This is a genomic window from Verrucosispora sp. WMMC514, from assembly GCF_027497295.1.
In the GTDB taxonomy this organism is placed as follows: Bacteria; Actinomycetota; Actinomycetes; order Mycobacteriales; family Micromonosporaceae; genus Micromonospora; species Micromonospora palythoicola.
Genome location: NZ_CP114906.1, coordinates 2,003,967 through 2,059,767, shown reverse-complemented (window position 1 = coordinate 2,059,767; position 55,801 = coordinate 2,003,967). Strand labels below are relative to the sequence as shown.

Genomic DNA, 55,801 nt, shown 5'->3' with positions numbered 1-55,801 from the left:
GGCAACAAGACCCGGGCCGGCGGGGTCTGGGTCATCCCGGGCAGCCGCACCGGCCTGGTGGTCGACTCGGTGCAGCACGTCAACCAGAGTTCCGCTGGGGTCCCGGGTGGCGCCGAGGAGCTCGACTCGTTCGGGTCGGCGCTCGCGGCCGGCGACATCAACGGTGACGGCCGCGACGACCTGGCGGTCGGCGCGTTCCGGGAGGCGATCGGCAGCGTCGAGGACGCGGGCGCGGTCACCGTCCTCTACGGCAGCGTTGGTGGCGTGACCACCGTCGGTGCCCAGCAGCTGCACCAGGACCAGGCGGCGGTGCCGGGTTCCGCCGAACGCGAAGACCACTTCGGCCGGACCCTCGCCATCGGGAGGGTCAACAACGACAGGTACGCCGACCTGGTCATCGGTGCGCCACATGAGAACGACCGCCAGTCCTGGGAAGGCACCGGCATGGTGACCCTGATGTGGGGGTCGGCCAGCGGAGTGAAGCTCAGCGGGGCCACCTCGGTCACCGGGGCGGCGGTCTACCCGAAGACCGGCGACGAGAACACCGTCGCCTGGTATCTCGGCGAGACGCTGGCGGTCGGCGACGTCGACGGCGACGGACTCGGCGAGGTGATCGCAGGTGCGCCGGGCGCCCAGACGCCGGCCATCAATGCGGGCCTCATCGCCGTCTTCACCGGCCGCAGCGGTGGCCTGTCCCGCGACGCCGCGAAGATCATCAGCCAGCGTACGGCGGGAGTGCCGGGATCACCGGAGCAGGAGGACAACTTCGGCGGGACGCTCGCGGTCGGTGACGTGACCGGCGACGGCCGGGCGGACGTGCTGGTGGGTGCGCCGGGCGAGGCGATCGGCACGAAGGCCGGGGCGGGCACCTTCGCACTGCTGAAGGGCTCCGCGTCCGGGCTGACCGGCACCGGGGCGCAGGGCTTCGACCAGGACCATTCGATCGTCCCCGGTGGTGCGGAGCGCGGCGACCTGTTCGGTAGCTCGGTGGCGATCCTCAACCTCAACGGCACCGGCCCGCTGGACGCGGTCGTCGCGTCGAGTGGGGAGGAGGTTGCGGGCGACGTGGCCGGATACCCGTCGGGCACCATCTCCAGGTTCCACGGCTCCTCGACCGGGTTGGTCGCCCAGGCCGGTTCCTGGAGCGGGCTGTCGCTGCGTACCGATCGGCTCTGGCCGCGACGGTACGGAATGCGGATCGCCGGCCCGCAGAGCGGCGGCTATCTCTACTGAGCGCACCCGCCCCCAGATCACAGACGAGCAGCACGTACAGGAGAACGGGGTCTTTCCATGCGGCGGAGAATTGCCGGAGTGTCGGTGCTGGCGGTGGCGGCCGGCCTGGCGGTGGGTGCTCCAGCGCAGGCGGTGGACGAGACTCGCACCATCACCCGGGAGGACGTCGTACTGCAGTATCACCGGGTGGCGAAGGTGAACGCGCCGATGCAGGGGACCGGTCCCACCCGGTCGGATTTCGACGGTGACGGCGTCGACGACGTGGCCGCCACCAGCAACCCAGGTCAATCCGGCCTGCCGCTCCACCCGACCGGGTTGGTGGTGGTGCGCTACTCGTCCGCGCCGCAGGTCGACTACTTCGCGGGGGTACTTCCGCCCGACGGCGGCTGCGGCAGTTGCTTCGGCATCGCGCTGGTGGCCGGTGACTTCAACGGCGACGGGTTCGACGACCTGGCGATCGGCGACATGGACGAGGTGGACCCCGGCAACAAGACCCGTGCTGGTGGCGTCTGGGTCATCCCTGGCAGCCGTACCGGCTTGGTGGTCGATTCGGCGCAGCACTTCAACCAGAGTTCTCCCGGAGTGCCCGGCGGGGCGGAAGACTACGACTGGTTCGGGGCGACGCTCGCGGCCGGTGACATCAACGGCGATGGGCGTGACGACCTGGCGATTGGCGCGTACCGGGAGTCGATCGGAAGCGTCCAGGACGCTGGCGCGGTCACCGTCCTGTACGGCGGCATTGGTGGCCTCACCACCAAGGGTGCGCAGCAGTTGCACCAGGACCAGGCGGCGGTGCCCGGCTCGGCCGAACGCGGTGACTACTTCGGTTGGACTCTGGCGATTGGGAAGGTCGACAACGACACCTACGCCGACCTGGTCATCGGCGCGCCACGGGAGAACGACGGCCAGACGTGGTTTGGCAGCGGCATGGTCACCCTGATGCGGGGGTCAGCCAGCGGGGTGAAGCTCAGCGGCGCCACCTCGGTCACCGGGGCGGCGGTCCATCCGAAGACGGGAAACGAGCGAACGATCGCGTGGTACCTCGGTGAGACGCTCGCCATCGGCGATGTCAACGGCGACGGGCTCGGCGAGGTGATCGCCGGCGCGCCCGGCGCACAGACGCCGGCCACCTACGGAGGTCTCATCGCCGTCTTCACCGGCCGCAGCGGCGGCCTGTCCCGTGACGCGGCAAAGATCATTAACCAGGCTACGGCTGGGGTGCCGGGATCGCCGGAGCAGGACGACCGGTTCGGCGGTGCGCTCGCGGTCGGTGACGTGACCGGCGACGGCCGAGCGGACGTGCTGGTCGGTGCGCCCGGTGAGGCGATCGGCACCAAGAAGAGGGCGGGCACCTTCGCCCTGCTGAAGGGCTCCGCCTCCGGGCTGACCGGCACCGGGGCGCAGGGCTTCGACCAGGACCATTCGGTCGTTCCCGGTGGTGCGGAACCGGACGACCTGTTCGGCAACTCGGTCGCGATCCTCAATCTCAACGGCACCGGCCCGCTGGACGCGGTCGTGGCGTCAGTAGGGGAGGAGGTCGCGGGCGACCAGGCCGCGTACCCCTCCGGCACGATCTCAAGGTTCCACGGCTCCGCCGCCGGGCTGGTCCCGCAGGCCGGCTCGTGGAGCGGCCTGTCGATGCGTACGGACCGGGTCAGCCCCCTGCGCTACGGCATTCGGATCGCGGGACCACAGAGCGGCGGCCCCCACTATTAGTGCGCCGAGCTCAATCACACACCACAGAAGAACGGGGTTTTCCATGCGGCGCAGAGTTGCCGGAGTGTCGGTAGTGGCGGTGGCGGCCAGCCTGGCGGTGGGTGTGCCGGCCGGGGCGGCGGCGGCCGAGGTCTTGTCGGTGACCCGGGAGGAGGTCACCCTTCAGGTGCACCGGGTGGCGAAGGCGTATACCCCGGTCACGGGCAGCGGGCAGACCCGGTCCGACTTCGACGGTGACGGTGTCGACGACATCGCGGCCTCCGCCGACCCGTTCGAGTACACCCGGCCTGAGTCGCCGGCCGGCCTGGTCGTGGTGCGTTACTCGTCGGCACCGCACGTCGACTACTACACGAGCTTGATCTCGGCGGGCGGCGGCGAGGTGCGCTTCGGTGAGGTTCTCGCCGCCGGGGACTTCAACGGGGACGGCTACGACGACCTGGCAATGGGTGACCTGGCCGAGTACGACCCCACCGCGAAGGTGCACGCCGGCGGAGTGTGGGTGGTCCCGGGCAGCAGCACCGGCCTGGCGATCGGGTCGGCGAAGCATTTCAGCCAGAGTTCGCCCGGTGTGCCGGGTGACTCGGAGCAGGAGGACTGGTTCGGTTCGGCGCTGGCCGCCGGGGATCTCAACGGCGACGGCCGGGACGACCTGGCGATCGGGGCGTACGGCGAGGCGATCGGCAGCATCAAGGAGGCCGGTGCGGTGACCGTGCTGTACGGCGGTGTCGGTGGCCTCAGCGGGACCGGTGCGCAGCAGTTGCACCAGGACCAGGCGGCGGTGCCCGGCTCGGCCGAACGCGGTGACCACTTCGGGTGGACCCTGGCGATCGGAAAGGTCAACAGCAACAGCTACGCCGACCTGGTCATCGGCGCGCCGCAGGAGAACCAGAGCAGCTCGCCGACGGGCAGCGGCATGCTCACGCTGATGTGGGGTTCGGCGAGCGGGGTAAAGCTCAGCGGGGCCACGTCGGTCACCGGAGCGGCGCTGCGCGCGGCGACCGGCCGCAGTGACAGCTACGTGTGGGATCTGGGCATGGCCCTCGCGGTCGGCGACGTCAACGGCGACGGGTCGGGCGAGGTGATCGCCGGTGCGCCGTTCGCGCAGAGCCCGACCGGCAACGAGGGCATGGTCGCCGTCTTCCCCGGTAACTCGACCGGGCTCTCCAGCGGCTCGGTGAAGCTCTTCTCGCAGCGTACGGCCGGGGTGCCGGGCTCGGCGGAGGCCGGTGACCTGTTCGGCGCGGCGCTCGCGGTGGGCGACGTGACCGGCGACGGCCGGGCGGACGTGCTGGTGGGTGCGCCAGGTGAGGCGATCGGTACGAAGGCCGAGGCAGGCACCGTCGCGCTGTTGAAGGGTTCGGCCTCGGGGCTGACCGGCACCGGTGCGCAGGGCTTCGACCAGGACCACGCGGTCGTGCCGGGCGGTGCGGAGCGGGCTGACCGGTTCGGCGGCGCGGTGGCGATCCTCAATCTCAACGGCACCGGCCCGCTGGACGCGGTGGTGACGTCGCCCGGCGAAGAGGTCTCCGGCGACCCTGCCGGGTTCGGGTCCGGGTCGGTCGCGCTGTTCCACGGCGGCTCCGGCGGCCTCGTCCCGCAGTCCACCACCTGGAGCGGCCTGAGCATGCGTACCGACTTCGTGTGGCCCAAGTGGTACGGCCGCCGCCTCGCCACCCCCCAGTCCGGCGGCCTCTACTACTGAGCACCCGCGACGAGATCTTGGTACGGACGCGCCCCTCGGAGGGCAGGTTCGTACCAAGATCTCGTCAGCAGGGGGCGTGGCCCTCGACGAAGAGGCGATGGGCCCAGGTGGCGTAGCCGACAATGATCTTCCGCACCGTCTGGCCGTCGTGCAGGAACAGGTAGGCGCGGTCGCCGTCGCGGGCGAGCAGGCCGTCGAAGCGGTACGTCCCCTGTGGAGCGCGCAGTTCGCGTACGGTCGGGTAGCTCGCCCGGACCTCGGCGACGGGTGAGCCGGCCGTGATGCCCTCCGGGGTGCGGACCGGGTCGCCGGCCCAGAGCAGCACCAGCCGATCCTCGATGAAGATCGGGCTGATCTCGTCGTACCCGGCCAGCGTCGGGCCGCAGGCGTCGACGTCGGTACGCAGGATGCCGCGCCGGGTCAGCTCGCTCTCCGAGTCACCGAAGTCCACATCGGCCACTCCGTCGAGATCGACGACGCTCACCGACGCGACGGGCTCGCGGACGGCGATGCTGTCCGGTGGCATGGCTCCGCTACCCGATGCCGAGGCAGCCAGAAGTAGTGCGGCGATGAAGCCGAATTGTCGCAATTTCATCAGAATCCCCCAGTCCCCAACGTGACGGGGGCGCTGAGGTTATTGCCGAGCCTCCCATTCGTCGGCCAATTCGTCCCAGTAGTCGGCGCTGAGCCCTCGCCGTCCGTGCGCGAGCCACCCCTCGGTGCTCCGCTCGACGTGTAACCCCAGCTCAGCGAAGGGGTCGATCCACCGGCCCGGCTCCACGCCCAGCTCGATCAGCGCCGCGTTGATCGGCCACTCCGGGCGTGGGCCGTCGAGCGCCGCGTCGAAGCGCGGCCCCCAGGCGAGGCCGCCGCCCAGCCAGACCGCCGCGGCCTGGTGCCCGGCCCCACCGGCGAACTCCGCCTCGACGTACGCCAGCGGTCCGCGCACCGACCAGCGGGCCAGGACCTCGGTCAGCGCGGGGGAGAGGACCAGCTCGAACGGTTGCTCCGGGCCGGGCTCGACGGTGCGGTAGTCCGGCGGCGTGCCGGTCAGCTCCAGCACGAGCTGCGGCGTGACCGGCAGCAACGCGAAGTCCTGCCGCAGCTCGCCGAGCACGGCATGATCCAGCTCGCGGGTCTCCTCGCGCAGCAGCTCGGCGTCCGAGACGACCGCGCTGAGCTGGTAACTCACCCGGCGTCCACAACCTGTGGATAGAACATGTGTACGACGGTGGTCAGGTCTTGTCGACGGTGGCGACGAAGGCCCGCCACGCGGCCGGGCTGAACAGCAGCGCCGGGCCGGTCGGGTCCTTCGAGTCGCGGACGCCGACCACGTCGGGCAGGTTCTGGGCGACCTCGACGCAGTTGCCGCCGTTGCCGCTGCTGCGGCTGCTCTTCTGCCACCGGGCGCCGGACAGCTCCGGGGTGTCGTTCACTGCCATGACTGCGCCACCTCCCTGATCAGGTCGACCGACTGCCAGTGCGAGAGTGTCTCACCGCGCACGTTCTCCCACGCGGCAAGTATCGCCGCGATCTCGGCCTGCTCGCTGACCACCTGCCCCTGCAACTGGTTGTCCAGGTAGCCGGCGATGCGATGATCGGGCGCGGTCGCCAGCACGAACGGGCCGTTCACCCCAGCGTATTCGCCCACTGTGGACGGCACCACATGTAACCGGATGTGCGGCCGGGTGGACGCCTCGGCGAGCGCCAGCAGTTGCTCGCGCATCACGGCCGGGCCGCCGACCGGCCGGCGCAGCACCGCCTCGTCAAGCACGGCGGTGAGCAGCGGCGGCTCCTCGCGGTGCAGGATCAACTGGCGGGACATCCGGTGGTCGACCAACCGTGCCACCTCACTGCGCGGGATGAGCCCGCCGCCGGCGAGCACCGCGCGGGCGTACGCCTCGGTCTGGAGCAGGCCTGGCACGACCATGGACTCGAAGGATCGCAGCGTGGTCGCCTCGCGCTCGATCTCCTGCCAGGGTCGGAACCAGACCAGCGCCCGACGTCGCGAAATGTCCGGCCAAATGTCCGAGACATTCTTCTGCAGCGCGTCTGCCGCCGTGAGTCGGTGCCGGGCATGCGGGATCCGATCTTCGAGCAGCCACCGGCTTACCGTCTTCGGGTCGACGCCGACGCGTTCCGCGAGCGACTCGATCGTGTGCCCGGTGTCCCGCAGCGCCACCCGCAGCGCGTCGTTCATGGCCGCCTCCCATCGGACGTCTCGAATATCCGCCGACCATACCCACACGCCATGTAGTTGTCCCGTTACCTGCGGCAAGTTGGGGGTGTCGATGGCGCGGCCGGTGGAGGTTCATCCCCCTTGACCCGGCGGTCGTGACATCGGGGGGCCGCCGCCGGGCGAGCAACCACGGCGGCCCCCATCCACCACTGCTCGGCGATGGTGCCGGGTGAGCGGGGTGCGGACCTCGCGGCATGGGCCGGTGCGGGCCTTGCGGCGTCACCGTGCCGGCGCGGGGGGCGGTACCTGCATCTGCGCCGCCTGTCGAGCTGAGAGCGCAGACGACTCAGCCCGCCCCGAGACGCGCGCCGGGTGACCTGTGCAGGCAGTTCGACCGCTGGACGGAGCGAGGTGACCAGTGCGGACAGTTCGAACAGCCGGACGCCGGCCGCGAAGAGTTCCCGGGCCGCCGCCACCCCCAAGAGCGAGGTGACCTGTGCAGGCAGCTCGACCAGCCGGACCGAGCGAGGTGGCCCGTGCAGCATCGGTGCCGCCGTCCGCGCCGGGTGAGTGCGTCGGGTCGATCACGCCGGGGGAGCTTCTCGTGCTGACCCGCGCGGCGTCACCGCAGTTCGTCCGCCCGATCACGGTCCGGGTCATCCGGCATCGCACCGACCGGAGCACCTATGACGGCTGGACCTGGATCGAGTGCTACCAGCTCGACGCCCGGGGCGACGCGGTCGAGCGCCGCGAGCTGTTCCTGATGCCGGCCGGCCTGATCCGGTGCGGGGACCGTTCTCCGCACCGGCGCGCCGGGCCGGGCCAATCGTCCGAGGTGGGTCAGCCGTCCGAGGTAAGCCGACCGTCCGACGTGGGCCAACCGTCCGGGGCGGTGCGCCGATGAGTCGTCGTCGTCCGGAACACGCACCGTCCCGCCCGACCTGGCGTTGCCGGGACTGCGGTGCCGGGTGGCCGTGCGGCGCGGCGAAGCTCCGGCTGCTCGGTCAGTACCGGGACGATCGGGTCGCGTTGCTGGTGCACCTCGCGACGCTGTACGCCCAGGCGAGCGCGCAGCTCGGTAACACCTCGTCGGCGGTCGGGCTGTTCGACCGCTTCGTGTCCTGGGCACGTGGGCGGGGATGAGGAGGCTGTCCGCGTACCGTCGCGGGAGCCGGACCGGGACGGGCCCGGCGCGATCAGGGGCCGCTCCCGGTCGGAGCGGCCCCTGCCCCCGTTTGTCGCGCTCAGCCTGGGACGACGGTGGGCTGTGGCGGTTGCTCAGCCGGGCGGGCGGCGAGGGTCGCGGCGACGGCGACCACGAGCCCGGCGACGGTGAGCCCGAGCACCAGCCACTGCGGGCCGAAGGGGTAGTACTCACCGGGCGTGAACGCACTGTGCACGGTCAGCGGCGGGCCATCTTTGGCGTTCCCATCCCGGAACACCCGCATCACGTTGCCGTAGAGCGCGACAGCCGGCAGCGCCAGCGCCACCAGGGCCGCGCCACAGAGCGCCGCGGCGGCGTGGCGGCGTCCGGGCGGTGCTGCCGTCATCCGGTACGCGCCGGCTGCCGCAAGCAACCAGCCGGCGAGCAGCCCGACGGCGGTGCCGACGACGACAAGCGGCAGGAGCACCGTGGTCTGCTTCGGCATCGCGTAGAACGAGACGTGACTGGGAAGGTCGACGGCGCTGTTCTCCGCCGGGTTCCAGCCCGTCACGTTGACGATCAGGCCGCTGGACTCGGCGGTGAAACGCTTGCCGTGCAGCGGAACCTCCACGGGCGAGCCACTGCCGTCGACGGTGCCCGACATGCCGGTGATCGGGGTGAAGCCGGATACCGACCAGCCATCGGCGGCAAACCGCTCCCGGACCTGGTCGGCATCCCAGGTGCCGTCGGCCTGACTGGACGAATGGGCCGTGTCAGCGGTCCACGATGACGACGAGTACAGGAAGTAGATGGGGTCGTCTCCGCCGGCTTGCTGGGTGAGTCTGGCCATGCCGGCCTCGTCGGGCAGGTCGGCGAAGGTCCGGGCGCCCAGCCACGAGCCGGCGGCCGCGCCGAAGCCACCCACGGTCAGCGCGGTGAGCAGCGCCGCGACCGCCATGAGGGGACGACCGGCGGGCAGCCGGAACCGCAGTCGCAGGCCGCTGACGATCAGATGCAGGGCTTCACCGAGCCGGGGACGGCGTTGACCTGGGGCCGCCATCTCCAGCAGCGTGGTCACCACCTCGGTGCCGTGCCGCCGCCGGTGCCGACGTGGGTAGGCGAGCAGCAGCCTGCGGTACCCACGCTCCAGGCGGTTGTCGGCGGTTGGCCAGTCGGGGGTGTCGGAGTCGGTGACGTTGAGATCGTCGACCGGACCGGCCGCGATCTCGTCGGCCGACCATGCGGCGGTGTTGGGGTCGGGTGCCGGCCAGGCGGCGGTCATCCGGTCACCTCGCCTGCGATCGGGGCACGTGCCAAGCCGAAGCTCAGCGCGCCGCCCAGGCGCTTGCCCAACTGGACCTCGGCCGCAGTGGCGTGCCGGCGCAGCCGCTCGACCTGTGCCTGCAACGCGGCGGCTCCGGCGTCGCTGAGCCGGTAGTAGCGGCGCAGGCGGCCCTCGACGGCCTCTTCCCGGTCGACGGTGACCAGGCCCTGCTCGGCCAGCCGGTCCAGCGCACCGTAGAGGGTGCCCGGCCGTAGCTTGACCTCGCCCGCCGACAGCTCGTCGACCGCCCGGATCACCCCGTAGCCGTGCAACGGCTGCGCCGCCAGCGCGGTGAGGATCAGAAAGGTGGGTTCCTGCATTGGGCCGATAGTACGGCTGCCGGTATATAACGTCAACCGTTCATAGTGGCCCGTGTTCTTCCGGCCGTGGGGCAACGCATCACCGCCTGTCGCTCTATCGTTCTCGCCATGTCGGAGGCGGAAAGCATCGCGCCGCAGCGCCACGGCCGGTTGGACCGCCACCGTGATCTGACTAGTTACGTCCTGACGCCGCTGTTCACGCTCGCGGGGGCCCCTCTGGTGGCCTGCTGCACGGCGTTGCTGGCCGACGACGGCCAGGCGTACCCGTCGGTGTGCGACCCGGTGCGGGCCGTCAACGGATGCGAGGAACGCGTCCTCGGCATCGTGGCCGGGCACGTCCTGTCCTTCGCCGCGCTCTGGCTGTTGCTGTGGGTGCTGCCGTGGTGGCGAGGCCTGCGGATGGCGCGGATCCTGCTGGCCGTCATCGCCTCCGCAGTGGTCGTCGCCCTGGTGCTGCGGATCGACTGATGTCCGCCTGCCGGCCTCGTCGTTGCTCCGACCGAGCGGTTCACCTGCGACAGGTGACATCCACCGTTACGTCTGAGCTGTCCTCGACTGGCGTACGGGCGCTTAGCGGGCCGGACATGAACGCGGGCTCGGCGGGAAGGCAGCGCTGTCAAGGGACCGGACCGAGAGGACGCACGCCATGGCGGACCCATCGCGTTCCGCAGCGGTGGACGGCGGATTCGCCGTCGTGGAGATGTTCACCTCCCAGGGCTGCGACAGCTGCCCACCGGCCGAGGAGGTGCTTTCCGAGATCGAACGCACCGCCCGGGAGCGGGGACAGCGCGTGTTCACCCTCGGCTTCCACGTCGACTACTGGGACCACCTGGGCTGGGCCGACCCGTACGGTGATCCGGCGCACACCCGCCGCCAGGAGGACTACGCGCGTGCCTTCGGTTCCGGGGGGTTGTACACGCCGCAGATGGTGGTCAACGGCAGCGTCGAGTTCGTCGGCTCCAACCAGCAGGCCGCGTCGTCGGCGATCACCTCCGCCCTGGCGGCGGCGCCCGTCACGTCGGTGACGCTGTCAGTGGCGAACAGCGATGGTGGACGTCGGGTGGCGGTGGACTACCAGGTGGATCGGCCACCCGCGTTGGGCATGGTGAATGTGGCGGTCGTGGAGGACGGCCTGGAGAACGACGTGCCCCGGGGGGAGAACGCCGGGCGGCGACTCCGACAGGACGGCGTCGTCCGTGCCTTCGCGGCGGCGAATCTGAACCTGACCGACGGACGGGTGGAACTCGACGTGCCTGCGGAACTCGACCCCCGCCGAGCCGTGGTGGTCGGCTACGTCCAGAACGACGGCGACCGGGCCATCGTCGGCGCTACGGCGGTGGAGATGCCCGCATGACCATCGGCGTGACCGAGCGGCTCCCTCCGATCACCGTCGATCGGTGGGTGAACTCGCCGCCGCTGACCCCCGACGATCTCCGCGGTCGGGTGGTCCTGATCGACATCTGGGCCGTCGCGATGGACAACGCGTACGCGTTCTGGCGTGCCCTGCGTAACGACGCGTGGCCGGCGAAGTACCTCTTCGACGTGGACGGGCGACTCGTCGACAGGTGGGTTGGCGAGGGTGCCTACGAACGGGTGGAATCGGAGATCCGCCGGCTTCTCGGGGCACGGACACCGGGTATCCGGCTGCCGCCGGGCAGCGGTGAGGCGACGGAGTTCGCCGCCACTGGCGAGCCCTCCTACCTCGGCATCACGCCCGAGACCTACCTCGGCACCGACCGGGGCGTGCCGGGCAGCTACACGCTGGCCGGCGACTGGCGCAGCGAGGGCGACTACGTCGTCCTCACCTTCGGTCCCTAGGTCTCTTCAACGCAGGAGGAAAGCGATGACGACGCAGAAGGCGATCCTGGCCGGCGGTTGCTTCTGGGGGATGCAGGATCTCATCCGCAAGCGGCCCGGCGTGCTCGACACCCGCGTCGGCTACACCGGCGGAGACGTGCCGAACGCGACGTACCTCAACCACGGCACGCACGCGGAGGCGATCGAGATCACCTACGACCCGGCCCAACTGTCCTACCGCGACCTGCTCGAGTTCTTCTTCCAGATCCACGATCCGACGACGAAGAACCGGCAGGGCAACGACGTCGGAGTGAGCTACCGGTCGGCCATCTTCTACTGCGACGACGAGCAGCGGAGGGAAGCCGAGGACACCATCGCCGACGTCGACGCTTCCGGTCTGTGGCCCGGAAAGGTGGTCACCGAAGTGAGCCCGGCCGGCCCCTTCTGGGAGGCCGAGCCGGAGCACCAGGACTACCTGGAGAAGCACCCCGGCGGCTACACCTGTCACTTCCCACGCCCGGACTGGAAGCTGCCTCGGCGAGCGGAGAACCGCACCTGACGCCAGAGGGGGAATCACGACACACATCATCGCCCTGGCCGGCGAAGACGCCGGCCCGGGAAACCGGCGGCGGACCGCCGCCAGATCGGCCGGATCAGGGCAACTGAGACGAGAGCGACCGTGGACACGACTCAGGGCCGGTCCCTGCGGGGACCGGCCCTGTCGTTCTTCCTGCTCAGGTGAGCGGAGGATACGAGATTCGAACTCGTGAGGGTGTTAACCCAACACGCTTTCCAAGCGTGCGCCCTAGGCCTCTAGGCGAATCCTCCGCGAGCCAGGATACAGGTCCGCGCCGCGCTTCCCACCCCACCACCCCCTGAAGATCCACGGTCGGTCGGGTAGGCTGGGCCTACCTCCCGTGCGGCGGTATCTCGTGAACCTCCCCAGGGCCGGAAGGCAGCAAGGATAAGCGAGCTCTGCCGGGTGCACGGGAGGCCTTTCTGTCTCTGGCACTCCCCGGCGTTCCCCGATTGCGGCATCTGGGGGCTTCCCGGCCGCCGGAGGCCGCGAGATGCCGCAACCGGAGTGGATCACCCACCCGTGCGACCCATCGCAGCGAGAGTGGATCATCCAGCGGTGCGGCCTGCCGGACCGGCCGGGGCGACCCGGCGGGGTGGGTGGTCAGGCGGGCGGGGGCGGCGCAGAATGGCTCGGTCGAGAGGAGGCGGGACGCCGTGGCACTGGCGCTCTACCGCAAGTACCGGCCGCGTACCTTCGCCGAGGTCATCGGGCAGGAGCACGTCACCGAGCCGTTGTCGCAGGCGCTGCGCAGCGGGCGGCTCAACCACGCGTACCTCTTCTCCGGCCCGCGCGGCTGCGGCAAGACCTCCAGCGCCCGCATCCTGGCCCGCTCGCTCAACTGCGAGCACGGGCCCACCCCGGAGCCCTGCGGCACCTGTGACTCCTGTCGCTCGCTGGCCGGTGACGGGGCCGGTTCGATCGACGTCATCGAGATCGACGCGGCCAGCCACGGTGGCGTGGACGACGCCCGTGAGCTGCGGGAGAAGGCGTTCTTCGCGCCGGCCAACAGCCGCTTCAAGATCTATGTCATCGACGAGGCGCACATGGTCTCGTCGGCCGGCTTCAACGCCCTGCTCAAGCTGGTCGAGGAGCCGCCGGAGTACGTCAAGTTCATCTTCGCCACCACCGAGCCGGAGAAGGTCCTCGGCACCATCAAGTCGCGGACCCACCACTACCCGTTCCGGCTGATCCCGCCGAAGGTGCTCCGGCCCTATCTTGAGCAGCTCTGTGAGGCCGAGGGGGTGCAGGTCGAGCCGGCGGTGTTCCCGCTCGTGGTGCGCGCCGGTGGCGGCAGCGCCCGGGACAGTCTCTCCGTACTCGACCAGCTCATCGCCGGTGCCGGTCCCGACGGGGTGAGCTACGCCCGGGCCGCCGCGCTGCTCGGGGTGACCGACGCGGCGCTGATCGACGAGATGTGCGACGCCCTCGCCGCCGGGGACGGTGCCGCCGCGTACGCCACCGTCGACCGGGTCGCCGAGGCCGGGCACGACCCGCGCCGGTTCGCCGCCGACCTGCTGGAACGGCTCCGCGACCTGATCGTGCTCCAGCAGGTGCCCGACGCGGTGGCCAAGGGTCTCATCGACGGGCCGGACGACCAGATCGAGCGGATGGCCGCTCAGGCCCAGCAGCTCGGGCCGGGCACCCTGTCCCGCTGCGCCGACATCGTGCACGACGGCTTGGTGGAGATGCGCGGCACCACCGCCCCCCGGCTGCTGCTCGAACTGATCTGCGCCCGGATGCTGCTGCCCGGCGTCGACGACTCCACCCGTGGCCTGCTCCAACGCCTCGAGCGGATGGAGCGCCGGCTCACCCTCGCCGGCACCGACGCGCCGCCGCCCGCCACCAACACCCCGGCGGTACGCACCCAGCCTCCCGCCGCGCCCGCGGCTGCCGCCGCGAACCGGGCCGGGACCGGCGCTGCCGCGCCGGCTACCGCCACCTCGCCAGCCGGCCACGACAGCGCCACCTCAGCGATCGGCGGCGACAGCGCGTCCTCGTCGGCCGGGCGCGGCAGCGGCCGTCCGTACTCCGCTGGTGGCGACGGGTCGTCGGCCGGTCCGGACGGCACGACTCGGCACGCCGGTCATGGTGGCGCGATCCCGGCTGGTTCTGACGGCGGTGCCGAGAACGCCGGTCGTGCCGCAGCGACCTCGGCCGCCGGCCCGGGGGCGGGCGGTACCGCAGCGGAAGGTCGGGCCGACGCGGGTCACCGGGCAGGCACCAACGGGACCGGCGCCGCTCCGGCCGGCGGACCCGGTGACGGCCGTCCGGCGGGGCCGGGTGGCACTCAGGACGGTGTGCCGAACGGCGCGGCCACGCCCCGGCGACCCGTGCCGGCGTCGGCCGTCATGCCCGATCCGGCGACCCCGGAGCCGCCCCGTCCCGGCGCGGTGAGCCCCGGCGTCCTGGACGCGGTCGCGGTGCGCCGGGTCTGGCCGGAGGTGGTCGGCAAGGTCAACCGGAGCAACAAGCGGATCGCCGCGTTGATGCGCGACGCGGTCGTCCGTGACCTCGACGGGAACACTCTCGTGCTGACCGTGAAGTCGGCGGTGCTGGCCCGGATGATGTCCGACCACGCGCAGGTGCTCACCGACGCGCTCTACGAGGAGTTGGGCGGGCGCTGGCAGATCCGCTGCGAGGTGGCGGGCGAGCGGGGCGGGGTGTCGCCCGGTCCGCACCGCGGCCCATCCGCCCCCGGCCCGGCCCCGGCGCCGGTCGACGCCAGTCCGCAGGTGCCGGCGGGCCGGGCCGACCAAGGCCGCTCCGGCGGCGCGCAGCGGTCGGATGATCCGGCTGCCACCACGGCTGAGGACGGCGACGACTGGCCCGAGCCGGCCCGCCCAGGTGGCAGCGCCCCGTCAGCCGCCGACGACGACTGGCCGGAGGCGGCCCGTCCCGGCGGTGGGTCGGTAGACGCGGCGGCGGACCCGTCGGGCGACCCTCGGGCGGCTGCCTCGGCGGACCCGGGTGCCCCGTCGAGCCGTGACGCGGGTGACGGCTCAGCGGTCGCTGGTTCGGAGGGCACGGGGACGCAGGTCGCGTCCGGCCGGGCAGCCGCCGATGTCGGGCCGGCTGCAAGCGGGTCGGGTGGAGGGCGGACGGCCGTAGTCCCGGGCGGCACTGGGCCGGACGGGGCGCGGACATCCGTCGGCTCGGGCCGGACCGGCGCGAGCGGGGTGCCGGGTGCCGCGCGGGCGACCGCCGGGTCGGCTGCAGCGGCGACAACCGCCGGTTCGGGTGGGGCTCGGGCGAACGGTGGGCCCGGTGCCGCGCCGCGCCAGGCGGGAGCGCCCCACGGCGGTGGCAGCTCCGGTGGCGCCCCGGTGAGCAGCGCGATCGCGGCGGCTCGGGCGGCAGCGGCCGGGCGGGGGACGCGTACCGCCAAGGGGGGCCGGCAGACCGCGGACGCGGAGTTCGCCGGCGAGCCGCCGTACGACCCGGATTTCGACGGCCCGTTGCGTGGTGGCGCGGGTCGTCCCAGCGCTGCTCAACCGCCCGCCACCCCCGCCTACGAGGGCTTCGACCCGGGCGACGAGCCACTCGACGAGATCGTCGACGAGAAGACCGCCCGCGAGTCGAGCGAGGAACAGGCCGTACGCCTGCTCCGGGAGACCTTCGGCGGCGTCGAGAAAATCAACGACTGAGTGCGCGGCCGGCGCCCATGATCCAACCGGCACCAGGGGACAGGGGTGCGGCGCGCGGGGTGGGTCGGTGGGTGGCGTTAGGGTGGGCGGCGGCAGAAAAGGCGAGTCGAGGGAGTCATCGTGCGGCCTGGTGGACAGCCGAACATGCAGCAGATGCTGAAGCAGGCGCAGAAGATGCAGCAGCAGATCGCCAAGGCGCAGGCTGAGCTGGCCGAGGCCGAGGTGACCGGTACCGCCGGCGGTGGCCTGGTGACCGCGGTCGTCGCCGGCTCCGGCGAGGTCAAGAGCATCAAGATCGACCCGAAGGCCGTCGACCCGGACGACGTGGAGACCCTTGAGGATCTCGTCGTCGCCGCGCTGCACAACGCCAGCGAGGCGGCCCGCGAGCTGACCGAGCAGAAGATGGGCCCGGTCGCGGGCGGGATGGGCGGCCTCGGCCTGCCCGGGTTCTGAGCCCACAGATGTACGAGGGCGCGATCCAGGATCTGATCGACGAGCTGGGCCGGCTGCCGGGCGTTGGGCCCAAGAGCGCCCAGCGGATCGCCTTCCACGTGCTGTCCGCCGACCCGGCGGACGTCAACCGGCTGGCCGGCGCGCTGCGCAAGGTCAAGGAGCTGGTGCGGTTCTGCACCGGCTGCTACAACGTGGCCGAGTCCGACACGTGCCGGATCTGCCGCGACCCGCGCCGCACCGGCGAGGTGATCTGCGTGGTCGAGGAGCCGAAGGACGTGGTGGCGATCGAGCGGACGGGTGAGTTCCGCGGCCGGTACCACGTGCTCGGCGGTGCGATCAATCCGCTGGAGGGCATCGGGCCGGACAATCTGCGCATCCGCGAGCTGATGACCCGTCTCGGCGGCGGTGAGGTGCGGGAGTTGATCCTGGCCACCGACCCGAACACCGAGGGCGAGGCGACCGCCACCTACCTCGCGCTGATGGTGAAGCCGATGGGGATCGCGGTGACCCGGCTGGCCAGCGGGCTACCGGTCGGCGGCGACCTGGAGTACGCCGACGAGATCACCCTGGGTCGGGCGTTCGAGGGCCGTCGCGCCGTCTGAGGACGTTTCGCATCCACTGTGGTTTCTAACATGTGGGCCGGCCGGTCGACAGTCGATGTAACAAATCCGCATCACTCAAACCGGACAAAAAGTCTCTTTGCTGGTCGTCTGTGCTGGCCTTTCGTGGCCGTCTCAGCGATTAAGACACGATCCGGTACCAACCGCTTCGGCAGCCATTTCCCGCCGGTCCGAACGGGAGCTAAGGTCACGGCCATCGGTGACCCTGTCACCACGTTGTCCGTACCCCCAAGGACGAGGTGAAGCACCATGCGTGCATCCAGGCCGAAGGTCGCTATCGCGGCCGTGGCGGCCGCGGCCCTCGCGGTAGCAGGCTGTGCCGAGAGCGACCGCGAAGGTTCCAGCGGTAGTAGCAAGGACACCCTGGTTTTCGGCGTCGCCGGAGACCCGAAGGTGCTCGACCCCAGCTTCGCCAGTGACGGTGAGTCGCTGCGCGTGGCCCGCCAGGTGTTCGAGACGCTGGTCCGCCCGGAGGAGGGTGGCACCAAGGTCAGCCCCGGCCTCGCCGAGTCGTGGGAGCCGGACGCCGCCGGTACGACCTGGACGTTCAAGTTGCGTTCCGGCGTGAAGTTCCACGACGGCACCGACTTCAACGCCGAGGCCGTGTGCGTCAACTTCGACCGCTGGTACAACGCCAAGGGCCTGATGCAGAGCCCGGACGTGACCGCGTACTGGCAGGACGTCATGGGTGGCTTCGCCGCCAACGAGGACGACACTCTCGGTGAGAGCCTCTTCAAGTCCTGCTCCGCCACCGACCCCACCACGGTCGCGCTGACCTTCAGCCGGGTCTCCAGCAAGATCCCGGCCGCCCTGATGCTGCCGTCCTTCTCCATGCACAGCCCGAAGGCGCTCCAGGAGTACGACGCCAGCAACGTCTCGGGCAGCGCGGACGACATCAAGTACCCGGCCTACGCGACCGCGCATCCGACCGGTACCGGTCCGTTCAAGTTCAAGACCTGGGACATCGCGAACAAGACGCTGACCCTGGAGCGGAACGAGGACTACTGGGGCGACAAGGCCAAGCTCAAGAGCCTGATCTTCAAGACCATCTCGGATGAGAACGCCCGCAAGCAGGCGCTGCGCGCCGGCGACATCCAGGGCTACGACCTGGTCGGCCCGGCCGATGTCCAGCCGCTCAAGGACGAGGGCTTCAACCTCCTGACCCGCCCGGCCTTCAACATCCTCTACCTGGCCATCAACCAGAAGGGGAACCCGAAGCTGGCGGACCTGAAGGTCCGGCAAGCGCTCGCCCACGCCATCAACCGGCAGGCGCTGGTCGACTCGAAGCTGCCCCCGGGTGCTCAGGTCGCGGTGAACTTCTTCCCCGACACGGTCGAGGGCTGGAACGGCGACGTCACCAAGTACGAGTACGACGTCGAGAAGGCGAAGTCGCTGCTGGCCGAGGCCGGCGCGTCGGACCTGACCCTGCGGTTCCACTACCCGACCGAGGTCACCCGGCCCTACATGCCGAACCCGAAGGACCTGTTCGAGCTGGTCTCGGCGGACCTCCAGGCGGCCGGCATCAAGATCGAGCCGATCCCGCTGAAGTGGAGCCCGGACTACCTCAACGCCACCACCTCGGGCAGCGAGCACGACCTGCACTTCCTCGGCTGGACCGGCGACTACGGTGACGGCTACAACTTCATCGGCACGTTCTTCGACCGGCAGAAGGACGAGTGGGGCTTCAACAACAAGGCCCTGTTCGACAAGTTCCGGCAGGCCGACACCACCGCGGACCAGGCGGCCAAGGTGGCGCTCTACAAGGAGTTGAACGCCGACATCATGAACTTCCTGCCCGGTGTGCCGATCTCGCACTCGCCGCCGGCGATCGTGTTCGGCAAGGACGTGACCGGGGTCAAGGCGAGCCCGCTCACCGACGAGCGGTTCGCCACCGCGGAGTTCAAGTCCTGATCTGACGCACCGACCACGGGCGGGCGCTGTGACCCACAGCGCCCGCCCGTGATCCCTTGCCCCCTTCCGAGGCCGCCGTGTTCCGGTTCATCGTCAGACGCCTGCTTCAGTTGATACCCACGCTGTTCGGGCTCTCCATCCTGCTGTTCATCTGGCTCCGGCGACTGCCCGGAGGCCCCGAGACCGCCATTCTCGGCGAGCGGGGCACCCCCGAGATGCGTGCCGCGATCCGCCGCAATCTCGGTCTCGACGAGCCGATCCTGATCCAGTACGGCCGGTTCGTCCGTCGGATGATCCGCCTCGACCTGGGTACGTCCATCTCGACCAAGCGCGAGGTGACGACGGAGTTCCTGCAACGATTCCCCGGCACCGTCGAGCTGACCATCGCCGCGATGGTGATCGCGGTCGGCATCGGCATCCCGCTGGGTTACCTGGCTGCCCGTCGTCGTGGTCGGTTCCTCGATCACGCCTCCGTCGGCGGGTCGCTGATCGGCATCTGCATCCCGGTCTTCTTCCTGGCGTACATCCTCAAGGCGATCTTCTCGGAGAACCTCGGTTGGTTCCCGTCCAGCGGCCGGCAGGACCCGACGATCGGCGCCACCCGGATCACCAACTTCTTCGTCCTCGACGGGCTGATGACCCGGGAATGGGACGCGGCTGCCGACGCGCTCATGCATCTCGTGCTGCCGGCGCTCGCCCTGGCCAGCATCCCGCTGGCGATCATCGTCCGGATCACCCGGGCCAGCGTGCTCGAGGTGCTCAACGAGGACTTCGTGCGTACCGCCGAGGCCAAGGGCCTCACCGAGAACGTGGTCCGCCGCCGGCACGTGCTGCGCAACGCCATGCTGCCGGTGGTGACCTCGATCGGTCTGCTCACCGGTGGCCTGCTCTCCGGCGCGGTGCTGACCGAGACGGTCTTCGCCTTCAGCGGGATCGGCGCCTTCCTCGCCGACTCCATCGACCAGCGCGACTACCCGGTCCTGATGGGCTTCATCATGATCATCGCGGTGGTGTACGTGCTGGTGAACCTGATAGTGGACCTCTCCTACAGCCTGATCGACCCGAGGGTGAGGGTCCGATGACGACAATCGGTGGCAAGAAGCGAGAGAAGATCGACCGACTCGCCGAACTGGCCGCCCGCGACGAGGAGCGGGGGGTGAGCCTCTGGCAGGACGCCTTCCGCCGGCTGCGGCGCAACCCGGCCGCCATCATCGGCGCGGTCATCCTCACCGTCTTCGTCCTGGTCGCGCTGATCGGTCCGTTCCTGGTGCCGTACGGGCCGACGGACACGATGGGCATCCGGGAGGGCGTCATCAAACCGGGGGTCATCCCTGGAGCCTCCAGCGAGCACTGGTTCGGTTACGACCACCAGGGTCGGGACGTCTTCAGCCGCATGATCGTCGGGGCCCGGCAGACCCTGCTGGTCGGCGTGGTGGCGACCCTGATCGGTCTCGCCGTCGGCGTGCTGATCGGCGGTGTCGCGGGTGCCGCCGCCGGCCTCGGCGGGCGCTGGGGCCGTTGGGTCGACAGCACCCTGATGCGGTTCATCGACATGCTGCTGGCGCTGCCGAGCCTGCTGCTGGCGGTCAGCATCGCCGCACTGCTCGGGCCGAGCCTGACCACGGTCATGATCGCGGTCGGCATGGTGTCCGTGCCGGTCTTCGCCCGGCTGCTGCGCGGCTCGATGATCGCCCAGTCCAACAGCGACTACGTGCTGGCCGCCACCTCGCTCGGGGTACGCAAGTCGAAGATCGCCCTGGCCCATGTGCTGCCCAACTCGCTCGCCCCGGTCATCGTCCAGGCGACGCTGACCCTGGCCACCGCGATCATCGAAGCGGCGGCACTGTCCTTCCTCGGGCTCGGCAACCCCGATTCGGCAACCCCGGAGTGGGGCGTCATGCTCGCCGACGCGCAGGATCAACTGGGCGTCCGGCCCGAGCTGGCCATCTACCCGGCGGTCGCCATCATCATCACCGCGCTGGGATTCACCCTGCTCGGTGAGTCGATGCGTGAGGCCCTCGACCCGAAGCTGCGGAAGTAGGCGTGCCGAGCATGAGAAACGCGCACGTGACCTCCGTGGCTGTGAACGAAAGGGCGGTGCGGCATGGCACTGCTTGATGTCGAAGATCTTTCCGTCAGCTTCGCCCGGCGCGGCCAGCGGACCGTACGGGCCGTGGACGGGGTGTCCTTCTCCGTGGACGCGGGCGAGGTGGTCGGCCTGGTCGGTGAATCCGGTTGCGGCAAGTCGGTCACCTCACTGGCGATCATGGGCCTGCTGCCCAGGCAGCCCGGCCTCCGGGTGTCCGGCAAGGCCGTCTTCGACGGCACCGACCTGCTCCAGCTCGACGACCGGTCGCGGCGGGACATCCGGGGTCGGGACGTCGCGATGATCTTCCAGGATCCGCTGTCCTCGCTGAACCCGGTGGTGCCGATCGGCATCCAGGTGACCGAGGTGCTGACCCGGCACCGTGGGATGAGGGGGGAAGCGGCGGCGAAGGAGGCGGCGCAGCTGCTGGACCGGGTCGGCATCCCCGACCCGAAGCGGCGGCTGAAGGAGTATCCCCACCAGCTCTCCGGCGGGATGCGCCAGCGCGCCCTGATCGCGATGGCGGTGGCCTGCCAGCCCCGGCTGCTCATCGCCGACGAGCCGACGACCGCCCTGGACGTCACCATCCAGGCGCAGATCCTGGAACTGCTGAAGGACCTGGTCCGGGACTCCGGCACCGCGCTGGTGATGATCACGCACGACCTGGGTGTGGTGGCCGGGATGTGCGACACGATCAACGTGCTCTACGGCGGGCGGGTGGTGGAGACGGCGCGGCGGCGTCCGCTGTTCCGTCAGCCTCGGCACCCGTACACCGTGGGGCTGCTCGGCTCGGTGCCGCGCCTGGACGCGGGACGCGGTGAGCGGCTGAACCCGATTCCGGGCTCGGTGCGGGATCTGCTGCCCTGGCCGGACGGCTGCGCCTTCGCCCCGCGCTGCGACCGCCGGGTGGATGCCTGCGTCGGCGAGCCACCGGAACTGGTGCTGACCCACGACGGTCGCAGCTACCGGTGTGTCAACCCGGCCCCGCTGCCGGGTCTGACGCCCGGCGGCGAGGTTCGGGCGGCGGTACCGGGGCAGGCGACCCCGGGTTCGGTGCCCGCGCAGGCGGTGCCGGACGAACCACCGGCCGTGCCGGGCCTGGCCGCCGCCCCCAGCGAGGAGGAGACGCCGTGACCGGACCGGACACCCTGGTCGAGGTACGGGACCTGAAGGTGCACTTCCCGATCAAGCGGGGGGTGCTGTTCGACCGTACGGTCGGCCATGTCAAGGCGGTCGACGGCGTCGACCTGCGCATCGCGCGGGGCAGCACGTACGGTCTGGTCGGCGAGTCGGGCTGCGGAAAGTCGACGCTCGGGCGGGCGCTGCTCCAGCTCACCCCGCCGACCGCCGGCGAGGTGAGCTTCGACGGGGTCGAGCTGACCACGCTGGCGCCGAACAAGCTGCGCGCGATGCGTCGCCGGATGCAGATGATCTTCCAGGACCCGATGTCCAGCCTCGATCCCCGGCAGAACGTCGAGTCCATCCTCACCGAGGGGCTACAGGCGCACGGCATCGGTGGTGACCGGGACGGTCGTCGCAAGATCATCGCTGAGACGCTGGACCAGGTCGGGCTGCCCCGCTGGGCGCTCTCCCGCTATCCGCACGAGTTCTCCGGTGGCCAGCGGCAACGCATCGGCATCGCCCGGGCGCTGGTGCTGGGGCCGGAACTCATCGTCGCCGACGAGCCGGTCTCCGCCCTCGACGTGTCGATCCAGGCCCAGGTGGTCAACCTCCTCGACGAACTCCAGGACAACCTCGGTCTGACCTACCTGGTGATCGCGCACGACCTGGCGGTGGTCCGGCACATCTCCGACACCGTCGGGGTGATGTATCTGGGCGCCCTGGTCGAGGAGGCGCCGAGTGACCGGCTCTACACCGAACCACTGCACCCGTACACCCGGGCGCTGATGTCGGCGGTGCCGGTGCCCGACCCGGACGTCGAGGATCGCCGGGAGCGGATCCTCATCGCCGGCGATCTGCCGTCACCGGCCAACCCGCCGTCGGGCTGCCGCTTCCACACCCGGTGCCCGTGGGCGCAGCCGACCCGCTGCGCCGACGAGCGGCCCCAACTGCGGGAGATCGGCGGCAGCCGGGTGGCCTGCCACTGGGCCGAGCAGATCGCCAGCGGGGAACTGCGTCCACACAAGGTCAGCGTGCAGATCACGCGGCCGGCGGGCGAGGGCGAGGAGCCTTCGGTCGTCTCCGCCCCCACCGAACCCGGCTCCTTCGTGTAGTTGTTTGTGCCGGCGGGCCCCTGCTGACCGAGAGCGTCCGAAGGGGCCCGCCTGACACTGCGTGTCGCCGGTCCGCCGAGCCGTCATCGTGCCGCGATCAGCCTTCGGGCCGGTGCAGCAGGCCGACGGCGATGTCGTGCACCGCGTCCAGCCCGGCGGCGTCGGGCAGCGGTGCGCTGCCGCCGGTGACCGCGTACCACTCGTCGGCGTCCTTGTACTGCACGTGCAGGCTGACCCGCCCGTCGGCGAAGTCGGTGCGCAGGGTCAGTTCGCCGGTCACCACACCGACCTCGTCGGTCATCACGCCGCCCGGTCCCGGCACGATGTCGGCGGTGCGGCTCCGCGGGCCGGTGGCACCGCCGGCGTCGGCGGTCATCCCGGCGCCCGGCACCTCCACCGCACCCGCGGGGGCACCGTCCGCGGTCATGCCGGCCGTGGCCGGGCCGGGACTGCCGGTCGCCGCCGCCGCGTCCTCGCCGCCCGGGTCCGGCGTACGCTCGGGCGCCGGCGCACCGTCGGCGCCGGTTACGGCTTGCTCTCCCATGTGCAGCCCTCCAACATGTCGGCCAGCTCGGCCTGCTCGGCGCTCGTCACCGTCAGCCGCCAGTGGTGCTTCACCGCCACCCAGTCCCCGGCATATTGGCACCAGTATGACCGGTTTGACGGCTTCCACTGGGACGGGTCCTGGTCACCCTTTGCCCGGTTCGACGAGGCGGAAACCGCGAAGAGCTGCGGGCGGTCGAGGTCGTTGGCGAAGTCTCCGCGCTTCGAGTCGTCCCATTCGTCGGCACCGGAGCGCCAGGCGTTGGCGAGCGGCACCATGTGGTCGATGTCCACGTCGGAGGGGTCGGTGAAGGTGCGGCCGTCGTAGACGCTCTCCCACCTACCACCGACCACGTTGCAGCCCGAGTGCTCGATGGCCTTGCCGTCACGTTCCAGCACGGTGTCGCGCACGTCGCAGTTCTGGCCGGTCTTGCGCCAGTGCGGGAAACGGTTGCGGCTGTACCCGCGCATCGAGCCCGCCTCGGCGACGGTCAGCTCCGCGAGCATCTGGTTGATGTTGCCGCCGCCGGTCGGCGGAGTGACCGGCTCCTGCTCAAGCGGGACGCAGCCGGCCGCGCCGAGGGTCAGCGCCGCGACGAGCGCGAGCGCCACCGGGGCGCGCGATCCTGATCTGGTACGCACAGACGACACCTTTCCAGCTTGCGGGCTTCCGGCGATCCCGCACAGTACCCGGCCAGGGTTTCGGCGTTTCGTGGTGTCTGGCGGATGGTGCACGGCAGATTGGTGGGCATGCCCGAACACACGTCCGCCCTCCGCCTGCGCAGCAGTGCCGGCCGGGGCACCCTGGCCGCCGCCGTGCTGGCCTCCGGCATGGTCTTTCTGGACAGCACCGTGGTCAACGTGGCGCTGCCCCACCTCGGTGCCGATCTCGGCGCGTCGGTGTCCGGTCTCCAGTGGACCATCAACGGCTACCTGTTGACCCTCGCCGCGTTCGTCCTGCTCGGCGGCGCGCTGGGGGACCGCTTCGGGCGTCGTCGGGTGTTCCTGCTCGGCGTGGTCTGGTTCACCGCCGCCTCCGTACTGTGCGGGCTGGCGCTGCGCACCGACTGGCTGATCGCCGCGCGGTTCCTCCAGGGCGCGGGGGGTGCCCTGCTGACGCCGGGATCGCTGGCGCTGCTTCAGGCCAGCTTCCATCCCGACGACCGGGCGAAGGTGATCGGAGCCTGGTCGGGACTTTCCGGCGTCTCCACCGCGCTCGGGCCGTTCATCGGTGGTTGGCTCATCGACGCCCTCTCCTGGCGGTGGATCTTCTTCCTGAACGTGCCGCTGGCGGTGCTCGTGGTGCTGGCGACGCTGCGCTGGGTGCCCGAGAGCCGGGACGAGAACGCGTCCCGCAAGCGCGGAACCCGCCAGTTCGACGTGGCCGGCGCCCTTCTCGGCGCTCTCGCCCTGGCCGGTGTCACGTACGCCCTGGTCGATGCCCCCGACCGGGGCCTGGGTTCACCGGCGGTGGTGGCGGCGGTCCTGGCCGGGGTGGTGGCCGCGGTGGTGTTCGTGGTCCTGGAGCGGCGGCGGGGGGAGACGGCGATGTTGCCCACCGGGCTGTTCCGCAGTCGGTTGTTCTCGGTGCTGAACTTCTTCACCGTGCTGGTCTACGCCGCTCTCGGCGGGTTCACCTTCTTCATCGCCGTCTACCTGCAGAACGTGGTCGGTTGGTCGGCTCTGCTCACCGGCCTCGCGCTGCTGCCGATGACTCTGTTGCTGCTGGTCGGCTCGCCGCTGACCGGTGCGTTGTCGACGCGGATCGGGCCCCGGTTGCCGCTGACCGTCGGGCCGGTACTGGCCGCCGTCGGGCTGCTGATGCTGCGCGAGATCGAGCCGGGGGCGTCGTACTGGGGGCAGGTGCTGCCGGGGGTGGCGATCTTCGGAGTCGGGCTGACCCTGGTCGTGGCGCCGCTCACCGCCTCGGTGCTGGCCGCGGTCGACGACCGCTTCGCGGGCGTGGCCAGCGGCTTCAACAACGCCGCCTCGCGGGTCGGTGGGCTGCTCGCGGTGGCGGCCCTGCCGCTGCTGGTCGGGCTCACCGGCACCGGGTACGAACAGCCCGCCGAACTCACCGCCGCGTACCGTGGCGCGCTGCTCTGGTGTGCCGGTCTGCTGCTGGCCGGGGCGCTCATCGCCGCCCTGCTGGTCCACCGGCCGGCCCGTCGCCCGCCACCGGCCCAGCCCTGTCACTCGATGCCGGTCTCCACGCCACGGAGATGACGCAGGGCCCCGCACGCTGGTGCGGGGCCCTGCCGGCGGATCAGCCGCGGGCGCGGTTGACGGCGCTGGTGACCGCCTTGATGGAGGCGGTGACGATGTTGGCGTCCATGCCGACACCCCACACCGTGTGCCCCTGCACCTCGCACTCGACGTACGCGGCGGCCTGGGCGTCCCCACCGGAGGAGAGCGCGTGCTCGTGGTAGTCGAGCACGCGTACGCTCACCCCGGCCGTGCCCAGCGCGTTGACGTACGCGTCGATCGGGCCGTTGCCGATCGCGGTGATCGAGCGCTCCTGCCCACCGGTGTGGAGCTTGGCGGTGATCTCGACCTTCCCGTCGGCGGTACCGATCGTGTAGTCGGACAGCGCCACCGCGGGGTCGCGCTGGTGGTCGAGCAGGTACTGCCCGGCGAAGATCTGCCACATGGTGGCCGGGTCGACCTCACCGCCGTCGTGATCGGTCACCTGCTGCACCACGCCGGAGAACTCGATCTGGAGCCGGCGGGGCAGGTCGAGCTGGTGCTCGGTCTTCATGATGTACGCGACGCCGCCCTTGCCGGACTGCGAGTTGACCCGGATCACCGCTTCGTAGCTGCGGCCCAGGTCCTTCGGGTCGATCGGCAGGTACGGCACCGCCCAGGTGAACTCGTCGACCGGCACCCCGGCCGCCGCCGCATCGGCCTCCAGCGCGGTGAACCCCTTGTTGATGGCGTCCTGGTGGGAGCCGGAGAAGGCGGTGTAGACCAGGTCGCCGGCGTACGGGTGGCGCTCGTGCACGGGCAGCTGGTTGCAGTACTCGACGGCCCGCTTGATCTCGTCGATGTCCGAAAAGTCGATCATCGGGTCGATGCCCTGGGAGAACAGGTTCAGCCCCAGGGTCACCAGGTCGACGTTGCCGGTGCGCTCACCGTTGCCGAACAGGCAGCCCTCGATCCGGTCCGCCCCGGCGAGCAGGCCCAGCTCGGCGGCGGCCACGCCGGTGCCCCGGTCGTTGTGCGGGTGCAGGCTGAGCACCAGGCTGTCGCGGCGGGGCAGGCGTCGGTGCATCCACTCGATCGAGTCGGCGTACACGTTCGGCGTGGCCATCTCGACGGTGGCCGGCAGGTTGATGATCAGCTTGCGGTCCGGGGTTGGGTCGATCACCTCGATGACCTTGGCGCAGACCTCCAGCGCGTACTCCAGCTCGGTGCCGGTGTAGGACTCCGGCGAGTACTCGTAGAAGATCTCGGTGTCCGGGGTGTGGATCTCCGCGTACTTCTGGCAGAGCCGGGCACCGCTGGTGGCGATGTCGGTGATGCCGTCCCGATCCAGCCCGAACACCACCCGGCGTTGCAGAGTGGAGGTCGAGTTGTAGAAGTGCACGATCGCCCGGCGTGCCCCACGCAGTGACTCGAAGGTGCGGTCGATCAGGTGTTCCCGGCACTGGGTGAGCACCTGGATGGTGACATCCTCGGGGATCAGATCCTGCTCGATCAGCTGCCGGACGAAGTCGTAGTCGGTCTGGCTGGCCGACGGGAAGCCGACCTCGATCTCCTTGTAGCCCATCTGCACCAGGAGCTGGAACATGCGGCGCTTGCGCTCCGGCGACATCGGGTCGATGAGCGCCTGGTTGCCGTCGCGCAGGTCGACCGCACACCAGCGCGGCGCGGTCTCGATGTGCCGGGTCGGCCAGGCCCGGTCCGGCAGGTCGATCCGGAACTGCTGCCGGTACGGCTGGTAGCGGGCGTACGGCATCCGGCTCGGACGCTGCCGGGCGAACGGATCGGAGTCGATGTCGGTGGTGCCGGCTGGGTGAGCCATGGCGGAATTCTCCCGTGGTCATGTGACGTCAGCGATGGAGGTCGGCGGCGAGGCCGAGGAGGATCCGGGAACTGCTGGCGGCGCGGTTCGACTCCGCGACGAGGTGCCGGCCGTCAGGCCTCGTCGCGGCGACCAAGGAGAAGGTGCACCTGCCACATGACAGAGTGACACTACGTGCTGGACGTCAGGTCTGGGAAGGGTCGTCCGGGATGTGGGACCAGGCACGCGGCGTGATCCTCAACGCGTGAGGTCCGGGCAGGTCAGCATCAGTTCGGCGAGTGGCCGGCGACGGCGTAGCGAGGTCTCGCGGACCAGCAGGTCGGCCGGGAGGCTGAACGGGTCGCCGAGCTGCCCGATCGCCGTCACGACGGACGGTTCCACGTCGGCGGGCAGATCGAGGTCGGTGACCAGACCGTGTCGGTCGAGGTCGGTCACCTGGCGGACGTGCAGCCCGAGCGCGGTGGCCTGCACGGTCAGGTGGGCCACGGCCTGCCCCAGGTCGTACGCCGCGAACGGGTTGTCGGTGGCGTGCCGCGCGGCGAGCAGCAGGAGGCTGGCCCGGCCGGCCCACCGCTGTTCGGCCGGTGGCAGGTTGACGAGGATCCGCTTGAAGGTCTCGTCCTCGCGGTGCCCGACGGCGAACCGCCACGGTTGGCGGTTGCCGACCGAGGGCGCCCACCGTGCCGCCTCCAGCAGGGTCGTCACCTCGGCCGAGGTCAACTCCGCGACCGGGTCGAAGGAGCGGGGGCTCCAGCGGAAGGCGAGCAGCGGAGTGAGATCGGTCATGGGAAGAGTGTCCCGTATGGGCGATTTGGCCACCCGGGTCCGGGTAGTCAAATGTGGGCAAGGACACCCGTAACGGGATGGCCGTCAGGGCGTTTCCACGTGCCCGCCGCTACTGGGTCGGCTCCGGGCCGGCGGGTGTGGTCGGGTCCACCGGCGCGGCCATGCCCAGCGGCTCACCCTCGACGACCGGGCCGGGCAGTTGGACCGTGCCCGGGGCCGGTTCGGGCGGGCCGGCCAGCGTCAGCGTGCCGAACGCCGCCCGTACCGCCGTCGGTGTGCCGTCGGCGTCGAAACAGTAGATGCCGACATCCAGCGGTGGATTGATCGACGCCGCGGTGGTCTCCACCGAGTAGCAGTTGCCGGTCGCCTCGGGCAGTGCCATGGCCGGCGACACCGACAACGGGGCGCGCCGGTCGGTGAGCACGTCGAGCCAGTCGGTGAACGGGTGCTGTACCCGGGGATCCAGTCGGCGCGGCAGCGTGTCGTCGGGCTCGCCGAGGCGTACGCAGCTGGCCGGTTCAGGTCGGGCCGCCGACGGCAGCCCGCACTGGAACAACCCGTCCGCGATGGCGGCCAGCGCGATGTCGGCGGTGCCGCCGAGCGCCCCGCCCGGCACGTCCACCCGCCAACTGCCGTCGTCGGCGCTGGTGAAGACGATCAGGCGGTCGGCGGTCCCGTCCACCCGCAACGTGTACCGGGCGACCAGGTGCCGGTCCTGGGCGGCGGCCGCGAGGGCGGCCAACTCGTCCCGGGCCGCGTCCGGGCCGGCCGGGCGCGGTGGGACGGTCGGGGCCGGCGCGGGGTCGGTCGGCGGATCGGACGAGCAGGCGGCGAGAAGTGCGGGCACGGCGAGCGCGAGCGCGGCGATCAGGTGGCGGTTCGGAGGATGGGCGGCGGGCATCCGGTCATTCTGGGTGTTCGGCCGGGCTCGGCACAGCCCCGGGACGGCCGGCGTTCCCAGCGTGTCGCAGGCCACTGCCGTCGTGGCTGCGGGCCGGATCGTGGGATCACCTGACCTGGCGGTCAGAGACGCCCGATACCCTGAGGTCGTCCGACCCGCGCCGCCGGCCCCGGTGCCGGCGGCGTCGGCACGCTCAGGGCAACCGGGAGGGAGTGCACCGTCGTGGCACTCGTGGTGCAGAAGTACGGCGGGTCCTCCGTCGCCAACGCCGAGCGGATCAAGCGGGTGGCCGAGCGCATCGTCGCGGCCCGCAAGGCCGGCGACGACGTGGTCGTGGTGGTCTCCGCGATGGGCGACACCACCGACGAACTGCTCGACCTGGCCAACCAGGTGAGTCCGTTGCCGCCCGGGCGGGAGCTGGACATGCTCCTCACCGCTGGCGAGCGGATCTCCATGGCGCTGCTCGCCATGGCGATCCACAATCTGGGCTACGAGGCCCGTTCGTTCACCGGCTCCCAGGCCGGCGTGATCACCACGTCGGTGCACGGCCGGGCACGGATCATCGACGTCACCCCGGGGCGCCTGAAGGGCGCCCTGGACGAGGGGGCCGTGGTCATCGTCGCCGGCTTCCAGGGCGTCTCGCAGGACACCAAGGACGTCACCACCCTCGGCCGGGGCGGGTCCGACACCACCGCCGTGGCGCTGGCCGCGGCGCTGCGGGCGGACGTCTGCGAGATCTACACCGACGTCGACGGGGTGTTCACCGCCGATCCGCGGATCGTGCCCAACGCCCGGCACATCAGGCAGATCACCTACGAGGAGATGCTCGAGCTGGCCGCCTGCGGCGCCAAGGTGCTGCACCTGCGTAGCGTGGAGTACGCCCGGCGGGCCGGACTGCCGATCCACGTCCGATCGTCATACTCGACAAACACCGGCACCATGGTCACCGGATCGATGGAGGAGCTCTCTGTGGAGCAGGCACTGATCACCGGGGTCGCCCACGACCGCAGCGAGGCCAAGATCACTATCGTCGGGGTGCCCGACGAGCCCGGCGCCGCCGCGCGGATCTTCGACACCGTCGCGGGCGCTGAGATCAACATCGACATGATCGTGCAGAACGTCTCCACCGAGGGCACGGGTCGCACGGACATCTCGTTCACGCTGCCGAAGACCGACGGTCCGACCGCGATGGCCGCCCTGAGCAAGATCCAGGAAGTGCTGAACTTCAAGGGTCTGCTCTACGACGACCACGTCGGTAAGGTTTCCCTGATCGGCGCGGGGATGCGGTCGCACCCCGGAGTGGCCGCCGGCTTCTTCGCCGCGCTTGGCCAGGCCGGGGTGAACATCGAGATGATCTCGACCTCGGAGATCCGCGTCTCGGTGGTCTGCCGGGACACCGACCTCGACGCGGCGGTCCGGGCCATCCACGAGGCCTTCGACCTCGGCGGCGACACCGAAGCCGTGGTGTACGCGGGGACGGGGCGGTAGCCCGGGTGGCCAGGCTGCCCACCCTGGCCGTGGTCGGGGCGACGGGGGCCGTCGGCACCGTGATGTGTGAGCTGCTCACCGGGCGGCGCAACGTCTGGGGCGAGATCCGGCTGCTGGCCTCCGAGCGCTCCGCCGGCCGGCGGGTCCGCTGCCGGGGCGAGGAGCTGACCGTCCAGGTGCTCACCGAGGAGGCGCTCGACGGCGTCGACGTGGCAATGTTCGACGTGCCGGACGAGGTCGCCGCCCACTGGGCGCCCGTCGCGGTCGACCGTGGGGCAGTCGTGGTGGACAACTCGGGCGCCTTCCGGATGGACCCAGACGTGCCGCTGGTGGTGCCCGAGATCAACCCGGAACAGCTACGGAACCGCCCCCGGGGGATCGTCGCCAACGCCAACTGCACGACGCTTGCGATGATCGTCGCGGTCGCCCCGCTGCACCGCGAGTACGGCCTGCGGGAGCTGGTGCTCGCCTCGTACCAGGCGGTCTCCGGGGCCGGTCAGGCCGGTGCGGACGCGCTGCACGACCAGCTGACGAAGGTGGCCGGTGACCGGCTGCTCGGCTCGCGCACCGGCGACGTGCGGCAGGCGGTCGGCGACGAACTCGGCCCGTTCCCCGCGCCGCTGGCGCTCAACGTGGTCCCCTGGGCGGGCTCGCTGACCGATGGCGGCTGGTCGTCCGAGGAGATGAAGCTGCGCAACGAGTCGCGCAAGATCCTCGGACTGCGTGACCTCAAGGTCTCCGCCACCTGCGTACGGGTACCCGTGGTGACCGGGCACTCGGTCGCGGTGCACGCCGTCTTCGCCACCGAGATCGACGCCGAGGGCGCCCGTGCCGTGCTGCGCAACGCGCCCGGAGTGATCGTGGTCGACGATCCGGCGTCCGGCGAGTTCCCGATGCCGATCGACGCGGTGGGCACCGACCCGTCCTGGGTCGGCCGGATCCGCCGCGCCGTCGACGACCCGCGCGCCCTGGACTTCTTCGTCACCGGCGACAACCTCCGCAAGGGCGCCGCCCTCAACACCGCCCAGATCGCCGAACTCCTCGCCAAAGACCTGACCCACCCCTGACCCCCAAACCCCTCCCCTCCTCCCCATGGCCTGGGTCGATCATGAAGTTGTTGTCACCCGGGAGCGCTCTCCGCCGCAATAACTTCATGATCAACCCGGCGGGGTGGGGTAGGGCGGGGCGAGGTGGGGGGTGGGGTGGGGTGGGGTGGTTAGGCGGCGGAGAGGTGGACGCCGTCGCGGCCCTGGCGTTTGACCGCGTAGAGGGCCTGGTCGGCGCGGCGCAGGGCGAGTTCAGGTGGCTCGCCGGGGCGGGGGAGAGCCACGCCGACGCTGATCGTGCGGCCCACCCGGCGGGCCGCCTCGGTCAGCCGTTCCGCGACGCGTACCGCCTCCTCGGGGCGACTGACCTCGATCACCGCGACGAATTCGTCCCCGCCGATCCGGTACAACTCGTCGCCCTGGCGCAGCGCATCCTCCAGGGCCCGGGCGAGTCCGATCAGCACCCGGTCACCCGCCTGGTGGCCGTACGTGTCGTTGACGGTCTTGAAGTCGTCCACGTCGATCGCCAGCAGTGCGGTGCGGCCCGGCGTCACGGTGGCGATCCGCTGCCCGAACGGGCCGGTGTGCCGCAGCCCGGTCAGCGGGTCGGAGCTGGCCTGCTCACGCAGCCGTTCCAGGGTGCGTAGCCGGTCCAGCAAGCCCCATGCCTGCCCGGCCAGCAGCTCCAACAGGTTGACCGTGGTCGGGTCCGGCCGCAGTAGCCGCTCGTCGGCGACCAGCAGCACCCCGCCGCGTTCCGGTGGCCCGAACGGCACCGCCACCAGGGTGCTGACGCCCGCCCGCACCAACGGCTGATGCTCGTCGGTCGGTGGATGGCCGGCCTCGCCGAGCGTGTAGCCGGCGCCGTAGCGGTGGGCCCGGTCGATGACGCGTCCGATGGCCGGGGCGGCCAGGTCGGCCAGCTCCGTGCGCATCCGGGTCTCCAACTCACCCGGTGCGACCGTCGGGGCGCCGAGTCGCGGCCCACCCCGGCCACCGAGCAGCAGCACGGCGGCGGCGAGGGTCGACACGTCCCGGGCCGCCGCGATCGCGGCCGTCATCAGCTCCCACTCGGTGGTGGCGGCGGTCATCGCCGAGACGTGCCGGAGCAGCTTCTCGCTGCGGCTCTCCGCCGGTCCACCGAGCGCCGAGATCCGGGTGCCGAGGCGGGCGGCGACCTGTTCGGCGACCGTCTGCCAGGAGCCGAGGTCGGCCGGCCCGGTCCACTGCAGGTCGAGTACGCCGATGGTCCGGCCCGCCGGGTTCAGCACCGGTACGCACACCTCGGCGGTGACGTCGGGGCGTACCGGGATGTGCGCGTCGTCGACGGCGACATCCGGGACGACGGCGGAGCGTCCAGCGGTGTAGACCCGGCCCACGATGCCGGCGTCCGGCGCGACGGCGGCGAAGACCTGCCAGGAGCCGGTGGCGGCGACACACCGCAGCCGGCCGTGCACGTGCAGCAGGACGGCGATCGTGGCGGGCGTGTACCGGGCGAGGGCGTCGACGGCCGCATCGCAGACCTCGGCGACGGTCGACGCCATGGGCAGGCGGACCGTGACGTCACGGATGACTTTCTGGTGATCCACTCGCACGTCGTCCCAGGTCGGATCCGATCCCGGTGGCGCCGGGTCGCGGATCAAGCGTACTCACGCGGAACTGGGAGCCGGCTGTGGTCGTACACATGTGCTATCCACAGGGTGTGGACACGGCCGGTGGGGCCACGCGCGGGGCGCGACGGCGATAGCGTGGGGATCTCAGGTCGAGTGGAGGCCCGATGCTCATCGCCCACCTCAGCGATCCGCACCTGACCACCGGCGTCCTCGGTGCCGAGCCGGCCGCTGGCCTGCACCGGGCGCTCGGCCGGGTGCTGGCGCTGAACCCCCGGCCCGACTGCGTGGTCATCACCGGCGACCTGGCCGATCACGGCCGTCCCGACGAGTACGCCGTGCTGCGCGAGGTGCTCGGGCGGTTCCCGCTGCCGGTGCACCTGGTCACCGGCAACCACGACGACCGCGAGTCGCTGCTCGACGCCTTCGGGGGCACACCCTGGCTCGGCGGTGGCTTCTCCGCGTACTACCAGGTCGATCACCCCGGTGCGACCGTGCTGGTGCTCGACTCCCTGGTCCCCGGCTCGGACGGCGGGCGGCTCGGCGCGGAGCAGCTCGCCTGGCTGGACGGCGCGCTGGCCGCGCGCCCCGACGTGCCGGCCGTGGTCTGCCTGCACCATCCGCCGGTCGAGGTCGGCATCCCGGTCGCCGACGCGATCCGGCTCGCCGACGGTGCCGAGCTCGCCGAGGTGCTGCTCCGGCACCCCCACGTGGTACGCGTCGCCGCAGGCCACCTGCACCGTCCGGTGACCGCGACCTTCGCCGGCACGGTGCTGTCGGTGGCGCCGAGCACCTGGCGACAGTGCACGCTGACCATGAGCGACGACGAGCGGATCGGGTGGGTCGCCGAGCCGACCGCGCTGCTGCTGCACGTGGTGTCCCGGTCGGGCTGCGTCACGCACACCGTCCAGGTGAGCCACACCGCCGGGATGACCTGCGGCTTCTGAATCTCAGGGGTTGTGGTGGCCGATGCCGGGCCCGTGACCGACACGGGCGGACACCCGCAGGAGCGGCTGAGGACTGCGCCAGAGGGTCCTAAGTGGACGCCGATAGCGTGATCCGACGCACCGGTTCGGTCGGCTGATCTTGATCGTGAGGCGGGCCCGATCGGTCGGACCGGGCGATTCCAGCGAGCCGGCCGGGTGGACCGGAGATGCCGGCCGGATGTGCCGGGGGCGCTGGTCGGCTCTAATCGGTGGCAGCGCATGCCGGGGTGTTCACTGCGCGGTGATGCGTCGTTAACCTCGCTCCGTCACGCGTCGGCGTGACACATCCGCGCCGAGATTCCGGCGCTGTCCGTGGGGGTTGACACGTATGACGAGAAGGCTCATCGGGCTGGTGGCCGCGTTCGCGGTGGTGGTGGGTGCTTCGCTCACCTTGGCCGTTCCGGCGCAGGCCGCCACCCCGGCCATCGAGATCACCAAGGTCTACTACGACTCGCCGGGCACTGACAACCGGTCGAATTCCAGCCTCAACGCCGAGTACGTGAAGCTGACCAATCGGCGGGCGAGCACCATCAACCTGAAGAACTGGACCCTGCGCGACAAGGCGAACCACGTCTACAAGTTCAGCGGCGACGTCAAGCTCGCCAAGGGCAAGAGCGTCGTCATCCGTACCGGCAAGGGCAAGAACACGGCCAGTACCCGGTACTGGGGCTCGGGCAACTACATCTGGAACAACACCGGCGACACCGCGTACCTGCGCGACGCCAGCGGCAAGCAGATCGACAAGTGCGCCTGGACGAAGAAGGGCAACGGCTACACGAACTGCTGACCGGACGACGGCCCGGGGCGACGAGGACCAACGCGAATCACTATCGTTGGTTCGCTGAGGTCGCCGGTGGTTGCCCCGGGCCGTCCGACCAGCGGGACAGAGGGGTGGCGTGTTGAGGCGTGGTCTCGGGCTGCTGGCGGTGGCCCTGCTGCTGAGCACTCCGGTGGTGACCGCCTGGCTCGTCGGCGACCTGACCGGCGAGGCGGCGCGGCGAATCGCGGCCGAGGGAGAGTCGCTCGACTACGCGGTGGAGCCGGTCAGCCTGGGCCCGACCGGCGACCGGGTCCTGGTGGTCGTGGCCAGCGCGCTGCTGCTGGTGTCGCTGGCCCTGTTGGTTCGCGCCACCGTCACCCACAAACTCGATCCCCGCTGGTGGTCCGCGCTCGTACCGGTGATTGTCGCCGGAGTGCTGATCGGTCTCGGCTGGCGGATCATGACGGCCGGAGCGATCGGTGCGAACATCGGGGCCGGTCTCGTCGTCCTCGGTGGCGGCCCGGTGCTCCTGGTCCTCCTCGGCGTCGCCGCCGTGCAGGCCGCGCGGCTGCGCCGCGAGCATCGCCGCCGGGTCGGCTGAGCTGGGGCGCTCCGACGTCGGCCAGGTCGAACCAGTCAGTCAGCGCAGCGGAGGGGGAATCGGCACTTCTCCGCTGAACGCCTTCGCCGCCAGCTCGACGCGCTCCGGATGGCAGGCGCGGTCTCCGAGCGGGTGACTGGCCACGTTGATGCAGCGTTGGCCGGGCAGGGCGTCGCAGATCGGGCATTGCAGGAACAGGCCGCCCGACGGCACCAGATCGACGCCCTGCGCCAGCGCGGCTCTGCCGATCTTGATTATTGCCTGGTAGAGGGCTTGATCCTGGTGGCGTGCGGCGGCGTTGGCGACGTCTCGCATCCCTTCCCAGAACAGGTTGCGGGCGTCGGGCTCGTCCACGTCGATGCGCATGCCCGCGCATCCCCGTCGACCCATGGGCCAAACCTGACCTCGGAAACTCGCCGTGCTCGATGCGTAGGCCGGGCGATGGCGTTGTCCCGCCACAGAAAGAGGGGCACATCCAGTGGCTGGATGTGCCCCTCACCTGGTCGGGGTGGCCGGATTCGAACCGACGACCTCTTCGTCCCGAACGAAGCGCGCTACCAAGCTGCGCCACACCCCGAGGCGTGCCGACAAATAGTAGCCCACCCGTCCCGGGGCTCAAACTCGGTACCCCGGTGCGGACGGTCAGCGCGGGATCAGCGTGAGCAGGCTGGCCTCCGGCGGGCAGGCGAACCGGACGGGGGCGGTCGGGTGGGTGCCGAGCCCGGCGGAGACGTGCAGCCAGGAGTCCGACCCAGGCCAGCGGTGCAGGCCCTTCGCCATCGACCGGGGCAGCCCGCAGTTGGTCACCAACGCTCCCACTCCCGGTACGCACACCTGGCCACCGTGGGTGTGCCCGGCGAGCAGCAGCCCGAAGCCGTCGGCGGCCATCTCGTCGAGCAGCGCCGGTTCGGGAGAGTGGGTGAGCGCGATGGACAGGTCGGCGGCGGGGGAGATCGGCCCGGCGACTGAGGCGTAGTCGTCCCGCTCGACGTGCGGGTCGTCCACGCCGGCGATGTCGATCGCCCGGCCACCGGCCTTGACCGTGGTACGCCGGTTGTTCAGGTCTACCCAACCGGCCCCGGTGAGCACGTCACGCAGCTCCTCGGCGGGCAGCTCGACCCCCTCGGTGTACTCCCGCTCGGGCAGGAAGTAGCTGAACGGGTTCTTCCAGACCGGCCCGGTGTAGTCGTTCGAGCCGAACACGAACGCACCTGGGTAGTCGAGCAGGGGTTGCAGGGCCCGCAGCACGCCCGGCACCGCGCCCGGGTGCGCCATGTTGTCCCCGGTCACCACCACCAGGTCGGGGTCGAGAGCGGCCAGTGAGGCGACCCACTGCTGCTTGCGTACCTGGTTGGGGGTCATGTGCAGGTCCGACAGGTGCAGCACGCGCAGCGGCTCGGTGCCGGTCGGCAGCACCGGCACGTCGAAGCGGCGGAGGGTGAACATGTTGCGCTCGACGAGGGAGGCGTACGCCAGGGCGGCGGCACCCGTCGCGACGGTTGCGGTCGCGAGCCGGAATAGTGTGCGCTTTCGCATGCCGATCAGGGTAGTTTGACCGTCCATGAGCACGCTGAAGGACCGCCTCACCGCCGACATGCGCACCGCCCTCAAGGCCCGCGACGAGCTGACCACCTCCACCCTGCGGATGGCCCTGGCCGCCGTGGGTACCGCCGAGGTCTCCGGCAAGGCCAAGCGGGAACTCAGCGACGACGAGGTGGTGGCCGTGCTGACCAAGGAGGCCAAGAAGCGCCGCGAGGCCGCCACCGCCTTCGCCGACGCGGGCCGCGCCGAGCAGGCCGCCAGGGAGAGCGCCGAGGGTGAGGTGTTGGACCGTTACCTGCCGAAGCAGCTCTCCGACGCCGAGTTGACCGCGCTTGTCACGCAGGCGCTGGCGGCGGGCGGCTTCACCGGCAAGGCCCAGATGGGCCCGGCGATGAAGGCGGCCCAGGCCGCGGTGGCCGGCCAGGCCGAGGGCGGTCGGGTGGCCGCCGAGGTACGCCGCCAACTGGGCCTCTGAGTCCTCCCAGCCGGTCATCCGAGCCACCCTCCTGACGGCGGCACGGGACACCCACACGAACGGGCGGGCACCCATCGAGGGGTGCCCGCCCGTTCGAGCGTTGCCGGCCGGTCAGCCGCCGGGTCGGTCCGGTGGACGACCGGGGTTGCTGGGCGGGCCGGAGGGCGAGCCGTTGCCCGGGCGGTTGTTACCACCGCCGCTGTCGTTGTCGGCCTTACCGGCGCTGACCACGATGGTCACGATGCCGCCCTTGATGGTGCGACCGCTGGGACTGGTGCCGGCGGCGGTACCGGCGGGGCAGTCGGAGGTGACCCGGCTGCTGGAGACGATCGGCTCGAAGCCGGCACCGGAGAGGCGGGACTTGGCCCTTTCCAGGTCCAGGCATCCGACGCCGGGGATGGTGCGCTGGTCACCCAGGGAGATCTTCTTACCGGGCGGTTCGAAGTTGATCCCCTTCTTGCCCTTCATGGCGGCCTTCAACGTCTTCCAGACCGGCGGGTTGATGCCGTCGTCGGTCTTGTGCTTCATCCTGACGTTCGTCTGCGGCCAATCCGGGTCGGCCAGGATGCCGGCCACCGCGTACTGCTTGGTCATCGCGACAAGCGAGGCGGTCTTCTCGGAGTCGGTGGTGCCGGACTTGCCGGCCACCGGCTTGTCGACGTTCCACTTCACCTCGGCGGCGGTGCGGCTGCCGCCGCACTTGCTGGTGGAGGAGTTGTCCCCGACCGGGCAGCGGGCCGCGTCCACCGCGGCGCGGGCCACCTCGGTGCTGAACCGCTTCTCGCAACGCGGGTTGGCCACGTCCAGCTTGTTGCCGTCCAGGTCCCGGATCTCCTGCACCGGGATCGGCTCGCAGTACTTGCCGTCAGCGGCCAGGGTGGCGTACGAGTTGGCCAGCTCCAACGGGGTGACCTGCGAGACGCCCAGGGTGAACGCGCCCCACTGGTGCGCGGCCTCCTTGGTGTTGGCGAACTCCGCGTCCTTGCTCTGGCGGAACTGAATGCCGAGGCGCTTGGCCACGTCCACCACGTTCTCCGCGCCGACCTGCTGCTGCAACGGCACGAAGTAGGTGTTGATGGAGGCGGAGAAGGCGCTCCACATGTTCTGCACGCCACCGGCCTTCTTGCCGGAGTTGGTCGGGCAGTAGAGGTTGGTGCCCGGACAGGCGGCGGGGCTGCTGCTGTCGATGATGTATTCGGACTTGAACTGCTGCGGCGCGTTGAAGGTGTAGCTGAGCGGGATGCCCTTCTCCAGCGCGGCCACGATCGTGTACATCTTGAAAACCGAGCCGGCCTGGTAGCCGGTGATGCCGTCGCCACCGGTCAACAGCGGGTTGACCGTGTTCGGGTAATTGCCCCGCTTGCCCTTCTCCCGCTGCTTCGGGTCGCTGTGCGGCTTGTTCTTGGGCTTGTCGGGGTTGTCGAGCTTGAAGTTCCGGTTCACCGACAGCGCCCGGACCCGACCGGTGCCGGGCTCGACCACCGCCACCATCACGGCTTCCTTGGCGTTCACCGACTTGGCGTCGCGGACCGCGTCGTCGGCGCCATTCTGGGCCTGCTTGTCCAGGGTCGTGACGATGGTGTAGCCGCCGCTCTTGAGCCGCCGCTCCCGGTCGTACGAGGTCGCCCCGAACGTCTCCTGCGACATCCACCAGCGGTAGAAGTAGTCGCAGAAGAAGCCCCAGGCGTTCTTGTTGGTGGCGACGCAGCCGTTCGGCGCCCGCTTGCCCTTGACCACCAGCTTGACGGCCTTGGCCTCGTCGGCCTGCTGCTGGGTGATCGCGCCGGTCTTGACCATGTTGTCGATCACGTAGTTGCGCCGGTCGACCGCGTGCGGGTAGCCGTCCTTGGTGGTCGGATCGAACGAGGTGGGGGCCTTCACCAGGCCGGCCAGCATGGCCGCCTCTTCGATCTTCAGGTCCTTCGGCGGCTTGTTGAAGTAGACCTGGCTGGCGGCGTAGACACCGTACGCGCCGTTGCCGAAGGCGGCGAGGTTGAGGTAGCGCTCCAGGATCTCGTCCTTCGACATCTCCTTGTCGAGCTGGAGCGCGTACCGCATCTCGCGCAGCTTGCGCGCGCTGGTGTCCTCGGTCGCGGCGATCACGTCGGCCGGGTGCGTGGCCGAGTACGCGATGCCCATCCGGACGTACTGCATGGTCAACGTCGAGGCGCCCTGACGGTCGGCGCCGGCCTGGCTGTTGTTGACGAAGGCCCGGGCCACGCCGTTGAGGTCGACCCCGTTGTGCTTGTAGAAGTCGTGGTCCTCGGCGGCGATGATCGCGTTGCGCATGTTCTCCGAGATGTCGGCGAGCTTCACGTCGCGCCGGTTCTCGTCGTACATCGTGGCCAGCGGCGTCTTGCCGTCGGAGGCGAGCAGATAGCTGATCTGCGGTGCGCGGGCCACGGTGAGTTCCTTCGGCAGCGCGCCGAAGGTCTCCGCGCCGGCCTTCGCGGCCAGGCCTGACATCGCCACCGCGGGGAAGGCCGCAGCGGCGACCACCACACCGGCCAACAGCCCACAGATGAGCAGCGATGCGGCGTTGGTCAGGACGTTGTGGTCACGTTTCCGCATCCAGGTCACCTCGACAGGGTACGCGAACAGGTAACGAGGGGCGCCGGGGCGTCTTTTCCCCATTTCCTGCGCGCGCCGTCCTCGTTGTGCTAGACGCGTGGCACCGGGTGTCCGGTTGCGTGGATTCGAGCCGAGTTTCCTCCGTACGGAGGCGACTCGCAGCGTTTTCGCCGACCTCGGTGGGGTAAGCGGCGGTCCCAGGCCCGAGAGGTCGGGGTTGTCCGGAATGATGGATTTCGCCGACAACGTTGCGTAATCGTGCGACTACAGAGCATGATGTAGGCGGCGACAGTGCCACATGTCGTCTGTGCCGCCTTGGGGTAAGGCGTGCCGGACGACCCGGGGGGATTGCCGGCTGGCCCGCGACGGCGTCGGTAGTACAGCAAGGGGGGACGTGTACAGATGGGCATGATCACTGACTGGCCGTCGTTGGCGGCGTGTCAGAACGGGGACCCGGACGCGTTGTTCGTACAGGGCGCCGAACAGAACGTGGCCAAGCGGATCTGCCGGAGCTGCCCAGTCCGGTACGAGTGCCTGGCCGACGCGCTGGACAACCGGATCGAGTTCGGCGTGTGGGGCGGCATGACCGAACGGGAACGCCGCGCGCTGTTGCGTCGCCATCCCCAGGTCACCAGCTGGCGCAAGATGTTCGAGGCGGCGATGAAGAAGAACGCCAAGGACAAGACCGGCAAGGACAAGATCCTGGCCGCGGCCGGCAACTGACCGACCGGCACCGTCGGCTCGTGGCTTCCCGCCGGACCGACAGCGGGTCAGTGGTGGCCGATCGCCGCCGCGATCGTCCGTAGCCCGTCGACGTCGTGCACGTCGGCGGGCTGCGCCGTCACCGACACGGTCGGCACCTCCGGGAACTCGTCGGTGAACCGCGCCGCCACCTGCTGCTCACGCACCGCCTGTTCGACCAGGACGGCATGGGCCCGCAACACCTCGACGGTGCCCTCGTGCCCACCGGCCGTGGCCAGCCGGTCGGCGGCGGCGCGGCTCTCCGCCGCGCCCAGCTCGGCCACCGTCGGCTGGTGCACCCGGTTGAGCACCAGGCCGGCGAGCGGCATCCGCTCCGCGCGCAACCGACCGGCGAAGTAGGCGGCCTCCCGGACCGCGTCCGGCTCCGGCGCCGCGACCAGCAGGAAGGCCGTCTCCCGCGCCTGCAGGATGCGGTACGTCTGTTCGGCGCGCTGCCGGAACCCACCGAACATCGAGTCGAGCGCGGCGACGAAGCCGGACAGGTCGGTCAGCAGCTGGGTGCCGATCACCTTCTGCACCACTCGGGAGAACATCCCGAAGGAGGCGGTGACCAGGCTGAACATGCTGCGACCACCGGTTCGGGCCGGCGCGAGCAGCAGCCGTAGCATCCGTCCGTCGAGGAACCGCGACAGCCGGGCCGGTGCGTCGAGGAAGTCCAGCGCCGAGCGCGACGGGGGAGTGTCCACCACGATCAGGTCCCACTCGCCCCGGGCGTGCAGCTGGCCGAGCTTCTCCATCGCCATGTATTCCTGGGTGCCGGCGAAGGTGGAGCTCATGGCCTGGTAGAACGGGTTGGCGAAGATCTCCGCCGCCTTCGCCGGATCGGTGTGCGCCAGCACCACGTCGTCGAAGGTGCGCTTCATGTCCAGCATCATGGCGTGCAGTTCGCCGCCGCTGTCCTCGACGTCGATCCCCTTGACCTGCCGCGGGGTGTTGTCCAGCTCGGTCAGGCCGAGGGACTGGGCCAGGCGTCGCGCCGGGTCGATGGTGAGCACCACCGTGCGGCGGCCGTGCAGCTCGGCGGCGCGCAGCGCCAGCGCGGCGGCCGTGGTCGTCTTGCCCACCCCGCCCGCGCCGCAGCACACCACGATCCGGACTCCCGGGTCAGCCAGGATCCGGTCGACGTCCAGCGGCGGCGCGGCGTTGTCGGAAGACACCAATCGAGCGTATCGGGCTGACCGGCTCCGCGCGCCAGGCCGAGGGAGGTGTGAGTCAATCACCGGGCACGAGCGCGGCGGCGAGCACCTCCAGGCCGGCCCGGTCCACCCCGTCGGGCAGCAGCGGCAACTCGACCAGGGGCGGGCCCAACTCCACCAGGTCGGTGCGCAGCGAATCCTCCAGTTCCCGGCGGATCATGAGGTCCCGCGCCTCGTCGTGCAGGCCGGTGACGATCCGCTCGCCGGCCGGCAGTCCCGCCGCGCGCAGGCCCTGTGCCAATTCCGCCTCGGTGACCACCTGCGCGGTCGGCAGCGGTGCCCGGGTCCCGTTGACGATCACCCGCCCTACGGGGAAACCGAGCGAGGTCAGTTCGGCGATCGCGTCGACCGTCTCCTGTACCGGCATCTCCTCGAGCAGGGTCACCACGTGCACGGCGGTCATCGGTGAGCGCAGCAGCGCGGACACTCCCTCGCTCTGCGTCTTGATCGGTCCCACCTTGGCCAGCCGGGCGGTTTCGGCGGTGACGTTCAGGAAACGCCCGATCCGGCCGGTGGGTGGCGCGTCCAGCACCACCGCGTCGTACACCCGCCGTTTGTCGACGGTGCGGGTGGTGGCCTCCTTGACCTTGCCGGTGAGCAGCACGTCGCGCAGACCCGGCGCGATGGTGGTGGCGAAGTCGATCGCCCCGAACTTGCGCAGCGCCCGGCCGGCCGCGCCGAGCTTGTAGAACATGTCGAGATATTCGAGCAGCGCCTCCTCGGCGTCGACCGCGAGCGCCGACACCTCGCCACCGCCGGTGGCGTCGGCCAGGTGCCGTTCGGCGTACGGCAGCGGTTCGGTGCCGAAGAGCTGGGCGATGCCCTGCCGCCCCTCCACCTCCACCAGCAGGGTGCGCCGACCACCGGTGGCCAACCCCAGGGCGAGCGCGGCGGCCACGCTGGTCTTGCCCGTGCCGCCCTTGCCGGTCACCACGTGCAGGCGGGCGGGCCAGTCGATGCCGGCCCGGTCGTTCGGTCGCTGCGCTGCTCCCACCCGTCGAGCCTATCCATCCGGCGTGCTCAGGCGACCTCGCAGACCCACCAGCCGGTCTTACGGAGCACCGTGAAGCGCAGGTCCTGGTCGGCGATCTTCTCGTCGGCGGTGGTCACGGTCACCGTGGTGGTGACGGTTGCCCGGTCGCCGGTCTCGTTGTCCACCGTCGGGGTGTCCCAGCGGAACTGCGGGTTCTGGTAGGTCGCCACGTACTGCTCGACCTCGGCCACCTTCGCCCGGATCTTGTCCCGGTCGCGCGCGGCGGTGCAGACCAGATCCGCCGCCTTGGCGGCGTCCCGGTCCTGATAGACGGCGGTCAGGAAATCGTCGACGGCGACCGACGGATCCGGTGCCCCCTCGCCGGACTCGGTGTTGCGCAGGGTGAGGAAGGCGGCCACGCCGCCGCCGGCGCAGAGCAGCAGCACCACCACCAGGGTGAGCGAGGCCAGCAGTGGGCCCCGCTTGCGTGGCGGTCCGGCCGGCGCGTGCTGCGGCCGGTACCCGCCCTCCGGCGGCCCGGGCGGCGCATCGTGGCCGGTGGCCGGCGGCGGGGACTCGGCCGGTGAACCGGCCGGCGGGAGGTCGGTGGGGCCGGTCGGGCCGCCGGCGGGTGGCTGGGTCATCGGTCCCCCCGGGTGCGGCGCAGCACCGCGTACCGGCGGTGTGCGTGGGATCGGGTGGCCGGGCCGGGCGCCCGTCCAGACGGGAAGGGTAGCGGTCCGCGGTGCCGCTGCGGGGAGCCCGGTGTGTCCGGTACCCGGATCGCGATCAACTTTCCGCTGGTCGGGTGTCGCAAATGTGACCGAAGGCGACCGGGCGCGCGCGTCCTGTTGATGGGACCGGGGTGGCAGTCCTACGGTCGCTCCGGCACGCCCCGGTCCGGGCCGGGCGAATTAGTTCCGGACCGGTGAGCGGCACCGTGACCAGGTACGACGCCCGGAGGCAGTGCATGCGCGACACGGACAACACCCCCCGAGCCCAGTTCCCCGCCGGGCCGCGCCGGGGCAGCCGGACCGCTGGCGGAGACCTCTCCGGCCGGCTGCCGGTCAACGAGCGGTCGTACCGCCGCCCCGTCGACCCGGTCGCCAGTGCCGAGCCGGCCGGCGGTCGGGAGGAGGACGGTCCCGGTTACGTCATCCATCTGCCCATCCGGGTGACCGACCTGGCCGCCGCCACCGCCTTGGCCGGCCGGTTGGCCACGTCGCTGAACTTCCTGCTCGAACTCGACGCCGGGGAGACCGAGGTGTCGACCGCCGACGACCAGAACAACCGGCACCGGGTCTTCTGCGACCTGTTGCTGCCGGATCGCACCCGCTGCCCCCAGCCGTACGACCATGCCGGACCCTGCGGCGAACTGCCGACAGCGCCCGAGCAACGGACCGCCCCCGAGCAGTGGCCCGACGCCGAGCAGCGTCCCGCGCCCCGACCGGCCGGTGGACCGTAGGCTGTGTCCCGAAGTGTCCGTGCCACCGAGGGAGCCCTCCACCGATGCAGAAGTGGGAATACGCCACCGTTCCGTTGCTGGTCCACGCGACCAAGCAGATCCTCGACAACTGGGGTGAGGACGGCTGGGAACTCGTCTCCGTCGTCCCCGGGCCGAACCCGGAGCAACTGGTCGCCTACCTGAAGCGCCCGAAGGCATGAGTGTCGTGGCCAACGGACCCCACGCCAGGCTGGCGGAGCTCGGACTGGAGCTGCCGGAGGTGGTGCCGCCGGTGGCGAGCTACCTGCCGGCGGTGCAGTCCGGGCAGCACGTGTACGTCTCCGGGCAACTGCCGATGGTCGAGGGCAAGCTCCTGGCCACCGGCAAGGTGGGTGCCGGCGTCTCCGCCGAGCAGGCCAAGCAGTTGGCCCAGCGCTGCGCCCTCAACGCGCTCGCCGCGATCGACTCGCTCGTCGGTCTGGAGAACGTGGTGAAGGTCGTGAAGCTGACCGGCTTCGTCGCCAGCGCCTCCGGCTTCACCGCTCAGCCCGGTGTCATCAACGGCGCCTCCGACCTGTTCGGCACCGTCTTCGGTGAGGCGGGCCGGCACGCCCGGTCGGCCGTCGGCGTCGCGGAACTCCCCCTGGACGCCCCGGTGGAGGTCGAGGTCATCGTCGAGGTCTCCTGACCCTCCGCGATCTTGCAGTTTCCGTCCGGACGAAGACCCCTAACGAGGACGAATCGGGGACCGGAACTGCAAGATCGCGGAGGTGTGCCCGCGGAGTCGTACGATCGCAGCCATGGGAGGGCATGTGACGGGGGCGGTGACCGCCCTCGCCAGCGAACTGCCGGACTGGGTGACACTGCTGCGGGCACCGAATCCGGGGCCGATGACGCTCGACGGCACCAACACCTGGGTGCTGCGGGCCCGGCCCGGCGAACCGGCCGTGGTGGTCGACCCGGGGCCGGCGGACGAGGCGCACCTCGCGGCGATCGTCGCGCAGGGGCCGGTCGGGCTGGTGTTGATCACCCATGGCCATCCGGACCACACCGAAGGATCGGCGCGCCTGCACGCCCTGCTCGACGGAGCCGACGTCCTGGCCGCCGATCCGGCGCACACCATCGGCGGTGCGCCGCTGACCGGCCCGGGACAGGCCCTGGCTGGCTTCGGCCTGGACATCCGCCTGCTCGCCACCCCCGGGCACACCGCCGACTCGGTCTGCTTCCTGGCCGAGCGGGACGGGCAGCGACTGATCCTCACCGGTGACACGATCCTCGGCCGAGGCACCACCGTCGTGGCGCACCCCGACGGGCACCTCGGCGACTACCTGACCAGTCTGGAGCTGCTCTCGACGTACCGGGGGATGCCGGCGTTGCCCGGGCACGGGCCGGCGCTGGCCGACTGCGGTGCCGCCGCCGACTTCTACCTCGCCCACCGCCGTGCCCGCCTCGACCAGGTCCGGGCGGCGCTGGACACCGGCGCGCGGACCGCGGCCGAGGTGGTCGCCATGGTCTACGCCGACGTGGACCGGTCGCTGTGGTGGGCGGCGGAATGGTCGGTACGCGCCCAACTCGAATACCTCGGCCGGGAATCCGACGGCGGCGACGCGAGGTTGGATCCAGCGTGACCTGCCCGGTGTGCGGAACCGTCGCCGTGCCCGGCGCCCGGTTCTGCCACAACTGCGGCGCCGCGCTGCCGGCCGCCGCCACCCTGCCGGCCGCCGAGCGCCGCGTGGTGACCGTGCTCTTCGGCGACCTGTCCGATTTCACCTCCTGGTCGGAGGATCTCGACCCGGAACGCGTCGGCGCGGTCACCGACCGGGTGCTGGCCGCGCTGGCCGGGGCGGTCAAGACCTTCGGCGGGCACGTCGACAAGCTGACCGGTGACGGGATCATGGCGGTTTTCGGCGCTCCGGTGGCGCACGAGGACGACGCCGAGCGGGCCGTCCGGGCCGCCCTGTCCATGCAGCGGGCGGTGCGCCGGGTGCTCGACGACGAGCGGGGCGGCGGGGCGCCGCTGGGACTGCGGGTCGGACTCAACACGGGCGACGTGATCGCCGGCATCCAGGCCGCCATCGAGTACACCGTCATCGGCGACACGGTGAACACCGCCGCCCGGCTGGCCGACGCCGCCGCCGTAGGCGCGGTCTACGCCGGTGGCCGTACCGCCGCGGCGACCCGGCACGTCGCGAGTTGGCGGGCGCTGCGGCCGCTGCGGCTCAAGGGCAAGCGCGAGCCGGTCGAGGCGTACGAGCTGCTCGGCCTGCTGGACGCGCCCGGTACCCGCTCCGGTCTCGGCGACGAGGCGCCGTTCGTGGGCCGGGAGACCGAGATCGGCCGGGTGGCCGGCCGGCTCGCCGAGGTGATCGACCGTACCGAGCCCCGGGTGTTGCTGATGACGGCCGAGGCGGGCATCGGCAAGTCCCGGTTCGCCGCCGAGGTGGAGCGCCTCGCCGCCGGCTACGACGTCGGCGCCGGCCGGTACGCCGCGCACACCGGCGCCCGGGTCCTCTCGGTGCGCTGTGCGGCGTTCGGCGAGCGTCGAAGGCTGGCACCCCTCGCCGACCTGGTACGCGCCGCGACCGGGTTGCCCAACGACGCCGCGACCGCGGTCACCCGGGCGGCCGTGGAGGAACGGCTGCGTCGGCTCGGACAACGGCTCAGCCGTACCCGGACCGAGCCGGCCCCGATCGCCACCGACCAACTGCTGGCCCTGCTCGGATACGCGGAACTGCCCGCCGGTGGACCCACCGACCAGGGTGAGTGGAGCAGCGCTCAGCCGCCGGCCGACGTCGACGCGGTGCCCAACGCGGTGGCGGACCTGCTCAGCGCGCTCGCCGAGGAGGCGCCGCTGGTGGTGATCGTGGACGACCTGCACGACGCCACCGCGGAGACCATCGGCGCGTTGGAGATCACGTTGTCCCGGCTCGCCGGGCCGGTGCTGGTGCTGCTGCTCGGCCGACCCGAACTGGTCCGTACCGCCGGTACGCTGGCCCGGGTCTCCGATGCCGAGGTGCAGCCCCTGCCGCCGCTGCGCGGTGCCGACGCGGCCCGGCTGCTGACCAGTTACCTCGGTGGCGGACGGTTGCCGCAGGCCGACGCCGACCGGCTGCTCGCCACCGCCCAGGGAAATCCCTTCTACCTGGCGGAACTGGTCACCCTGCTGATGGAGCGCGGCGCGCTCACCGCCGGGGCGCGCAACACCTGGCGGCTGGCGCCCGGCTCGCTGGGTAGTCGCCTGCTCTCCCGGGATCTCGCGGCGGTGCTCGCCGCCCGGATCGACGCCCTGCCCGCCGAGGCCCGCTCGGTGCTACGGGACGCCGCGGTGGTCGGCGACGCCGTGCCCGACGGTGCGCTGGAGGCGCTGCGGGAGCAGCGCACCGGTCGGGACGGCCGCCCGGCCGCCGTCGCCGCCGTCGAGTTGGAACGGGCCGTCGAGGAACTGCTGCAACGGCGGATGCTGCACCGCACCCGCAGTGGGTACGCCTTCGCCACCCCACTGATGCGGGAGGCCGCGTACTCCGGGATCAGCAAGGCGGAGCTGGCCGAACGGCACGCCGCGCTCGCGCGCTGGGCGGCTCCGGCGACCGACACCGCCGGCCCGGGCGGCACCGGGGCCGGACCTGGCGGTTTTCCGGAGGGGGCGCGGGACGACTTCGTGGCCGAGCACGTCGAGCGGGCCACCGCGCTCGCCGACGCGGTCACGCTACGTCCGGACGCCCCGGCCCGGGCGGTCGCGCCGCTCGGCGTGGCGGCGCTGGGCCGGGCCACCCGGCGGGCGTTGCACGCGGGGGAGCCGGCACTGGCCGTCGAGTACGCCGAACGCGCCGCCGAGCTGGCTCGCGACGGAATACCCGCGGTCGACCGGGTGGCGCACGCCCGGGCGCTGCTGCAGGTCGGTCGGGCGGCCGACGCCCTGGCCTCCGCCGAGAAGATCGCCGCGAACGCGGGAGATCCGGCGACGCGGGCCAGCGCCCTGCTCCTCGCCGGGCAGGCCCAGCAGGTGATGGGCGACCTACGGCGGGCCGAGTCCTGTTGGCGGGAGGCGCTTCAGGTGGCCGGCGACGCCGGCCTGCCCACCCTGCGCGCCTCGGCGATGCGCCGGCTGGGCATGACCGACTTCCTGGTGGGCCGGCTGGGCCAGGCCAGCAGCCGACTGGCGGCGGCGTACCAGGTGAGTCTGGCCGCGGGTGACCGTCGAGGACAGGCGTGGTCGTTGCAGAACCTGGCCTGGGTGACCACCACCCGTGGCGACTTCGCCGGCACGGATGCGGTGCTCGGCCGGGCCGCCCGGCTCTTCGCGGAGTTGAAGGACCCGTACGGACGGGCGTGGCTGCGTGGCACCACCGCCTTCGCCCGGCTGCTCGCCGGTCGGCTGCGGGAGGCGCGCCGGCTGGCCCGGGTCTTCCTGCCGTTCGGTGAACGGGTCGGCGAGGCGTGGGCGGTGGGCACCCTGCGGGCGGTCGACGCGTACGCCAACGCCGAGCTGGGGGAGCTGGTCGACGCCGACCGGGAGGCCCGGCGGGCGTACCGGGACTTCGCCGCCGCGTCGGACGACTGGGGTCAGGGCTTCGCGCTCGTCGTCCGGGGGGTGGTCGCCCGCGGGCTGGGCGAGCCGGAGCACGCCGCGGACCTGCTCACCGACGCGCTCGCGTACGGCCATCGGACGGCGCATCCGCTGCTGACCGGAATGGCCGGCACGCTGCGTGGCTTCGTCTCGCTGGAGATGGGTGACGTGGCCGCCGCCGAGCGGGACGCCCGCGCGGTGCTCACCACAGTGGAACCGCACAATCCGCAGGCACCGGCACAGGTCGCGCCCCGGGTGCTGCTGGCCACCGCCCGGTTGGCTGCCGGCGACTCCGCCACCGCGGTCGGCCTGCTCGCCCCGGTCGCGACGATGGCGGCCACCACTCCGTCCCTGCTCTTCTCCCGCCGGCAGTCGATGGCGCGTTACGCCTCGGCCCTGCTCGCCCACGGCCAGCGCGAGCAGGCGTTGGACTGGGCTCGTCGGGCGGTGCGGGTGCAGGCCGAGGACGTCCGCAGCCAGGTGATCGCGGCGAGCGTACTGGCCGAGGCACTTGCCGCGTGCGGGCGGCCGGCGGAGGCCAAGGCCAGCGCCGAGGACGCGCTCCGGCTGGCGTACGCCACCGAGCAGCGCAGTGAGCGGGCCGCCGCGGAGGCGCTGCTGAACCGGCTGCGTACGCCCGGCTGACCGGCTCGGCCGCGATGTCGACGGGTACCGCCGGGCGGCCGGCCGTTGTGTCCGCACTGTGGGCGCGGTGTCGAGGAACCGGGTCGGGCCCGGTCCGATTCGTCCGGTCGATCGGTGGCCGGTGCGGATCTGCCGGTTCCGGGGATGTGGCCGGCCGGGGCCGACGGCTAGCGTGGCGGGTGCACGCGACCGTCGATGTCGTCGGTCGGGTCGTCGAGGGGGGCGAAGATGAGGCTGCCGCGTTCGGTCGCCGGATGGACGATCGCGGTGTTCGGCGTGCTGGCGCTGGTGATGGGGGCGGTCGGCCTGCTCTGGCCGGAGGCGCTGCTGCGGATGCTCGGCTTCGAGATTCCACCGAGCCGCGCACCGGGCGACTACACGGGTGTCTTCGTGACCGCCTCCTCGATGGCGTCGTTCAACATGGGGGTCTACTACCTGCTCGCCACGGCCACCGAGTGGCGTGCCTTCTACCGCTTCACGGTGGTGTTCCGGCTGGTCACGTTCACGGTCTTCACCCTCGCGGTGCTGGCTGACATCGCGCCGGGGCGGTTCTTCGGGGTGGCGGCCTGGGAGGGCCTGGGTGCGTTGGCGACTGCCGGCGGCCTCTGGTGGGACGCACGCCGGTCCACCGCAACGGGTACGACCGGTGTCCGGCGGATCATCGGCCCGACGGGCGGGAGCGGATCGACTCCCGACGAAGCGGAGCGCGACGGCGACCGGCGCGGTGCCGGAACATCGGCTGTGGGGCCGGCCACCGATGCGGTTCAGTGAGCGGCCGGCAGAGTTCGGTATTTTCGAAGTTGTGACCGACACCCCGCCCGGCGCCCTGCCGACGCCCATCGTGCCTGGTCTGACTGATTTGCAGGTGTTTGCCCGAGGTGGCTACGCCACCGTCTACCGGGCGACGCAGATCTCGGTGGGTCGCGAGGTCGCCGTGAAGGTGGAGAACCGGACGCTGGCCAGCGACCGGGACCAGGCCCGCTTTCTGCGCGAGGCGCGAGCGGCCGGTCGGATGTCGTCCCACCCGCACGTGGTCGACCTGTTCGACGTCGGGGTCACCATCGACCAGCACCCATACCTGATCATGGAACTCTGCGACGGTTCGTACGCCGAGCGGATGCGCAACTCGCCGCTGGACGCCGTCGAGGCCCGCGATCTCGGCATCAAGATCGCGGATGCCATCGCCCACTCGCACGCCGCCGGCGTGCTGCACCGCGACGTCAAGCCGGCGAACATCCTCCACTCGCATTTCAACCCGGCGGTGCTTGCCGACTTCGGCCTCGCCGTGGTCGCCGAGATGCGGGACGCCTCCGTGGCGCTGGAGGTGCTCACGCCGGCGTACGCGCCGCCGGAGATGTTCAGCCACAGTCCACCGTCGCCGGCCGTCGACGTGTACGCGCTCTGCGCCACCCTCTACGCGGTCATGCACGGTCGGCCGCCGCGCTGGCAGAGCGAGCGCAACCCGAGCCTGGTCACCGTGCTGGAGATGTTCCACCAGCCGATCCCCGGCCTGCCCGGCGTCCCGAAGGCCCTGATCGACGTGCTGCGGGCCGGCATGGCCAACGATCCCGCGGACCGGCCGTCCGCGGCGGAGCTGCGCGACATGCTCACCAACCTCACATTGGACGGCTCAGGCACGGCGGACGGCGGGGCGGTCCCCCGGGTGGCGCCGATCGGCGGTGCTGCCGCCGGTGAATCCGCCCCCGGCCGCCCCGCCCCGCCGGCCGGGGGCGGACCCACCGAGCGCAGCCGACGCCGACGCTGGTTCCTGGGGGCTGCGGGGGTGGTCGCTCTCGCCGCCTCGGCCGGCGTCGGCGCCTGGGCGGCCGGTGGCGGGCCGTCGCCGCAGCCCAGCATCCCGGCCCGTCCGGCGGCAACCGGGATGCTCCGCCCAGGTTGCGCCACCCACCCCGAGGCGCTTCCCGCCGGTGCCCAGTGCGCGACGGAGTTGGAGTGTTTCGGGCCGGTGCAGGTGCGTGGCCAGCGGGCTGAGGCCAGCCGGATGCCCTGCGACGCCCGGCACACCTGGGAGAGCTACGCCCAGGGGCGGTTGCCGGCCGCGTTGGTCGACGCCGGCCACGACGAGATCGTCGCCGACCCCCGAGTGCGGCAGGTCTGCAACGAGAACACGTTCCGCCTGGTCAGTGGGCTGCGCCAGGCGGCTGGTTGGAATCTTGAGGTGCTGCCGCCAGCGGACGCGGACACTGATCTCACCTACCGGTGCCTGGCCGGGCGGGGCCTGAACGGGCTGGCTTCGCCCACGCTCACCAGCGGCTGACCGGTCCCTGAAACCGGGCAGGGTCAGCGTGCCCGCCGGTCGCGTCGATGCCGGTCCCGCATCGCGCGGACCGCCTCCCGATCGCCCAGCGTCTCCAGTGTGTCGGCATCGATGCCGGGCGGCTCGATCCCCGGTCCCACGGACGGCTGCCCGCGCTCGAGTCGAGCATCGGCGTCACGCTGGCGGGCGGCGGTGACGGCCACCCCCGCGACGGTGGCGAGCAGCACACAGAGCAGCGCGCCCGCCACCCCGACCAGATCCTGCCGACGCCCGACCACCAGCATCGCGAGCAGCCAGAACGCCGCCAGGGCCGCGACCACCGCCACGGTCCGTGCGTCGGATCCTGGGAACCGTCTCACCCGTCCAGAATGTCGGAGATTGCCGATCTGTCAACAGCAGCCAGCTTCACCACGCGGAACAGCTGACAAACAACAGCTTGCCGGATGGGCGGCGGGTTGCGACAGTGCCGGGCAAGTCGGAAATGCGCCTTTCCGCGCGGGCGGACACACACCACCGGCTCGGTCAGCCGGCACCGAGCCGTCGCGTGCCGGGCAGATGGGTGATGCCCCAGGTGGCGATGCTGTCCAGCACCGGCGCGAGGTCCCGGCCGCGTTCGGTCAGGTGGTACTCGTACCGCCGGGGACGCTCGCTGTAGAGGTGGCGTACGACGATTCCGCACTCCTCCAGCCGACGTAGTCGGTCCGCGAGCGTGTTGGTCGGCACCGCCTCGGCCGAGGCCGCCAGGTCGGCGAATCTGAGCTCGCCACGGAACAGCAGGTCACGCACGATGAGCAGGGACCATCGGTCGCCGACGAGGTCCAGCGTGCCGGCGATCGCGCAGTCCGAGCGGGACGCCGGGTTCCGGGTCGATGACATTCGCACCTCCGAGTCGCTTGCGATTTACAAGTTACCTCCCTAGGGTCACTTGCAAAACACAAGTGACTTGGAGGAGTCCGTGATCGTACCCGCGCGTACCCGGTCTTCCTGGTTGTCGGGTCCACCCGCGATCGTCGCCGTGGGCTGGTTCTGCGTCGCGCTCGCGGCGAGCGCCCTGGGTGCCTTCCGCACCCCACCGGGCGCCCCGCCGGTGGCTCTGGCCCTCGCCGCCGGGGTCCCGCCGCTGACCGTGCTCGTCCTCGCCGTGTGCTCGTCACGGTTTCGCGCCTGGGCCCGCAGCCTCGAGCTACGGTTCCTCACCCTGTTGCAGACCTGGCGGGTCGCGGGACTGGCGTTCCTGGCGCTCGCCGCCGTCGACGCGCTGCCGGCTGGCTTCGCCCTGCCGGCCGGTCTCGGCGACGTGGCCATCGGGCTGACCGCACCACTGGTGGCGGCCTTCGTGGTCGACCGCGCCAACCGGGTCTTCGTCGCCTGGACGGCCCTGGGCATCGCCGACCTCATTCTCGCCGTCACCCTCGGCGTCCTCTACTCGGCCAGTCCGGCCGGTCTGCTGCGCGCCGATCTCGACACCGGACTCATGTCCACCCTGCCGATGAGCCTCGTCCCCGCCTTCGGTGTCCCCATCACCCTGGTCGCCCACCTGCTGTCGCTGATCAGGCTCTCCGGGCGCTGAGCGTACGCCGCACCGACCGCCGGATGGTGGTGCCTCGACACGGACGGCTACTTTCAGTGCCACACGAGACACCGAACCGTAGCGAGGTTGCCAATGGGTGTAAGCCTCTCCAGCTCCCGGTGGCGCTCGGTGGCCACCACGGCGGCGGTCGCGCTGACCCTGCTGCTCGGTGCGGCGGCCGGCTGCGACAGTCGGAAGGAGCCGGATCTGCCGTCCGTGCAGGAGAAGCTCCGCGAGTCGCACATCTGGGGCCAGCCGGTCCTACGGATCGGGGTGGCCGACGACGAGCCGCTGATGGGTGAGATCCGGGACGGCGACCACGTCGGTTTCGACGTCGAGATCGCCCGGTACATCGCCGCTTCCCTCGGCTACGAGGGAGAGCACCGACTGGAGTTCGTGGCGGTGTCCACGGAGGACCGGATCCCGGCCCTGCAGGGCGGGGTGGTGGACCTGGTGGTCTCCAGCTTCTCGATCACGGAGGAACGCAAGAAGCTCGTCAGCTTCGCCGGGCCGTACTTCGTGACCACTCAGGAGGTGCTGGTGCCGACCCGGCACAAGGACACCATCCGCACCATCGAGGACCTGCGGAACCCGACGTACCGGATCTGCACCAGCGGCGGCTCCACCACCGAGGCGGAGTTGGAGAAGAACCAGGTCCGCACGCTTGTGGTGAAGGACGTCTGGGACTGCGTCAAGGGCATCCGGGCCGGCAAGTACGACGCGGTCAGCTCCGACGAGACGATCCTCGCCGGCTTCCTGGCCCGGTACCCGACCGAGTTCGAGATCGTCGACATGCCGTTCGGCACCAGCGAACTACTCGGCGTCGGCGTGCCGATCGGCGACCCGGCGCTGCGTGACCTGGTCGCCTACTTTCTCGACAAGAGCTACCAGCAGGGACGCAGCGGAGAGGCCAGTCCGTGGCTGACCGCGTACAACCGCACGTTGGGGCCGTGGCTGCGGGGCGAGAAGCGGCAGCCGCAACCACTCGACGTACCGAGGCTCGTGGACTTCGACGACAAGGCACCGCAACGATGAGTGCGGCACCCGCCACCACCGCCGACGAGCCGGGCACCGACCGTCCACCGCCGCCCGTGCTGCGGACGGCCGCGCCGCCACCGGGGTTGCCGATCCCGGCGGGGCGGACCGAACCCGACCCCGGCGCGCTGCGGACGGAGGCGGCCGGCGGCTGGGATCAGGTGGAGCGGCGGGCCCGCGCCAGCCAGTCGTTCTGGACGGCGGTGGTCGGCGTACCGGCGATCTTCTCGGTGCTGCGGCTCGGCATCGAGGCCGGCGGAGAGTTGCAGACCACCTTGCTGCTGGTGGCCAACGTGGGCCCGGTCAACCTGCTCGCCGGCTTCCTCACCACGGCGGCCCGCCTGCTCTCCACCGTGCTGGTCGCGGTGTTCGCGCTCGGCGGGGTGCTCGCCGCCAGCGGTCATCCGCTGACCCGCCCGCCGCTGTTCGCCCGGTGGACGCAGATCACGCCGAGCTGGTTCGTCGCGGCGAGCTTCCTGATGGCGCTGGTGACCTGGCCGCTGCTGTACCTTCCGCTGCTGCTGCCCACCTTCGCGGCGGCCTTCCAACTCCGGCCGGAACGCCTGCACGAGCGCCCCGCCGTCCGTACCCTGATCGTCGTGGCGGCGTACGCCGGCTACCTCTGGCTGCTCGTGCCAACGCTGCGCGACGCCTGGCGGCAGGGCGAACCGCTGCCGATCGTGCTCCTCGTCGGACCACCGCTGCTGGCCCTCTTCGTCGCCGGACCGCTGCCCAGCGTGGTCATCCGGCCGCTCGCCCCGGTGACCCAGCTCGCCGTGCTGGTGGTGCTGGTCTGGGCGGCGCTGCCGGTGATCAGTACCCCGGTGCTGCCGCTGACGGTGACCACGGTCGGCGAAGCGGGCGCGACCTCTGTCGACGCCACCGAGGAGATCCGTGGACACGTGGTCACCACCGACGACGTCAACATGGTGATCCTGCAGGAACGCGGCGGGGTGCGGTACGTGCCGGTCGACCAGGTACGCGGACAGGTGCTCTGCCCCTCGGAGGAGGAACTGCCCCGGTACCGGCTGCGCATCCACGACTTCCACGTCGAG

Annotated in this window: 55 protein-coding genes, 2 tRNA genes and 1 other RNA gene (2 of these 58 only partly in view); 36 read left to right on the top strand and 22 right to left on the bottom strand. The window is 71.2% G+C overall.

Annotation, left to right across the window (positions count from 1 at the left end):
* The 3 genes from O7597_RS09445 to O7597_RS09435 form a co-directional block, all read left to right on the top strand.
* Nucleotides 1-1,233, top strand: partial view of an FG-GAP-like repeat-containing protein gene (locus O7597_RS09445; RefSeq protein ID WP_281582481.1) — the 3' portion only. Its footprint begins 423 nt before the window's first position; 1,233 of the gene's 1,656 nt are visible here — the last part of the coding sequence; its start codon lies beyond the left edge, outside the window; its stop codon occupies nt 1,231-1,233.
* A 57-nt stretch (nt 1,234-1,290) separates the two neighbouring features.
* Nucleotides 1,291-2,949: an FG-GAP-like repeat-containing protein gene (locus O7597_RS09440; RefSeq protein ID WP_281582480.1), complete on the top strand. Its 1,659-nt coding sequence runs from the start codon at nt 1,291-1,293 to the stop codon at nt 2,947-2,949.
* Between the two features lie 64 nt (nt 2,950-3,013).
* Nucleotides 3,014-4,651, top strand: a complete 1,638-nt coding sequence (locus O7597_RS09435; protein ID WP_281582479.1) for an FG-GAP-like repeat-containing protein — start codon at nt 3,014-3,016, stop codon at nt 4,649-4,651.
* Nucleotides 4,652-4,715: 64 nt separating this feature from the next.
* Here the strand turns inward: O7597_RS09435 and O7597_RS09430 are convergent, their stop codons facing one another.
* Genes O7597_RS09430 through O7597_RS09415 form a run of 4 tightly spaced genes read right to left on the bottom strand, consistent with a single transcriptional unit; the run spans nt 4,716 to nt 6,851 of the window.
* The gene (locus O7597_RS09430) at nt 4,716-5,246 is read right to left on the bottom strand and encodes a hypothetical protein (RefSeq protein WP_269738634.1); all 531 of its coding nucleotides are present in this window, start codon (nt 5,244-5,246) and stop codon (nt 4,716-4,718) included.
* Nucleotides 5,247-5,285: 39 nt separating this feature from the next.
* Entirely contained in the window at nt 5,286-5,843 is a 558-nt protein-coding gene (locus tag O7597_RS09425; protein WP_269738633.1) for a hypothetical protein, read from the bottom strand.
* Between the two features lie 43 nt (nt 5,844-5,886).
* A complete protein-coding gene (locus O7597_RS09420; RefSeq protein ID WP_281582478.1) occupies nt 5,887-6,093 on the bottom strand; it encodes a DUF397 domain-containing protein in 207 nt (68 codons plus the stop codon).
* Complete coding sequence (locus O7597_RS09415) at nt 6,084-6,851, bottom strand: helix-turn-helix transcriptional regulator (RefSeq protein ID WP_269738631.1); 768 nt, start codon at nt 6,849-6,851, stop codon at nt 6,084-6,086. The genes O7597_RS09420 and O7597_RS09415 overlap by 10 nt, the downstream gene beginning before the upstream one ends.
* Nucleotides 6,852-7,434: 583 nt before the next feature.
* Here O7597_RS09415 and O7597_RS09410 point away from each other — a divergent pair.
* Both O7597_RS09410 and O7597_RS09405 read left to right on the top strand, forming a co-directional pair.
* Complete coding sequence (locus O7597_RS09410) at nt 7,435-7,734, top strand: hypothetical protein (RefSeq protein WP_348650793.1); 300 nt, start codon at nt 7,435-7,437, stop codon at nt 7,732-7,734.
* A complete protein-coding gene (locus O7597_RS09405) occupies nt 7,731-7,973 on the top strand; it encodes a flavin reductase (RefSeq protein ID WP_281582477.1) in 243 nt (80 codons plus the stop codon). The genes O7597_RS09410 and O7597_RS09405 overlap by 4 nt, the downstream gene beginning before the upstream one ends.
* Before the next feature lie 101 nt (nt 7,974-8,074).
* On the opposite strand, the gene O7597_RS09400 is transcribed toward O7597_RS09405, so the two are convergent.
* On the bottom strand, nt 8,075-9,256 hold the full coding sequence (locus tag O7597_RS09400) for a hypothetical protein (RefSeq protein WP_281582476.1): 1,182 nt from the start codon (nt 9,254-9,256) through the stop codon (nt 8,075-8,077).
* A complete protein-coding gene (locus O7597_RS09395) occupies nt 9,253-9,618 on the bottom strand; it encodes a PadR family transcriptional regulator (protein WP_281582475.1) in 366 nt (121 codons plus the stop codon). Before O7597_RS09395 ends, O7597_RS09400 begins: the two co-directional genes overlap by 4 nt.
* Nucleotides 9,619-9,726: 108 nt before the next feature.
* On the opposite strand from O7597_RS09395, the gene O7597_RS09390 reads away from it, so the two are divergent.
* From O7597_RS09390 to msrA, 4 genes are all read left to right on the top strand, one after another.
* Nucleotides 9,727-10,086 (top strand): hypothetical protein, encoded by a 360-nt coding sequence (locus tag O7597_RS09390; protein ID WP_281582474.1) that lies wholly within the window; start codon nt 9,727-9,729, stop codon nt 10,084-10,086.
* A gap of 178 nt (nt 10,087-10,264) precedes the next feature.
* Nucleotides 10,265-10,972, top strand: coding sequence for a DUF1223 domain-containing protein (locus O7597_RS09385; RefSeq protein ID WP_281582473.1), 708 nt, complete (start codon nt 10,265-10,267; stop codon nt 10,970-10,972).
* Nucleotides 10,969-11,436, top strand: a complete 468-nt coding sequence (locus O7597_RS09380; protein WP_281582472.1) for a hypothetical protein — start codon at nt 10,969-10,971, stop codon at nt 11,434-11,436. Before O7597_RS09385 ends, O7597_RS09380 begins: the two co-directional genes overlap by 4 nt.
* A gap of 25 nt (nt 11,437-11,461) precedes the next feature.
* Nucleotides 11,462-11,974, top strand: a complete 513-nt coding sequence (gene msrA / locus O7597_RS09375; RefSeq protein ID WP_281582471.1) for a peptide-methionine (S)-S-oxide reductase MsrA — start codon at nt 11,462-11,464, stop codon at nt 11,972-11,974.
* Nucleotides 11,975-12,158: 184 nt separating this feature from the next.
* On the opposite strand, the gene O7597_RS09370 is transcribed toward msrA, so the two are convergent.
* Nucleotides 12,159-12,243: transfer RNA gene (locus O7597_RS09370), tRNA-Ser, on the bottom strand.
* Nucleotides 12,244-12,324: 81 nt separating this feature from the next.
* Here O7597_RS09370 and ffs point away from each other — a divergent pair.
* The 9 genes from ffs (at nt 12,325) to O7597_RS09325 (ending at nt 22,943) form a co-directional block, all read left to right on the top strand.
* Nucleotides 12,325-12,414, top strand: an RNA gene (ffs, locus tag O7597_RS09365) — signal recognition particle sRNA small type.
* Between the two features lie 234 nt (nt 12,415-12,648).
* Nucleotides 12,649-15,639: a DNA polymerase III subunit gamma and tau gene (locus tag O7597_RS09360; protein WP_281582470.1), complete on the top strand. Its 2,991-nt coding sequence runs from the start codon at nt 12,649-12,651 to the stop codon at nt 15,637-15,639.
* A gap of 144 nt (nt 15,640-15,783) precedes the next feature.
* Nucleotides 15,784-16,092, top strand: a complete 309-nt coding sequence (locus tag O7597_RS09355; RefSeq protein WP_269738761.1) for a YbaB/EbfC family nucleoid-associated protein — start codon at nt 15,784-15,786, stop codon at nt 16,090-16,092.
* 8 nt (nt 16,093-16,100) lie between these two features.
* A complete protein-coding gene (recR, locus tag O7597_RS09350) occupies nt 16,101-16,694 on the top strand; it encodes a recombination mediator RecR (RefSeq protein ID WP_269738622.1) in 594 nt (197 codons plus the stop codon).
* A 267-nt stretch (nt 16,695-16,961) separates the two neighbouring features.
* Complete coding sequence (locus tag O7597_RS09345) at nt 16,962-18,623, top strand: ABC transporter substrate-binding protein (protein WP_269738621.1); 1,662 nt, start codon at nt 16,962-16,964, stop codon at nt 18,621-18,623.
* Between the two features lie 77 nt (nt 18,624-18,700).
* Nucleotides 18,701-19,705, top strand: a complete 1,005-nt coding sequence (locus O7597_RS09340; protein ID WP_281583223.1) for an ABC transporter permease — start codon at nt 18,701-18,703, stop codon at nt 19,703-19,705.
* Nucleotides 19,702-20,664 (top strand): ABC transporter permease, encoded by a 963-nt coding sequence (locus O7597_RS09335; protein ID WP_269738620.1) that lies wholly within the window; start codon nt 19,702-19,704, stop codon nt 20,662-20,664. Before O7597_RS09340 ends, O7597_RS09335 begins: the two co-directional genes overlap by 4 nt.
* Nucleotides 20,665-20,727: 63 nt before the next feature.
* A complete protein-coding gene (locus O7597_RS09330; RefSeq protein ID WP_281582469.1) occupies nt 20,728-21,843 on the top strand; it encodes an ABC transporter ATP-binding protein in 1,116 nt (371 codons plus the stop codon).
* On the top strand, nt 21,840-22,943 hold the full coding sequence (locus O7597_RS09325) for an oligopeptide/dipeptide ABC transporter ATP-binding protein (RefSeq protein WP_281582468.1): 1,104 nt from the start codon (nt 21,840-21,842) through the stop codon (nt 22,941-22,943). Before O7597_RS09330 ends, O7597_RS09325 begins: the two co-directional genes overlap by 4 nt.
* Before the next feature lie 97 nt (nt 22,944-23,040).
* On the opposite strand, the gene O7597_RS09320 is transcribed toward O7597_RS09325, so the two are convergent.
* Both O7597_RS09320 and O7597_RS09315 read right to left on the bottom strand, forming a co-directional pair.
* Nucleotides 23,041-23,487, bottom strand: a complete 447-nt coding sequence (locus tag O7597_RS09320) for a hypothetical protein (RefSeq protein ID WP_269738617.1) — start codon at nt 23,485-23,487, stop codon at nt 23,041-23,043.
* Entirely contained in the window at nt 23,469-24,128 is a 660-nt protein-coding gene (locus tag O7597_RS09315; protein WP_164450038.1) for an HNH endonuclease family protein, read from the bottom strand. Before O7597_RS09315 ends, O7597_RS09320 begins: the two co-directional genes overlap by 19 nt.
* 108 nt (nt 24,129-24,236) lie before the next feature.
* Here O7597_RS09315 and O7597_RS09310 point away from each other — a divergent pair, with 108 nt between their 5' ends.
* The gene (locus tag O7597_RS09310) at nt 24,237-25,712 is read left to right on the top strand and encodes an MFS transporter (RefSeq protein ID WP_281582467.1); all 1,476 of its coding nucleotides are present in this window, start codon (nt 24,237-24,239) and stop codon (nt 25,710-25,712) included.
* A gap of 40 nt (nt 25,713-25,752) precedes the next feature.
* Here O7597_RS09310 and leuA read toward each other — a convergent pair whose 3' ends face one another.
* The 3 genes from leuA to O7597_RS09295 form a co-directional block, all read right to left on the bottom strand.
* The gene (gene leuA, locus O7597_RS09305; RefSeq protein ID WP_281582466.1) at nt 25,753-27,510 is read right to left on the bottom strand and encodes a 2-isopropylmalate synthase; all 1,758 of its coding nucleotides are present in this window, start codon (nt 27,508-27,510) and stop codon (nt 25,753-25,755) included.
* A gap of 237 nt (nt 27,511-27,747) precedes the next feature.
* The gene (locus O7597_RS09300; RefSeq protein WP_281582465.1) at nt 27,748-28,296 is read right to left on the bottom strand and encodes a nitroreductase family protein; all 549 of its coding nucleotides are present in this window, start codon (nt 28,294-28,296) and stop codon (nt 27,748-27,750) included.
* 109 nt (nt 28,297-28,405) lie between these two features.
* The gene (locus tag O7597_RS09295) at nt 28,406-29,197 is read right to left on the bottom strand and encodes a hypothetical protein (RefSeq protein ID WP_281582464.1); all 792 of its coding nucleotides are present in this window, start codon (nt 29,195-29,197) and stop codon (nt 28,406-28,408) included.
* Between the two features lie 222 nt (nt 29,198-29,419).
* Between O7597_RS09295 and O7597_RS09290 the strand changes: the two genes are divergently transcribed.
* Nucleotides 29,420-30,685: an aspartate kinase gene (locus O7597_RS09290; protein ID WP_269738612.1), complete on the top strand. Its 1,266-nt coding sequence runs from the start codon at nt 29,420-29,422 to the stop codon at nt 30,683-30,685.
* A gap of 5 nt (nt 30,686-30,690) precedes the next feature.
* Complete coding sequence (locus tag O7597_RS09285) at nt 30,691-31,752, top strand: aspartate-semialdehyde dehydrogenase (RefSeq protein WP_281582463.1); 1,062 nt, start codon at nt 30,691-30,693, stop codon at nt 31,750-31,752.
* 149 nt (nt 31,753-31,901) lie between these two features.
* On the opposite strand, the gene O7597_RS09280 is transcribed toward O7597_RS09285, so the two are convergent.
* Nucleotides 31,902-33,320: a sensor domain-containing diguanylate cyclase gene (locus O7597_RS09280; protein WP_269738610.1), complete on the bottom strand. Its 1,419-nt coding sequence runs from the start codon at nt 33,318-33,320 to the stop codon at nt 31,902-31,904.
* A gap of 188 nt (nt 33,321-33,508) precedes the next feature.
* Here O7597_RS09280 and O7597_RS09275 point away from each other — a divergent pair, with 188 nt between their 5' ends.
* The 3 genes from O7597_RS09275 (at nt 33,509) to O7597_RS09265 (ending at nt 35,688) form a co-directional block, all read left to right on the top strand.
* Nucleotides 33,509-34,288, top strand: a complete 780-nt coding sequence (locus O7597_RS09275) for a phosphodiesterase (protein WP_281582462.1) — start codon at nt 33,509-33,511, stop codon at nt 34,286-34,288.
* A 367-nt stretch (nt 34,289-34,655) separates the two neighbouring features.
* Nucleotides 34,656-35,114, top strand: coding sequence for a lamin tail domain-containing protein (locus tag O7597_RS09270; protein WP_269738608.1), 459 nt, complete (start codon nt 34,656-34,658; stop codon nt 35,112-35,114).
* A gap of 109 nt (nt 35,115-35,223) precedes the next feature.
* Complete coding sequence (locus O7597_RS09265) at nt 35,224-35,688, top strand: hypothetical protein (RefSeq protein WP_281582461.1); 465 nt, start codon at nt 35,224-35,226, stop codon at nt 35,686-35,688.
* A 39-nt stretch (nt 35,689-35,727) separates the two neighbouring features.
* Here the strand turns inward: O7597_RS09265 and O7597_RS09260 are convergent, their stop codons facing one another.
* The 3 genes from O7597_RS09260 to O7597_RS09250 form a co-directional block, all read right to left on the bottom strand.
* Nucleotides 35,728-36,054, bottom strand: a complete 327-nt coding sequence (locus tag O7597_RS09260; protein WP_281582460.1) for a hypothetical protein — start codon at nt 36,052-36,054, stop codon at nt 35,728-35,730.
* Nucleotides 36,055-36,188: 134 nt separating this feature from the next.
* Nucleotides 36,189-36,265 (bottom strand) — tRNA-Pro (locus tag O7597_RS09255).
* A 65-nt stretch (nt 36,266-36,330) separates the two neighbouring features.
* Entirely contained in the window at nt 36,331-37,224 is an 894-nt protein-coding gene (locus O7597_RS09250) for a metallophosphoesterase (protein WP_281582459.1), read from the bottom strand.
* A gap of 25 nt (nt 37,225-37,249) precedes the next feature.
* Between O7597_RS09250 and O7597_RS09245 the strand changes: the two genes are divergently transcribed.
* A complete protein-coding gene (locus O7597_RS09245) occupies nt 37,250-37,705 on the top strand; it encodes a GatB/YqeY domain-containing protein (protein WP_269738604.1) in 456 nt (151 codons plus the stop codon).
* 111 nt (nt 37,706-37,816) lie between these two features.
* On the opposite strand, the gene O7597_RS09240 is transcribed toward O7597_RS09245, so the two are convergent.
* Entirely contained in the window at nt 37,817-40,276 is a 2,460-nt protein-coding gene (locus O7597_RS09240) for a transglycosylase domain-containing protein (protein WP_281582458.1), read from the bottom strand.
* 402 nt (nt 40,277-40,678) lie between these two features.
* Between O7597_RS09240 and O7597_RS09235 the strand changes: the two genes are divergently transcribed.
* Complete coding sequence (locus O7597_RS09235; RefSeq protein WP_269738602.1) at nt 40,679-40,999, top strand: WhiB family transcriptional regulator; 321 nt, start codon at nt 40,679-40,681, stop codon at nt 40,997-40,999.
* Nucleotides 41,000-41,046: 47 nt separating this feature from the next.
* On the opposite strand, the gene O7597_RS09230 is transcribed toward O7597_RS09235, so the two are convergent.
* From O7597_RS09230 to O7597_RS09220, 3 genes are read right to left on the bottom strand one after another with little or no spacing between them, the layout of a single operon-like run.
* Nucleotides 41,047-42,198: an ArsA-related P-loop ATPase gene (locus tag O7597_RS09230; RefSeq protein ID WP_269738601.1), complete on the bottom strand. Its 1,152-nt coding sequence runs from the start codon at nt 42,196-42,198 to the stop codon at nt 41,047-41,049.
* 52 nt (nt 42,199-42,250) lie between these two features.
* Nucleotides 42,251-43,228 (bottom strand): ArsA-related P-loop ATPase, encoded by a 978-nt coding sequence (locus O7597_RS09225; RefSeq protein ID WP_269738600.1) that lies wholly within the window; start codon nt 43,226-43,228, stop codon nt 42,251-42,253.
* 26 nt (nt 43,229-43,254) lie between these two features.
* Nucleotides 43,255-43,851 carry a hypothetical protein gene (locus O7597_RS09220; RefSeq protein ID WP_281582457.1) on the bottom strand — a complete coding sequence of 199 codons (597 nt, stop codon included), beginning with the start codon at nt 43,849-43,851 and terminating at the stop codon, nt 43,255-43,257.
* 326 nt (nt 43,852-44,177) lie between these two features.
* Here O7597_RS09220 and O7597_RS09215 point away from each other — a divergent pair, with 326 nt between their 5' ends.
* From O7597_RS09215 to O7597_RS09185, 7 genes are all read left to right on the top strand, one after another.
* Nucleotides 44,178-44,672, top strand: a complete 495-nt coding sequence (locus tag O7597_RS09215) for a hypothetical protein (protein WP_269738598.1) — start codon at nt 44,178-44,180, stop codon at nt 44,670-44,672.
* 44 nt (nt 44,673-44,716) lie between these two features.
* Nucleotides 44,717-44,872 carry a DUF4177 domain-containing protein gene (locus O7597_RS09210; RefSeq protein ID WP_013736319.1) on the top strand — a complete coding sequence of 52 codons (156 nt, stop codon included), beginning with the start codon at nt 44,717-44,719 and terminating at the stop codon, nt 44,870-44,872.
* A 5-nt stretch (nt 44,873-44,877) separates the two neighbouring features.
* A complete protein-coding gene (locus tag O7597_RS09205) occupies nt 44,878-45,339 on the top strand; it encodes a RidA family protein (RefSeq protein WP_269738597.1) in 462 nt (153 codons plus the stop codon).
* Between the two features lie 112 nt (nt 45,340-45,451).
* The gene (locus tag O7597_RS09200) at nt 45,452-46,279 is read left to right on the top strand and encodes an MBL fold metallo-hydrolase (protein WP_269738596.1); all 828 of its coding nucleotides are present in this window, start codon (nt 45,452-45,454) and stop codon (nt 46,277-46,279) included.
* Complete coding sequence (locus O7597_RS09195; RefSeq protein ID WP_281582456.1) at nt 46,276-49,863, top strand: adenylate/guanylate cyclase domain-containing protein; 3,588 nt, start codon at nt 46,276-46,278, stop codon at nt 49,861-49,863. Before O7597_RS09200 ends, O7597_RS09195 begins: the two co-directional genes overlap by 4 nt.
* 228 nt (nt 49,864-50,091) lie before the next feature.
* Complete coding sequence (locus O7597_RS09190; RefSeq protein ID WP_269738594.1) at nt 50,092-50,634, top strand: hypothetical protein; 543 nt, start codon at nt 50,092-50,094, stop codon at nt 50,632-50,634.
* Between the two features lie 31 nt (nt 50,635-50,665).
* Nucleotides 50,666-52,141, top strand: coding sequence for a serine/threonine-protein kinase (locus O7597_RS09185; RefSeq protein ID WP_269738593.1), 1,476 nt, complete (start codon nt 50,666-50,668; stop codon nt 52,139-52,141).
* Between the two features lie 23 nt (nt 52,142-52,164).
* On the opposite strand, the gene O7597_RS09180 is transcribed toward O7597_RS09185, so the two are convergent.
* Complete coding sequence (locus tag O7597_RS09180; protein ID WP_269738592.1) at nt 52,165-52,500, bottom strand: hypothetical protein; 336 nt, start codon at nt 52,498-52,500, stop codon at nt 52,165-52,167.
* A gap of 163 nt (nt 52,501-52,663) precedes the next feature.
* Nucleotides 52,664-53,017 (bottom strand): helix-turn-helix domain-containing protein, encoded by a 354-nt coding sequence (locus tag O7597_RS09175; protein WP_281582455.1) that lies wholly within the window; start codon nt 53,015-53,017, stop codon nt 52,664-52,666.
* A gap of 79 nt (nt 53,018-53,096) precedes the next feature.
* Between O7597_RS09175 and O7597_RS09170 the strand changes: the two genes are divergently transcribed.
* The 3 genes from O7597_RS09170 to O7597_RS09160 form a co-directional block, all read left to right on the top strand.
* Entirely contained in the window at nt 53,097-53,711 is a 615-nt protein-coding gene (locus tag O7597_RS09170) for a hypothetical protein (RefSeq protein WP_281582454.1), read from the top strand.
* 93 nt (nt 53,712-53,804) lie between these two features.
* A complete protein-coding gene (locus O7597_RS09165; RefSeq protein WP_164448651.1) occupies nt 53,805-54,746 on the top strand; it encodes a transporter substrate-binding domain-containing protein in 942 nt (313 codons plus the stop codon).
* Nucleotides 54,743-55,801 carry the 5' portion of a hypothetical protein gene (locus tag O7597_RS09160; RefSeq protein WP_281582453.1) on the top strand. Its footprint extends 69 nt past the window's final position, so the window shows 1,059 of its 1,128 coding nt (coding positions 1-1,059); its start codon is at nt 54,743-54,745; the stop codon falls past the right edge of the window. The genes O7597_RS09165 and O7597_RS09160 overlap by 4 nt, the downstream gene beginning before the upstream one ends.

Bases quoted from the DNA above. Each gene is read 5' to 3' on its own strand.
- O7597_RS09440 (WP_281582480.1), top strand. From the start codon at position 1,291: ATGCGGCGGAGAATTGCCGGAGTGTCGGTGCTGGCGGTGGCGGCCGGC.
- O7597_RS09430 (WP_269738634.1), bottom strand. From the start codon at position 5,246: ATGAAATTGCGACAATTCGGCTTCATCGCCGCACTACTTCTGGCTGCC.
- O7597_RS09420 (WP_281582478.1), bottom strand. From the start codon at position 6,093: ATGGCAGTGAACGACACCCCGGAGCTGTCCGGCGCCCGGTGGCAGAAG.
- O7597_RS09415 (WP_269738631.1), bottom strand. From the start codon at position 6,851: ATGAACGACGCGCTGCGGGTGGCGCTGCGGGACACCGGGCACACGATC.
- O7597_RS09405 (WP_281582477.1), top strand. From the start codon at position 7,731: ATGAGTCGTCGTCGTCCGGAACACGCACCGTCCCGCCCGACCTGGCGT.
- O7597_RS09400 (WP_281582476.1), bottom strand. From the start codon at position 9,256: ATGACCGCCGCCTGGCCGGCACCCGACCCCAACACCGCCGCATGGTCG.
- O7597_RS09395 (WP_281582475.1), bottom strand. From the start codon at position 9,618: ATGCAGGAACCCACCTTTCTGATCCTCACCGCGCTGGCGGCGCAGCCG.
- O7597_RS09390 (WP_281582474.1), top strand. From the start codon at position 9,727: ATGTCGGAGGCGGAAAGCATCGCGCCGCAGCGCCACGGCCGGTTGGAC.
- O7597_RS09385 (WP_281582473.1), top strand. From the start codon at position 10,265: ATGGCGGACCCATCGCGTTCCGCAGCGGTGGACGGCGGATTCGCCGTC.
- O7597_RS09380 (WP_281582472.1), top strand. From the start codon at position 10,969: ATGACCATCGGCGTGACCGAGCGGCTCCCTCCGATCACCGTCGATCGG.
- msrA (WP_281582471.1), top strand. From the start codon at position 11,462: ATGACGACGCAGAAGGCGATCCTGGCCGGCGGTTGCTTCTGGGGGATG.
- O7597_RS09355 (WP_269738761.1), top strand. From the start codon at position 15,784: ATGCAGCAGATGCTGAAGCAGGCGCAGAAGATGCAGCAGCAGATCGCC.
- recR (WP_269738622.1), top strand. From the start codon at position 16,101: ATGTACGAGGGCGCGATCCAGGATCTGATCGACGAGCTGGGCCGGCTG.
- O7597_RS09345 (WP_269738621.1), top strand. From the start codon at position 16,962: ATGCGTGCATCCAGGCCGAAGGTCGCTATCGCGGCCGTGGCGGCCGCG.
- O7597_RS09335 (WP_269738620.1), top strand. From the start codon at position 19,702: ATGACGACAATCGGTGGCAAGAAGCGAGAGAAGATCGACCGACTCGCC.
- O7597_RS09330 (WP_281582469.1), top strand. From the start codon at position 20,728: ATGGCACTGCTTGATGTCGAAGATCTTTCCGTCAGCTTCGCCCGGCGC.
- O7597_RS09320 (WP_269738617.1), bottom strand. From the start codon at position 23,487: ATGGGAGAGCAAGCCGTAACCGGCGCCGACGGTGCGCCGGCGCCCGAG.
- O7597_RS09310 (WP_281582467.1), top strand. From the start codon at position 24,237: ATGCCCGAACACACGTCCGCCCTCCGCCTGCGCAGCAGTGCCGGCCGG.
- leuA (WP_281582466.1), bottom strand. From the start codon at position 27,510: ATGGCTCACCCAGCCGGCACCACCGACATCGACTCCGATCCGTTCGCC.
- O7597_RS09300 (WP_281582465.1), bottom strand. From the start codon at position 28,296: ATGACCGATCTCACTCCGCTGCTCGCCTTCCGCTGGAGCCCCCGCTCC.
- O7597_RS09295 (WP_281582464.1), bottom strand. From the start codon at position 29,197: ATGCCCGCCGCCCATCCTCCGAACCGCCACCTGATCGCCGCGCTCGCG.
- O7597_RS09275 (WP_281582462.1), top strand. From the start codon at position 33,509: ATGCTCATCGCCCACCTCAGCGATCCGCACCTGACCACCGGCGTCCTC.
- O7597_RS09270 (WP_269738608.1), top strand. From the start codon at position 34,656: ATGACGAGAAGGCTCATCGGGCTGGTGGCCGCGTTCGCGGTGGTGGTG.
- O7597_RS09260 (WP_281582460.1), bottom strand. From the start codon at position 36,054: ATGCGCATCGACGTGGACGAGCCCGACGCCCGCAACCTGTTCTGGGAA.
- O7597_RS09250 (WP_281582459.1), bottom strand. From the start codon at position 37,224: ATGCGAAAGCGCACACTATTCCGGCTCGCGACCGCAACCGTCGCGACG.
- O7597_RS09245 (WP_269738604.1), top strand. From the start codon at position 37,250: ATGAGCACGCTGAAGGACCGCCTCACCGCCGACATGCGCACCGCCCTC.
- O7597_RS09240 (WP_281582458.1), bottom strand. From the start codon at position 40,276: ATGCGGAAACGTGACCACAACGTCCTGACCAACGCCGCATCGCTGCTC.
- O7597_RS09235 (WP_269738602.1), top strand. From the start codon at position 40,679: ATGGGCATGATCACTGACTGGCCGTCGTTGGCGGCGTGTCAGAACGGG.
- O7597_RS09220 (WP_281582457.1), bottom strand. From the start codon at position 43,851: ATGACCCAGCCACCCGCCGGCGGCCCGACCGGCCCCACCGACCTCCCG.
- O7597_RS09215 (WP_269738598.1), top strand. From the start codon at position 44,178: ATGCGCGACACGGACAACACCCCCCGAGCCCAGTTCCCCGCCGGGCCG.
- O7597_RS09210 (WP_013736319.1), top strand. From the start codon at position 44,717: ATGCAGAAGTGGGAATACGCCACCGTTCCGTTGCTGGTCCACGCGACC.
- O7597_RS09200 (WP_269738596.1), top strand. From the start codon at position 45,452: ATGGGAGGGCATGTGACGGGGGCGGTGACCGCCCTCGCCAGCGAACTG.
- O7597_RS09190 (WP_269738594.1), top strand. From the start codon at position 50,092: ATGAGGCTGCCGCGTTCGGTCGCCGGATGGACGATCGCGGTGTTCGGC.
- O7597_RS09175 (WP_281582455.1), bottom strand. From the start codon at position 53,017: ATGTCATCGACCCGGAACCCGGCGTCCCGCTCGGACTGCGCGATCGCC.
- O7597_RS09165 (WP_164448651.1), top strand. From the start codon at position 53,805: ATGGGTGTAAGCCTCTCCAGCTCCCGGTGGCGCTCGGTGGCCACCACG.